Source organism: Microbacterium saccharophilum, from assembly GCF_007992455.1.
GTDB lineage: Bacteria > Actinomycetota > Actinomycetes > Actinomycetales > Microbacteriaceae > Microbacterium > Microbacterium saccharophilum.
Map to the genome: position 1 here is coordinate 56707 of NZ_BKAH01000004.1, position 56192 is coordinate 112898.

The following is a 56192-nucleotide window of genomic DNA, read 5'->3' on the forward strand; positions in this document are numbered from 1 at the left end:
CAAGCGCATCATGTTCGAACTCCTCGTGAAGATGGGCTACAAGGAGATCGAGGTCGGGTTCCCCTCGGCGAGCCAGACCGACTTCGACTTCGTCCGCCAGCTCATCGACGACGGGCTCATCCCGGACGACGTGACGATCCAGGTGCTGACGCAGTCGCGTGAGCACCTCATCGCCCGCACCTACGAGGCCATCGCGGGGGCGAAGCAGGCGATCGTGCACCTGTACAACTCCACGAGCATCCTGCAGCGCGACGTCGTGTTCCGCACCGACAAGCAGGGCATCATCGACATCGCACTGGAGGGCGCGCGGCTGTGCCGCGAGTTCGAGAAGCGCCTCCCCGAGACGAAGGTCTTCTACGAGTACTCCCCGGAGAGCTACACCGGCACCGAGCTGGAGTTCGCCGTCGACGTCTGCAACCAGGTGCTCGAAGTGCTCGAGCCCACTCCGGACCGCAAGGTCATCATCAACCTGCCCGCGACGGTCGAGATGGCGACGCCGAACGTCTACGCCGACTCGATCGAGTGGATGAGCCGCCACCTGGCCCACCGCGAGAACGTCATCCTGTCGCTGCACCCGCACAACGACCGCGGCACGGCCATCGCCGCCGCCGAGCTCGGCTACATGGCGGGTGCGGACCGCATCGAGGGCTGCCTGTTCGGCAACGGAGAGCGCACCGGCAACGTCGACATCGTCGCGCTCGGCATCAACATGCTGACGCAGGGCATCGATCCGCAGATCGATTTCAGCGACATCGACCACGTCAAGCGCACCGCCGAGTACTGCAACCAGCTGCCCGTGCCGGAGCGCAGCCCGTGGGCCGGTGACCTCGTCTTCACCGCGTTCAGCGGATCGCACCAGGATGCCATCAAGAAGGGCTTCGAGGCCATGGAGGCGCGCGCGGCCGCCGAGGGGGTCTCGGTCGACGAGATCGAGTGGGCCGTCCCGTACCTGCCGATCGACCCGAAGGACCTGGGCCGCTCGTACGAAGCCGTCATCCGCGTCAACTCGCAGTCCGGCAAGGGCGGCGTCGCCTACCTGCTGAAGACCGACCACGCCCTCGACCTGCCGCGGAAGCTGCAGATCGAGTTCTCGGGGGTCGTGCAGGCCAAGACGGATGCCGACGGCGGCGAGGTCTCCAGCGAGCAGATCTGGGACATCTTCACCGACGAGTACCTCCCCGCCCGCGTGGACGAGGACAAGTGGGGGCGCTTCGAGTTGCTCGCGACGCGGACGAACAGCGACATGTCCGGCGACGTCTCGCTCGAGGTGACCCTGCGCGACGGCGAGGAGACGGTGCCCGCGACCGGCCACGGCAACGGCCCCATCGCGGCGTTCCTGTCGATCCTGCACGAGCGCGGCTTCGAGGTGTCGCTCTACGACTACGTCGAGCACACCCTCAGCGCCGGCGGCGACGCGCAGGCCGCCGCCTACGTCGAGCTCAACGTGGACGGTGACCGCCTGTGGGGGGTCGGGATCGACGGCGACATCTCGACGGCGAGCCTCAAGGCGATCGTCTCCTGCGTCAACCGCGCGATCCGCACGCGGGAGCGCTCCGGCGAGCTCGCCTCCGTCTGATACCGCACGCAGCGGCACCGCCTCCCTCGGGGGCGGTGCCGCTCTGTCGTGGTTTCGCGGGTCAGGGCCTGACGATCGGGATGCTCGACGTCTCCACGGCGACCTTCCGGCGGTACAGCGCCCGCTGCTCGGGTAGCGAGATGTCGAAGAGCACGGCGAGCAGACGGATGACGGTCGTCACGATGAGGCCGGCGATCGCGGCGGCCAGCAGCGGGGCGCCGAAGGCGTGACTGAGGGCGAGGACGACGCAGCCGGCCGCGGCGGCGACCGCGTAGAGCGAGCCCACGTGCATGATCGCGACGGGCAGGCCCATGAACACGTCGCGCAGCACGCTGCCGCCGACGGCGGCGCACACGCCGACGAAGACCGCGGGCACTTCGGGCAGTCCGATCGCGAGCGCCTTGCTCGTGCCGAACGCGCCGAACAGACCGATCACGACGGCGTCGAGCGCGACGATCACGGCGTTCAGGCGCTGGAAGGTGTTCGCCAGGAGCATCCCGAGGAGGGCCGCCGCGACCGCCGTCAGCAGGTACCAGTTGCTCTGCATCGTGGCGAGCTCGACGTTCAGGAGCAGGTCGCGGATGAGACCGCCGCCCATGCCCACGACGGTGCCGATGATGACGACGCCCAGCAGGTCCAGGCGGCGCTGCCCGACGAACCCGGAGGCGAAGAGCGCTCCCTGCACGCCGCCGAGGCCGACGGCGAGGAGATCTGCCCAGAGAGGGATCAGGAAGAGCGGCTCTGTCACGCCTCCATTGTCGTCGCTGGCGGCGATAATCGAGGAGTGCCCACCTACCGCGACGAAGTCGTGGTCCTTCGCACCCACAAGCTGGGTGAAGCCGACCGCATCGTGACGATGCTCAGCCGCCGTCACGGCAAGCTGCGCGCCGTCGCGAAGGGCGTGCGCCGCACGTCGTCGCGGTTCGGTGCGCGCCTTGAGCCGTTCATGGTCGCCGACGTGCAGCTGTACCAGGGCCGCTCGCTCGACATCATCCAGCAGGCCGAGTCGCTGGGTTCCTACGGTGCCGAGATCGCGGTGCACTACGACCGGTATACCGCCGCGCACGCCATGGTTGAAACGGCCGACCGGCTCAACGAGGCCGAGGCGACGCCGCAGCAGTACCTGCTGCTCGTCGGGGGCCTGCGCTCCCTCGCGCGCGGCGACCACGCCTCGCGCGCCGTGCTCGACTCGTACCTGCTGCGCGCCATGGCGCTCTCCGGCTGGGCGCCGGGGCTCGGGGACTGCGCCCGCTGCGGTGCCGTCGGACCCCACGAGTGGTTCGTCGCGCAGCTCGGCGGCACGGTGTGCAGCGCGTGCGCGCCGGTCGGGTCGGCGCGCCTGCGCCCCGAGACCGGCGATCTGCTGCGCGCCCTCATGGCGGGTGAGTGGGACGACGTGGATGCGGCGTCGCCCGGCGCGACCGGCGCGGCATCCGGACTCATCGCCGCGTACGCGCAGTGGCACCTGGAGCGCGGCATCCGCTCGCTCAGTCACATCGAGGCGGTTTCGTGAGCCCCAAGCCCTATACCCACCGCGACGCGGTGCCCTACCGACCGCTGGACTGGACCGGGGTGTACCCGCCCGCCTTCCCGAAGGCCGGTGTGCCGAATCACATCGCGATCGTCATGGACGGAAATGGCCGCTGGGCGAACCGTCGCGGCCTCACGCGCATCGAGGGACACCGCGCCGGGGAGGAGGTGCTGCTCGACGTCGTCGCCGGCGCCATCCAGGCCGGCGTCAGACATCTGAGCGTCTACGCCTTCTCCACGGAGAACTGGAGCCGCTCGCCCGACGAGGTGCGCTTTCTCATGGGCTACAACCGCGATGTGCTCCACCGCCGGCGCGACCAGCTGAACGAGTGGGGTGTGCGGGTCCGCTGGGCGGGCCGGAAGCCGCGACTGTGGGGCTCGGTCATCTCCGAACTGCAGTACGCCGAGAAGCTCACGGCCGGCAACGACGTGCTCACCCTCACGATGTGCATCAACTACGGCGGCCGCGTCGAACTCGTCGACGCCATGCGTCGCATGGGCGAGGAGATCGCCGCGGGGCGGATGAAGCCGTCCGCGATCACCGAGAAGACGATTCGGCGGAACCTCTACATCCCGGACATGCCCGACGTCGACCTGTTCGTCCGCTCGAGCGGCGAGCAGCGCACCTCGAACTTCCTGCTCTGGGAGTCGGCGTACGCCGAGATGGTGTTCCTCGACACGCTGTGGCCCGATTTCTCCCGCACGGAGCTGTGGCACGCCATCGGGCTGTACCTCAGCCGCGATCGCCGCTTCGGCGGCGCCGTGGACGCGCCCACCGCCTGAGCTCCCCGGGCATTCCGGCGGCGCGGACCGCGGCGTATCATGCAGCCGAGCAGACGCTCTCCGATACAGGGGGCGGCGCAGACGCGCCGCGGTCGGGAGGTCTCGGATGTCACGGATGTCACCGCGTCAGCACGGGTCCCGCATGGCGCCCATCGTCACCGCCGCGCTCCTCGCCCTCGCCCTGGCGGGCTGCGCGCCCGCGGAGACGGGCACGGCCGAGCCGCCCGCCCCGACGACCGCACCGGACGACGGCGGCAGCACCGGCAGCGGTGGCGGTGGCGGCGCCGATAACGGCGCCGGGGACGGCGTGACGGACGGACCGGTCGATCCGGTGCAGGAGACCCGCCGCTCCGGCCCCTCCGTCGAGTTCGGCGGCCCGCCGTTCGGAGCGCAGGGCGACCCCGAGGAGGTCTCGGCGGGCGTCTGGTGCGTGACGGTCGGGTTCTTCTGGGGCGGGGAGGCCCCGCCGGAGAACGTCACCTTCACCGTGGCGGGGATCGTCGCCGACCCCGCCGGCGCGGTGACCGCGGAGCCCGCCGTCTGCGGGTCGGTCGGCGCCGAGGAGACCTGCATCGGCTTCGTCATGGCGCCCGACACGCCCTTCACGACGTGCAGCCTGCTCCTCACCGCGACGGAGGCGTACCCGGGGAGCGCGGAGGTGGGCTTCGCGGGGACGCTCGAGTGCACCGAACCGGCCTTCTGCGACGCGGCCATCGAACGCGACGCGGACCGCGGCCCGCCGATCCGGCTGGGCGGGTGACGGGGCGTGGCCCGCGTCCGCTCCCGCCGGCCCGCTGCCGCGCCGCCGGCGGCGAAACCCGAGGCGGCCGAGGACGCCGCTCCCGCCGGGCTGGGCTTCGAGAAGTGGATGAGCTTCCTCTCCACCTTCATCGCGCCCGCGACGCTCATCACGGGCCTCCTGTTCTACTTCGGGTACGTGTCGTCCCGCGCCTTCTTCCTCTACTTCGGGGTGGACGTCGACGTCCTGGGCCTCAGCAACCAGCAGTTCGTCATGCGCAGCCCGGGGGCGCTCTTCATCCCCGTCATGGTCCTGCTCCTCCTGGCGGCGGCCGTCATCGCCGTGCACCGGATGCTCCGCCGTCGCCTTGCCGCCTCGGCCGCCGCGCGCCGGCGCGTGGCGGGAGTGCTCGGCTGGACGGGCGTCCTCCTGCTGATCGCCGGCCTCGCCCTCGCCTTCGGCTACGCCTTCCTCGCCGCGTGGCCGTTCTACGGCTTCGCGACAGCGGCATCCCTCGCGATCGGGGCGGGCCTGGCCGCCTACGCCGCATCCACCGCCCCGCCACCCGGCGATGCGGCCCGCGCCCGCCCGCTCGTCGTCCTGCTGGTCGCGGTCATGGTCGCCGGCACCTTCTGGGCGACCGCGACCATCGCGGAGTGGTGGGGACGCGGCCAGGCCCGCACGCAGGCCGCCGACCTCTCCACACTCCCCGCCGTCGTCCTCGACACCCGCGAGCGCCTGGCACCGGGAAGCCCCGCCATCAGCCTGATCGAGCTGGAGCAGGAGCGGGATGCGGCCGGCGAGCCGCTGCCTGGCCAGTTCGCGTACCGCTACCACGGCCTCCGCCTCCTCGTCCGCGGCGAGGACCGGCTGTTCCTCGTCCCCGACCGGTGGTCGCCGAACGCCTCGACCCTCGTGGTGCCCCTAGGCGACGACATCCGGGTGCGCTTCCGGTTCTTCCCGGACGAGAACCCACCGGACTGACCCGGAATATGTCGGGGGGCGAAGGGCGTTCCCCTCGGTATGACGGATGCCATCAAGATCGACGTGTGGAGCGACATCGCCTGCCCCTGGTGCTACATCGGCAAGCGGAACCTGGAGAGGGGCCTCGCGCAGACCGCCGACGATGATGACGCACCGCGGGTGGAGGTCACCTTCCACTCGTTCGAGCTGTCACCCGACACACCCGTCGACTTCGACGGCGACGAGATCGACTTCCTCGCCGGACACAAGGGGATGCCGCGCGAGCGCGTGCAGGAGATGCTCGAGAACGTGACCGGCGTCGCCGCGCAGGCGGGCCTGGCATACCGCTTCGACATCCTGAAGCACACGAACACCGTGAAGGCGCACGAGCTGCTGCATTTCGCGAAGGCGCATGGCGCCCAGCCGGCCATGGCGGAGCGCCTCATGTCGGCCTACTTCCTGGAGGGCCGCCACGTCGGACGCATCGACGACCTCGTCGCGCTCGCAGCCGAGGTGGGCCTCGACGCCGGTGCGGCGCGGGACGCCCTCGAGTCGAGCCGGCATCTCGCCGACGTCCGCGCAGACCAGGCGCAGGCCGCCGCGTACGGCATCAACGGCGTGCCGTTCTTCGTGATCGACGGCACGTACGGCGTCAGCGGTGCGCAGCCGGCCGACGCGTTCGCCCAGATCGCCCGCCAGGTGTGGGCCGAGCGTCAGGACGCCGAGCAGGAGCCCGCCGCACAGACGGCGTGAGGGCTCCGGCTACCGGGGGAGGTTCGCCTCGATCGCGCGGACGATCTCCGGGTCGTCCGGCTTCGTCTGCGGGCGGAAGCGGTGCACCTCACCGGTCGGGGTCACGAGGAACTTCTCGAAGTTCCAGATGATCGGGCCCTTCGAGCCCTCCACGTTCGGCGCCTTCTTCAGCGCCTTGTACAACGGGGCCGCGTGGGAGCCGTTGACGCGGACCTTGTCCATGATCGGGAAGCTGACACCCCACGTGACCGAGCAGTACTCGAGGATCTCGTCCATCGATCCGGGCTCCTGCCCCATGAACTGGTTGCAGGGGAACCCGACGACCTGCAGTCCGCGCTCACCGTAGGTGCGCTGCAGCTGCTCGAGCTGCTCGTACTGCGGCGCGAGGCCGCACTTCGACGCGACATTGACGATCATCAGGAGGCTGTCGTCGTAGTCCGCGAGGGTCTGCTCCGACCCGTCCGCGCTCTGGAAGGGGATGCGGCGGATGTCCACCGTCTGCGTCTCGGTCATGTTCTCCACGATAGGGCCGCCGGGGAGCCCGCGGGCGGCGCTGCGTCTGGGAGAATGGACAGGATGTCCACGACCCTCGCTCCCGCGTCCCCGCTGCGCATCGGGCCCATCACGCTCGATGCGCCCGTCGTGCTGGCCCCGATGGCCGGGATCACCAACACGGCCTTCCGGCGCCTGTGCCGCGAGTACGGCGCAGGCCTGTACGTCAGCGAGATGATCACGACCCGCGCCCTCGTGGAGCGCAACGCCACGACGCTGCGCCTCATCCGGCACCACGAGTCGGAGACACCGCGTTCCATCCAGCTCTACGGCGTCGACCCGGCGACGGTGGAGTCCGCCGTGCGCATCCTCGTCGACGAGGACCACGCCGACCACATCGACCTCAACTTCGGCTGTCCCGTCCCCAAAGTCACCCGCAAGGGCGGGGGAGCGGCGCTGCCCTGGAAGCTCGGGCTGTTCCGCGAGATCGTCACGCGCGCCGCGCGCGCGGCCGGCGACATCCCGCTCACCGTGAAGATGCGCAAGGGCATCGACCCCGACCACCTCACCTACCTGGATGCCGGACGGATCGCCGAGGATGCCGGGGTCGCCGCCGTGGCCCTGCACGCCCGCACGGCGTCGCAGTTCTACTCCGGCACCGCCGACTGGGAGGCGATCGCGCGTCTCAAGGAGGCCGTCACGAGCGTCCCGGTGCTCGGCAACGGCGACATCTGGTCGGCCGAGGACGCCACTCGGATGATGGCGGAGACCGGGTGCGACGGCGTCGTCGTCGGCCGTGGCTGCCTCGGGCGCCCGTGGCTGTTCGGCGACCTCGCCCGCGCCCTCGGCGGCCCCGATGCCGCCCCGGGCGAGCCGGTCGACGCCGACCTCGCGTTCGTCGCGCGGGCGTTCCGCCGGCACGCGGAACTCCTCGTCGAGTTCTTCGAGGACGAGGGACGCGGCTGCCGCGACATCCGCAAGCACGTCGCCTGGTACTTCAAGGGCTACCCGGTCGGCGGCGACACGCGCGCCAAGCTCGCGACCGTCTCCTCCCTCGAGGAGATCGACGAGCTCGTGCAGACGCTCGATCTGACGGCCCCGTATCCCGGTGCCGCCGCGGAGGGCCAGCGTGGCCGCGCGGGCACCCCGAAACGTCCGGCGCTGCCGGAGGGGTGGCTCGACTCGCGCGACCTCGGGGCCGACGCCTCCAGTGCCCTCGCCGATGCGGAGCTCGACCACAGTGGCGGTTGACCTCGCCAGCGGCGTGGGCGTCGCGCCGGGACGACCCTCCGGTTACGACGACCACGACGCCGAGCGATTCCACCCCGAGCGGCACCGGTCCCAGCGCGACAGCTTCGCGCGCGACCGCGCCCGCGTGCTGCACTCCGCGGCGCTGCGGCGGCTGGCATCCAAGACGCAGGTCCTGAGCCCCGCGAGCCCCGGCGACTTCGCCCGCAACCGCCTCACCCACTCGCTCGAGGTCGCGCAGGTGGGCCGGGAGCTCGCGATCGCCCTGGAGCTGTCCCCGGATGTCGTCGACACCGCGTGCCTCAGCCACGACATCGGGCACCCGCCGTTCGGGCACAACGGCGAACGGGCGCTCAACGAGTGGGCCGAGGACATCGGCGGGTTCGAGGGCAACGCCCAGACCCTCCGCATCCTGTCCCGTCTGGAGCCCAAGGTCATCGACGAGTCCGGACACAGCTTCGGGCTGAACCTCACCCGCGCGAGCCTCGACGCGGCGTGCAAGTACCCGTGGACCGCGGACAACCCCGTGCCCGACCCGGGCGGGCGGCTCAAGTTCGGCGTCTACCCCGAGGACGACGCCGTCTTCCGCTGGCTCCGCGCCGACGCCCCCGGACGCGTGCGGTGCATCGAGGCCGAGGTCATGGACCTCTCCGACGACATCGCCTACTCGGTGCACGACTTCGAGGACGCGATCCTCAACGGCTACCTCGACCCGCGCCGCCTCGACGACCCGCACGAGCGGGACGCGCTCCTCACGGCCATCCAGACGTGGGTCGGCTACGGGTTCACGCGTGACGAGCTCGCCGATGCGCTGTACCGCATCAGCCGGCTGCCGGAGTGGTTCACCGCGTTCGACGGCTCCCGCGGCGACGTCGCCCGGCTGAAGAACCTCACCTCCGACCTCATCGGCCGCTTCGCGCGCGCCGCGACCGCCGCGACCCGGGAGCACTTCCCGGTGTCCGTGCTCACCCGCTACCGCGGGCGCGTCATCGTGCCACGCGTCATCGAAGCCGAGATGGCCGTGCTGAAGGGCATCCTCGGCGCCTTCGTCGTCTCGATCGAAGGCCGGAAGGGGCTCTACAAGGAGCAGCGGCGCGTCCTGAAGCGCCTCGCGTCGGCGCTCGCGGCCCGTCCGGAGCATCTCGACCGCATGCACGCCGGCGATTTCGCCCGCGCGCAGACGGATGCCGAGCGCAAGCGCGTGATCGTCGACCAGGTCGCGACCCTCACGGACCGGTTCGCGATCGAGTGGCACACGCGCCTCGTCGGGCCCGTCGATCTGCGCGAACTCGGCCTGTGGTCCTCCGGCGCCGTCGTCCCCTCGCACTCCTTCGCGCTCCCCGAACCCCTCGAGGGGCTCTGATGGCGCGCATCCGGCAGGCCGACGTCGACGAAGTGAAGTCCCGCACCAACATCGGCGACATCGTCGGCGAGCGGGTCGCCCTCAAGTCCGCCGGCGTCGGGTCGCTGAAGGGCCTCTGCCCGTTCCACGACGAGCGCAGCCCGAGCTTCCACGTCCGGCCGCAGGTCGGCTACTACCACTGCTTCGGATGCGGCGAGTCGGGCGACGTGTACTCCTTCCTCCGCGCGATGGACCACCTCTCCTTCACCGAGGCGGTCGAGCGGCTCGCGGGGCGCATCGGCTACCAGCTGCACTACGAGGACGGTCAGGCGGCCCCGGAGACGAGCGGGCGCACGCGGCTGTACCAGGCCAACTCCGCCGCGGCGGAGTGGTTCCGCTCACAGCTGTCGACACCCGAGGCCGACGCGGGACGCCGGTTCCTGGGGGAGCGCGGGTTCGACGCGGGAGCTGCAGCGCATTTCGGCGTCGGGTACGCCCCGAAGGGGTGGAACGCGCTCCGCGACGCCATGCGGGCGCAGGGCTACACCGACGAGGAGCTCGCGACCGCGGGCCTCGTCTCGCAGGGCCAGCGCGGCGTGTACGACCGCTTCCGCGGCCGTGTCGTCTGGCCCATCCGCGACGTCACGGGACAGACCATCGGCTTCGGCGCCCGGCGCCTGTACGAAGACGATCAGGGCCCGAAGTACCTCAACACCCCCGAGACGCCGATCTACAAGAAGGCGCAGGTGCTCTACGGGCTCGACCTGGCCAAGCGCGACATCTCGCGGCAGCACCGGGTCGTCGTCGTCGAGGGCTACACCGACGTGATGGCGTGCCACCTCGCCGGCGTGACGACGGCCATCGCGTCGTGCGGCACCGCGTTCGGCTCCGACCACATCACGGTGCTGCGCCGTGTCATGGGCGACGATGACTCCGCCGCGGGCGAGGTCATCTTCACGTTCGACCCGGATGCGGCCGGGCAGAAGGCCGCGCTGCGGGCCTTCGGCGACGAGAAGCGCTTCGCCGCCCAGACCTATGTGGCCGTCGCGCCGGACGGCCTCGACCCCTGCGATCTGCGCCTGAACCGCGGCGACGGCGCCGTGCGGTCGCTCATCGAGACCAAGGCCCCCATGTTCGAGTTCGTCATGGACCAGCGGCTGTCCGGTTTCGACCTCGCCACGGTGGAAGGGCGGGTCGGCGCGCTGCGCTCCGCCGCCCCGATCGTCGCCGACATCCGGGACTCCGCGCTTCGCCCCGGGTACACCCGCGTCCTCGCGCGGAAGCTCGGCATGGACCTCTCCGAGGTCGCACCGGCCATCGAACGCGCGGCGCGCGCGGCACGCGCCGCCCGCTCCGGCGAGACCGCCCCGGCCGCGCCGGCGCCCACGGGGGAGACGACGCGGGTCACGATCACCTCCCTGCCCCGCACGGCGGACGCCGCCATCGAGCGGGACGCGCTCATGGGCATCCTGCAGTACGGTCACCTCCTGGATGCCGCCGAGGTCGATGCCGCGCTCGCCCTGCCGATGTCGCATCCCGCCCTCGACGCCGTGCGCCAGGCGATCGTCGCGCAGGCCGACCGCAGCCGTATCGGCTGGGCCTCGACGGCCGTGGAGTCGGCTCGGGAGCCGTTCCGGTCGCTGGCCGTCGAGCTGCTGACCGCCGACTTCCCCGCCCTCACCGAGGCCGAGGCCACGGCATCCACGCTGTCCCTCTGCCGGCGGCTGCGCGTGCGCGCCGTGGACCGGGAGAAGAGCGAACTGCTCGGCGCCATCCAGCGCGTGCCCGCGGATTCCGAGGAGGGCCGCACGGTGCGTGTCGCGCTGCGCGAGCTCGACGCGCGCCGGCGTGCCCTGTCCGACGAGTAGCGTGTCCCGCCCCGTCCGGGCAGGATGAGGGGATGCCTCCGCACACCGACGCCGATGTGTCCGTGCGCTGCGTGGATCTGTCGATCGCGCGGGGACGGCGGGGACCGCGCGTCGTCGACGGCGTCTCCTTCACCCTCGAGCGCGGGGGAGCGCTGGCCGTCATGGGTCCCGCCGGCTCCGGCAAGTCGAGCCTCGCCGCCGTCCTCGCCGGCGCGGACACGGACGCGCGGATCGTCGGGGGATCGGCGTTCGTGGAGGGCATCCCGGCGCGTGCGCGGGGGCGGCGCCGGCGCGTGCTCACGTACGTCACGGGCTGGCTCGGGCAGGGCGTCGGGGCCGATCTCCCGGCGCGACTGACGGTCTCGGACATCATCGCGGAGCCGATCACGAGCCGGGACCGCAGGGTGAACCGTCGGGCTCTCGCCATCCGGGTCGCCGAGCTCCTCGACGAGCTCCAGCTGCCGCTCGGTGCCGCAGCGAAATACCCGTACGAGCTGAGCGCGGGGATGCGCCAGCGCGTCGCGCTCGCGCGCGCCCTCGTCCTCGAGCCGCGCCTGCTCGTGGGGGATGATCCGCTCGCCAACCTCGACCCGGAGGTGAGGGTCACGGTACGCGACGCCCTGCAGCGGCGGCGCAGCGAGACGGGCATGTCACTGCTGCTCGTCACCAACGAGGAAGACGTCGTGCGGCACTTCGCGGCTGCCGTGCTGGTGCTCCGCGACGGCCACACCGTCGGGTCCGGCCGGAGCCTGGACGACATGCTGTGGACGCCGGATGAGGACGCGCGGATCGCCCCCTGACGTCACGAGCACCCCCGCGGCTTTGCTACGATAGTCGGGTTGCCCACCGCAAGGTGAGCGGCTGATCCTCGGTAGCTCAATTGGCAGAGCAATCGGCTGTTAACCGATAGGTTCTTGGTTCGAGTCCAAGCCGGGGAGCCACAACCTCCCGAAACTCCCCTGGTCCGCCGGGGGAGTTTCGCCGTTGCGGGCGCGGCACCGAGAAACCACATCGAGCATGAGAAACCGCTTCAGACGTGGTTTCTCAAGCCGGATGTGGTTTCTGGGGCGGCGACGCGCGGAGCCGGGCGACGACGCGCGGAAGCGGGGTGACCCGGGCGTCCGCACCGGTCCCGCGGCGGATCAGACCGGGACGGACGCGGCGAGGGCGAGCAGCGCGCGGATGGCGTCGTCCTGCACGAGATGCGAGCTCACGCAACGGCCGGCGGCCTCGGGCGCCGCGGCCACCCACTCCACGTGCACGGCACCGGTCAGGACGCGCTGGGTGCCGGGAACCCGCTTCCGGGTCTGTGTCGTGCGGGACACCACGTCACCGACGTACGCATCGCCCAGGTAGACGCGGAAGCCGCCCGCCTCCGCGGTGTGCGGAGCGAGCGCGACCGTGACACTGCCGGCAGCGTCGGCGCTGCGTCGGATGGTCCGAGCGATCAGATCGGTCATGCGTCTACTCCCTGGCGGCGTGCAAGCCGGCGACAGCCGCAGGCACGGTCCCCACTGTGCTTCGTGCGGTCGTCACGGAGGCGGCCCCAGCCGCCTACCGATGAAGAGTCTGCCAGATATCCGATTCGTACGTCGCCGATTCGCGGGTACACTGGAAATCGAGAATCCCGCGTCATCTGCGCGGCTCTCGACCGAAGGCCAGGGCTTCCACCCCTGGCCTTCACCCTTTCGCCGGCGCATCCTTTCTCACGGCTCCCGGGCCCGCGACCGCTCGCGGCGACGGCTATCGTGGGGGGCAAGCGGATCCCAATGGAGGGCACCATGTCTGGACTGATCGTCGTCGGCGTGACCGGAGATCCCGTCTCGCACCGAACTGTGGACTGGGCCGTCGCCCGCGCAGCGGAGAACCACCAGCGCATCGAGCTGGTCGCCGTCGTCGGCGGCGCGATGGGCACCGTCGGCGAGGCGGATGTCGTCATCGACGCGCGCGCCGCCGCCCAGAAGATGCTGGACCTCGCGGCCGAGCGCGTGGCGGGGCGCGGGGTGGACATCACGACCCGCGTCGACAACGGCAATCCCGTCGCGAAACTCATCGACGCCTCCGCATCGGCGAACCTCCTCGTCATCGGCAGCGACTACACCGGGCCGGGGTCGGGTCCCGCGCGCGGCATGCACGGCGTGCGCATCGCGGCGGGTGCCGCGTGCCCCGTCGTTGTGGTGCCGGACCTCGAGCTCGGCGCCCGCTCCGGGATCGTGGTGGGCGTGGACGGGTCGGAGGTGTCCGAACGGGCGATCCGCTTCGCCGCGGCCGAAGCCGACCGGCTCGGCGAGCCGCTGATCGCGTGCGCGGTGTGGACGCCGCTGCAGGCACCCCGCAACGGGATGGCCGTCTACCCGGAGCTGTACCTCACGAACATGCAGGCCGCGACCGAGGAGATCCTCGCCCTGTCGCTCGCCGGCATCGCCGCGGACTACCCCGACGTGAAGGTCATCCGCCGCGTCGAGCGCGGCTACCCTTCGCACGTCCTCAACGAGCTCGCGGCATCCGCCCGGCTGGCGGTCGTCGGCACGCACGGGCGCGGCGCGATCGCGCGCTTCCTGCTCGGCTCGATCAGCCAGGAGGTGCTCGCCCGGCTCGCGACCGTCACGGCCGTCGTGCGCTGAGCGACCTCAGGCGTCGACGTCGTCGACGCCGGGCGTCCAGCTGGCGCCCGGGCGACCCCATCCGCGCTTGCGCGCGATCTTCTGCACGGTCTTCCAGTCCGAGTCATCGAGCCGGTCGATGTAGAGGAAGCCGTTCAGGTGATCGAACTCGTGCTGCATGATGCGGGCCCGCCATCCGGTGACGTGGATGTCGACGGGAGCGCCGTCGAGGTCGGTGCCGGTCACCCGGACCTCGTCCGAGCGGCGCAGGGGGAAGCGCTCACCCGGGAAGGAGAGGCAGCCCTCCGACTCGTCGTCGACGTCGGGCACCCCCGGCTCGGGCGGTGTCATCCAGAGCACGGGGTTCAGGATGACGCCCCGCCACGGCTGCCCGTCGTCATCGGGGTACGAGTACGTGTAGATACGGAGACCCACGCCCACCTGGGGAGCCGCCAGGCCCACGCCGGGAGCGGCATCCATCGTCTCGAACATGTCGGCGACGAGGACGCGGATCTCATCGGTCACCTCGCCGACGGGGGAGGCGATGGAGTGCAGGACGGGATCGCCCATGATGCGAATCGGGAGAACAGCCACGTCCTTGAGCCTATCGAGCCGTGCGTGCGGTTAGTGTCGAGGGGTGGAAGCCCTGGCCATGCCGCTCGACGACATCGCCGACCAGGTGGTGGGCGTCTTCCGTGATCCTGCGATCCTGATCGGCATCCCGCTCGCCCTGCTCGGCGCCGTCTTCATGTCCTTCGGCGCGCAGTACCAGCACCGCGGCGTACAGAAGGTCGAGGCGCTCAGCCACGTCGACGGCGGGCGCGGACTCACCGGCGGACAGCTCGTGCGCCTGCTCACCCGACCGTCGTGGGTTATCGGCACCGTCATGCTCGGGCTCGCGATCGTCTGCCAGCTCGCGGCCCTGTCCTTCGCGCCGCTCATCCTCGTGCAGCCCGTCGGGGCGATCTCCCTCGTCATCACGACGCTGCTCAATGCCCGGATCAGCGGTCACCGCCCCACCAGGCGGTCGCTCACGGCGATCGCGCTGTGCGTCGGCGGCATCCTCGTCTTCGTGACGATCGCGGCGCTCTTCGCGACCGAGACCCGCGTGCTGGACAGTCAGCTGATCACGATCCTGATCATCCTCGCGGCCGTCACGCTCGCTCTGACGGGACTGTGGCTGTGGCTGCGCAAGCGCATCGCCGCCCTGTTCTACATCGTCGCGGCGGGCATCATGTACGGTTTCGTCGCCACGCTCGCGAAGGTCGTCATCAGCCGGATCCAGACCGGCGACTTCGAGTGGCTCACGCTCGTCTGCCTCGTCGCGCTGCTCGCCGGCACCGCCATCGGCGCGTACTTCGTCCAGACCGCCTACGCCTCCGGCCCGCCCGACCTCGTGATCGCCGGGCTCACCGTCATCGACCCGATCGTCGCGATCCTCATCGGGCTCATCGTGCTGCGCGAGGCCGTGAACGCACCGCTCTGGGCGTACGTCGGGTTCGCGATCGCCGGGGCCATGGCCGTCACGGGCGTCTTCCAGCTCGCCCGCCATCACCCGCAGGTGCTCAGCGACAGCCAGGAGATCCCGATCCCGCGGGGGAGTGAGCCCGTCGACGGCCCCGCGCCCCGCACCGGTTCCATCCGGATCACGGAGGCCGTCTCCAAGGTGTGGCCCGACCCGCCCGTGGACGACGAGCGCCCCCTCGGCCCGCACCGGGGCTGACCGGGCGCACCGGGGCGCTCCGGTAGGCTCTCTGTCGCAGGGGGCGGTGGCCAAGCTGGTCAAGGCAGCGGGCTCATAACCCGACGATCGTGGGTTCAAGTCCCACCCGCCCTACCAGAGCGTATGAGAGCGCGCAGACACTCCGGGCGCCGGGGGGAGCCGACTGCGAGCCAGACGTCGCACGGATCGGTGGCGCGCGAGGTCGCCTCGGACGCCCCGAGGCGGCACGTCGCGACCCCCATTCGCGTCGGCGCCGAGAAGGGGGACCGTTCGCGTCGCCTCGGGCCGGTCCAGGCGGCGCGAAGCGCCCCCGATCCCGCGACGCGGACCACGGCGCATCCCTCGACGCACGGCCCCGCGGGCCGGCACGCGCGGCCCGGAATCACAGGGTTGTGATTCGCGCGGCGCGTGGGGGATAATGGCCCCACAACCGCATAACCCGCCGCACTCCGGCACTCAGGTCGTAGGGGAAGACGCACCTGATGAAACGGAGACGAAATGGCGACACCACAGGCGCGCGGAGTGATCTTCATCCACTCCGCGCCACGCGCGCTGTGCCCCCACCTCGAGTGGGCGGTCGGACGCGCTCTGGGGCGTGCGGTGAACTTCGACTGGGCCGACCAGCCGGTGCTCGCCGGCAGCCGGCGCGCGGAGTTCTACTGGGAGGGACCGGCCGGCACGGGCGCGTCCCTGGCGACGGCCATCCGCGGGTGGGAGCACCTGCGTTTCGAGGTCACCGAGGATCCGACGCCGCGCAGTGACGGCGGTCGCTGGCTGCACACTCCGGGCCTCGGGATCCACTTCGCCCAGACCGACACCGCCGGCAACGTCGTCATCGGCGAGGACCGGCTGCGGTACGCCATGGAGATCGCCGCGGGCGACGCGTTCGAACTCCAGCGCGAACTGCACGTCGCGCTCGGTGCCGCGTGGGACGAGGAGCTCGAGCCGTTCCGGCACGCGAGCGATGACGCGCCCGTCGTCTGGCTCCACAAGGTCGGCTGAACCACACGGTCGGCTGAACCAGACGGCTGAGACGCCTCACCCGGCGGACACACTCCACAACTGCAGACTTCAGACGGCGCGCGGCGCCAGTACCGGGCTCGGTCGACGGGTGTCCCGGGATCCGGGACCGCGTCCGCACCGTCTGACACGAAGCACGCCCCCGGATGGCTTCCCGAGGGCGTTCTTCGTGTGCGGACTGCGGGCGCGGCTCAGACCGACGCGAACGCGGCGACGGCGTTGTGACCGCCGAAGCCGAACGAGTTGCTGATCGCGAGCTGCTGACCGGATCCCAGCGGGGTGGGCTCGCCGGACAGCCGGAACGGGACGGCGGGGTCCTGCTCGGTCAGGTTGATCGTGGGCGGCGCCACGCGCTCCTGCAGCGCCATGATCGTGAAGATGGCCTCGAGCGCCCCCGTGCCGCCGAGCAGGTGCCCCGTGGACGCCTTCGTCGCCGACACCGGGATGTCGTCGATGCGGTCGCCGAACACCGTCTTGAGCGCGACGTACTCGTTCGGGTCGCCGACGGGCGTCGACGTCGCGTGCGCATTGATGTGCGTGACGTCGTCGGGGGACGCGTCGGCCATCTCGAGTGCGAGCCGCACGGCGCGTGCGGCGCCGGTGCCCTCGGGGTCGTTGGCGGTGATGTGGTAGGAGTCCGCGGTGACGCCGCCGCCGACGACGGCCGCATAGATCTTCGCCCCGCGGGCCTTGGCGTGCTCCTCGGTCTCGAGGATGAGCACGGCGGCGCCCTCGCCCATGACGAAGCCGTCACGGTCGATGCTCCCCGGACGGGATGCCGTGGCGGGGTCGTCGTTGCGGCGCGACAGCGCCTGCATGGAGGAGAACGACGCGATCGTGACCGGGTGGATGACGGACTCCGTGCCGCCGGCGATCACGACGTCGGCGAGTCCGTCGCGCAGGTGCTCGATCGCGTTGACGATCGACTCCGTGCTCGAGGCGCAGGCGCTCGCGACGGTCCGCGCGTACGCGCGGGCACCGAAGTGCAGCGACAGGTTCCCCGCGGCGGCGTTCGGCATGAGCATCGGGACCGTCATCGGCAGCACGCGCCGCGGCCCCTTCTCGCGCAGCGTGTCCCACGCGTCCAGCAGGGTCCACAGGCCCCCGATGCCGGTCGCGAAGTCGACGCCCAGACGCTCCGGGTCGACCTCGGGTGCACCGGCATCCGCCCACGCCTCCTGCGCCGCCACGAGCGCGAACTGGGAGGACGGGTCGAGTCGCTTCGCGACGGGGCGCTCCAGCACCGTGTCGGGGCGCACGAGCGCCTGCGCCGCGAACGTGACGGGCAGGTTGTACTGCTCGACCCAGTCGTATTCGAGGGTGCGGGCGCCGGACTTCCCGGCCAGCAGCGCCGACCAGCTCTCCGGTGCGGTGCCGCCGATGGGCGACGAGGCGCCGATGCCGGTGACGACGATTCGGGGAATGCTCATGGTCTCCTCGGGATGCTCCGGTGGGGGCGAGGCCCCCACCGGTGTCGGGGCTACGCCTGGTTCGACGTGATGAACGTGACAGCGTCGCCGACGGTCTTGAGGTTCTTGACCTCTTCGTCGGGGATGGTGACGCCGAACTTCTCCTCGGCGTTGACGACGATCGTCATCATCGAGATGGAGTCGATGTCGAGGTCGTCGGTGAAGGACTTCTCCAGCGCGACCTCGTCGGCCGAGATGCCGGTCTCGTCGGTGATGAGCTCGGCAAGCCCTGCCAGGACCTCGTCGTTCGTGAATGCCATTGTTTCTCCTTGTTCGGTGTCGGTCGCGGGCCCGGCCGGGCCGCTGTTCAGTTTAGGTGCGGGGTGCGCGCGGTCAGGGGAGGACGACGACCTGGGCGCCGAAGACGAGCCCCGCGCCGAAGCCGATCTGCAGCGCGAGTCCGCCGCTGAGCTCGGGGTGCTCCTCGAGGAGGCGGTGCGTGGCGAGCGGGATGGAGGCAGCCGACGTGTTGCCGGTCGTCTCGATGTCGCGGCCGATGACGACCGACTCCGGCAGCTTCAGCTGCTTCGCGAACTCGTCGATGATGCGCATGTTCGCCTGGTGCGGCACGAACGCCGCGAGGTCCCCGGGCTCCACGCCGGCTTCCTCGAGCGCCTTGCGGGCGACCTTGACCATCTCCCAGACGGCCCAGCGGAAGACCGTGGGCCCCTCCTGACGGAGCGTCGGCCATGGCGCCTGCCCGTCGCGGAACTCCACGAGCGTGTGGTTCATGCCCACCGCGTCGGCCTTCGAGCCGTCCGAGCCCCACACGGTGGGGCCGATGCCGGGGAAGTCGCTTGGGCCGATCACGACCGCGCCGGCTCCGTCACCCAGGAGGAAGGAGATCGACCGGTCGGTCGGGTCGACGATGTCGCTGAGCTTCTCGGCTCCCACGACGACGGCGTAGTGCGCGGCGCCGGCGCGGATGAGGGCGTCGGCCTGCGCCACGGCGTACGCGAAACCGGCGCAGGCCGCGTTGACGTCGTAGGCGGCGGCGGGATTGGCGCCGATGCGGTCGGCGACGATCGCCGAGACCGAGGGCGTCTGCTTCGGGTTGGAGACGGTCGCCACGATCACGGCGTCGATCTGGTCGGCCGGGACACCGGAGCGCGTGACGGCCTCGGCTGCGGCATCCGCGGCGAGATCGATGGCGGTCGTGCCCGCGACGGCGCGCGTGCGCGTGATGATGCCGGTGCGCTGGCGGATCCACTCGTCGCTGGAGTCGATCGGTCCGATGAGGTCGTCGTTCGGGACCGCGTTCTCGCCGCGCGCGGCGCCGTAGGAGTAGATCCGGGTGTGGGCCGGGCCCGTCGCCTGGTTGAGCGTGACGGTCATGCGTCGTCTCCTGTCAGCAGCGCGGTCGCGGCCGCGAGGTCGTCGGGGCTCTTCACCGCGACCGAGGGCACGCCGCGCAGGGCGCGCTTGGCGAGGCCCGTGAGGGTGCCGGCGGGGGTGAGTTCGATGATGCCGGTGACGCCGTGCTCCGCGAACGACGCCATGCAGAGATCCCACCGGACGGGGTTCGCCACCTGTCCGATCAGCAGCTCGAGGGCGGCGGGGCCGTCGGCGACGACGGAGCCGTCGCGGTTGGTCCACAGAGTGGCGCTGGGCGCCGAGACCGCCACGTCCGCCGCGGCGATGCGGAGACGTTCGACCGCGGGAAGCATGTAGCGCGTGTGGAACGCGCCCGCGACCTGCAGCGGGATGACGCGCGTCGCGGCCACGGGCTCCGCGGCCAGTGCGGCGAGGGGCTCCAGCGCGCCGGCGGCGACGATCTGCCCGCCGCCGTTGTAGTTGGCGGGAGTGAGGTCGAGCTCGGCGAGCCGGGCGAGGACGGCATCCTGATCGCCGCCGATCACGGCGCTCATACCCGTCTTCTCGACGGCGGCGGCGTCGGCCATCGCACGGCCGCGCTCACCGACGAGGCGCATGCCGTCGTCGTCAGAGACGACGCCGGAGGCGACGAGCGCCGCGACCTCGCCCACGGAGTGGCCCGCGAACCCGCCAGGACGGGCCTGGCCCGCGCGGTCGGCGAGGGCCGTCCACGCGAGGACGCTTGCCGCGACGATGAGCGGCTGAGCGATGCTCGTGTCCCGGATGGTGTCGGCGTCGGAGGTCGTGCCGTGCGCGACGAGGTCCACGCCAGAGGCCTCGGAGAGTCGCTCGAGGCGCTCACGCGCCCCGTCGAGCTCGAGCCAAGGGGCGAGGAACCCGGGGGTCTGGGAGCCCTGTCCGGGGCAGACGACGACCATCACTTCACCATCCTCCCAAGAACGGGGCGCCCTCCACTGGCGAAGAGGTCACAAGAAACACAGGAACCTTTGTGCGCGTCACACACAAAGGCCCCTGCGGCATCAGGTCAGCCGCGGCGCGGGGGCGACGGACGGCGACGCGTGACTTCCGTGCCGATGGATCCGAGGATGAGCGCGGTCTGCAGGATCAGCGCCTCGCGGGGACCCGTGGCATCCCAGCCGATGACATCCGAGACCCGCTTGAGGCGGTAGCGCACGGTGTTCGGATGCACGAACAGCTCTCGCGCCGTCGCCTCGAGCGAGCGGCCGTTGTCGAGGTAGCTCCACAGCGTCAGCACGAGATCGGTCGAGTGGGCCTGCAGCGGCCGGTAGATCCGCTCCACGAGGGTCATCTTGGCGACCGAGTCGCCGGCGAGGGCGCGCTCGGGGAGCAGGTCGTCGGCCTCGACGGGCCGCGGGGCGTGCCGCCACGCCGTCGCGACGGCGAAGCCCGCGAGGGCCGCGCGGGCGCTCTGCCCGGCGTCGATGAGCGCCGGGACCGGCGGGCCGAGGACGAGGTGCCCCGCACCGAAACCCGGCTCCAGGCGCTTCGCGATCTCAGAGAACGGGAGCGGCTCGGCGGTGGCGTCCTCGCGTCCGGGCAGGTCGGCGCGGCCGATGACGAGCACCAGCCGCGAGCCCTGCACGCCGATGAGGACATCCACGCCGAGCTTGCGCGCGAGGCGCCGCAGCTGGTCGACGTCGAACTGCGGCGGGGTCGTGCCGACGAGGACGGCGACCTCACCGTGCCCGTGCCAGCCGAGCGCCGCGATCCGGCTGGGCAGCTCCTCGTCGGCTTCACCCGTGAGGATGGAGTCCACGACGAGCGCCTCCAGGCGCGCATCCCACAGCCCGCGCGCCTCCGCGGCGCGGGCGTAGACGTCCGCGGCGGCGAAGGCGACCTCGCGGGAGTACAGCAGGATGCTCTCGCGCAGGTCCTCCCCACGGCCGGCGACCCGCTCCTCGGTCACCTCGACGGTGACGCGGATGAGCTGCAGGGTCTGCGTCAGGCTGACGCTGCGCAGCAGCTCACGCGGCGCGGCCGCGAAGATGTCCGCCGCGATCCACGGGGTCGAGGTGGGATCGTCGTACCACTGGATGAACGAGGAGATGCCCGCCTGCGCGACGAGACCCACGGTCGAGCGTCGCGCCGGCGGCATCTCCGCGTACCAGGGCAGCGAGTCCTCGAGACGCTTGATGGTGACGGTCGCCAGATCACCGGAGATCCGCCGCAGCCACGCGAGGGTCTCCGCCTTCTCCTGCGCCGTCGGACGGGCGGGCATGGACGACGTCAGCTCTCGCCGCCGGCGTTCCCGCTCGTTCCCGCGGTGACGTCCTCGAGGCGGTACTTCTCGATCGCCTGCGCGGACAGCGCGCGGTCCACGCGACCCTCATCCGCGAGCGCTTGGAGCGTCCGGACGACGAGGGACGGGCCGTCGATCTTGAAGAACCGGCGGGCCGCCGCGCGCGTGTCGGAGAAGCCGAAGCCGTCGGCGCCGAGCGTCGCGTAGCCGCGCGGCATCCAGGGACGGATCTGGTCCTGGACGGCGTGCATGAAGTCGCTGACGGCGATGATCGGGCCCTCGGTGCCCTCGAGCTTCTGCGTGACGTATGCCTTGCGGGGCTCGTCGAGCGGGTGCAGGAAGTTGTGCCCGTCGGCGGCGAGGCCGTCCCGGCGCAGCTCGGTCCAGCTCGTGACCGACCAGACATCGGCGACGACCCCCCAGTCGTCGCGGAGCAGCTGCTGCGCCTCGAGCGCCCACGGGACGCCGACGCCGGAGGCGAGGAGCTGCACGCGGTGCCCGTCGCCCTCGCCGACCGAGATGCGGTGGATGCCGCGGACGATGCCCTCGACGTCGACGTTCTCCGGCTCGGCCGGCTGCACGAGCGGCTCGTTGTAGACCGTGATGTAGTACATGACGTTCGGGTCGGGGTGGTTCCCGCCGTACATGCGCTCGAGGCCCGACCGCACGATGTGCGCGATCTCGTACCCGTACGCGGGGTCGTAGGACACCGTCGCGGGGTTCGTGGATGCCAGGAGGTGGGAGTGCCCGTCGGCGTGCTGCAGGCCCTCACCCGTGAGGGTGGTGCGCCCGGCGGTCGCGCCGATGATGAACCCGCGCGCCATCTGGTCGCCGGCGGCCCACTGGGCGTCGCCGGTGCGCTGGAAGCCGAACATCGAGTAGAAGACGTAGACCGGGATGAGCGGCTCGCCGTGCGTCGAGTAGGACGTGCCGGTCGCGGTGAACGCCGCGACGGCGCCCGCCTCGTTGATGCCGACATGCATGATCTGGCCCTGCGGGCTCTCCTTGTACGCCAGGAGCAGCTCACGGTCGACCGAGGTGTAGTTCTGGCCGTTCGGGTTGTAGATCTTCGCCGTCGGGAAGTACGCGTCCATGCCGAACGTGCGCGCCTCGTCGGGGATGATCGGCACGATCCGGTGCCCGAAGTCCTTGGCCCGCAGGAGGTCCTTCAGCAGGCGCACGAACGCCATGGTCGTGGCGATCTCCTGCGTGCCGGAGCCCTTCTTCGGCAGCGCGTACGCGCTGTCGTCGGGGAGGCTGATCGGCACGTGGTGCGTGCGGCGCTCCGGCAGGAACCCGCCGAGGCCGCGACGACGCTCGATCATGTACTGGATCGTCTCGTCCTCGTTGCCCGGGTGGTAGTACGGCGGGGCGTAGGGGTTCTCCTCGAGCTGCGCGTCGGTGATCGGGATGCGCATCGAGTCGCGGAAGTGCTTGAGGTCCTCGAGCGTCATCTTCTTCATCTGGTGGGTCGCGTTGCGGCCCTCGAAGTGGTGACCGAGACCGTAGCCCTTGATCGTCTTCGCCAGGATGACGGTCGGCTGGCCCTTGTGCTTGACGGCCGCGTCGTAGGCGGCGTACAGCTTCTGGTAGTCGAGGCCGCCGCGACGGAGCTTGCCCCAGATATCCTCGTCGGACCAGTCCTTGACCATGTCCGAGGTGCGCTCGTCCCGGCCGAAGAAGTGGTCGCGGATGAACTTGCCGTCCTCCGCGCGGTAGGTCTGGAAGTCGCCGTCGGGCGTCGTGTTCATGAGGTGCACGAGCGCGCCGTCCCGGTCGACGTCGAGGAGCTCGTCCCAGCCGCGACCCCAGACGACCTTGATGACGTTCCAGCCGGCACCGCGGAAGAAGCTCTCCAGCTCCTGGATGATCTTCCCGTTGCCGCGGACCGGCCCGTCGAGGCGCTGGAGGTTGCAGTTGACGACGAAGGTCAGGTTGTCCAGCCCCTCGTTCGCGGCGACCTGCAGCTGGCCGCGGCTCTCGACCTCATCCATCTCGCCATCGCCGAGGAACGCCCAGACGTGCGAGTCGGACAGGTCCTTGACCCCGCGGTTGGTGAGGTACTTGTTCGTCATCGCCTGGTAGATGGCGTTGATCGGGCCGAGCCCCATCGAGACCGTCGGGAACTGCCAGTAGTCCGGCATGAGGCGGGGGTGCGGGTAGGAGGGGATGCCGACGGGCGCCTTGGACTTCTCCTGGCGGAAGCCGTCGAGCTGATCGGCGGAGAGCCGGCCCTCGAGGTAGGAGCGGGCGTAGATGCCGGGGGAGGCGTGGCCCTGGATGAAGATCTGGTCGCCGCCGCCCGGGTGGTCCAGTCCCCGGAAGAAGTGGTTGAAGCCGACTTCGTACAGCGAGGCCGACGACGCGTAGGTGGAGATGTGACCGCCGACGCCGATGCCGGGGCGCTGGGCGCGGTGCACCGTGAGTGCGGCGTTCCAGCGGATCCATCGGCGGTAGCGGCGCTCGAGCTCCTCGTCGCCCGGGAACTCCGGCTCGTTCTCCGGCGCGATCGTGTTGATGTAGTCCGTCGTCGGGACCTGCGGGACGTTGAGCTGCAGCTCGTGCGACGCGTGCAGAAGGCTCAGCATGATCTCCCGGCCGCGGCCGGCGCCCTTGGCATCCACGAGCTGCTGGAGGGACTCGCGCCACTCCGCCGTCTCATCCGGATCGCTGTCGAGCGGGCCCTGCGAGTACGGATCCTGTTCGTTGACAGTCACAACAGACCTTTCGTCTTCTGGCAGGTCATGCCAGGGATGGGGCTTCGGAGGCGCGCGGCTTTGTGCAGCTCGGACAACGCATCGCCCCTCAGCCTAGCGACTCCGCGAGGGTGCGGGGTGCCTCCACGCCCGCCTCCTAGACTGGATGCGAAGGGCCTTTAGCTCAGCTGGTAGAGCGCCACGTTTACACCGTGGATGTCGTCGGTTCGATCCCGGCAGGGCCCACTGTCAGCCGACGGCGACCGTGCCCGTCACGTTCACCCGCTACCATTCCGGCGATGACCTCCGGTGCCGCCCTCTCCCGCCGCCTCGGCACGTTCGATGCGGTGCTGATCGGGCTGGGCTCGATGATCGGCGCAGGCATCTTCGCCTCGTTCGCGCCCGCCGCCGCTGCAGCCGGCGCCGGTCTGCTGATCGGACTCGCGATCGCCGGCTTCGTCGCGTTCTGCAACGCGACGGCCTCGGCGCAGCTGGCAGCGCAGTATCCGACCTCCGGGGGCACCTACATCTACGGCCGGGAGCGCCTCGGCGCCTGGCCCGGGTTCCTGGCCGGGTGGAGCTTCGTGGTGGGCAAGACGGCGAGCTGCGCGGCGATGGCGCTGACCTTCGCGGCGTACGCCGCCCCCGCCGGATGGGAGAAGCCGGTCGCGGTCGCCGCCGTCCTGGCACTGGCGGCGGTGAACTACCGCGGCGTCACCCGCACGGCACGACTGACGCGCATCATCGTCGCGGTCGTCCTCGTCGTGCTCGGCCTCGTCGTGGTGCTGGGCCTGACGACCGGCCGGGCGTCCGCCGGGCTCGCCGGCGCCGACCTGTTCGCGGGTGGGCCGTACGGCATCCTGCAGTCGGCCGGGCTGCTGTTCTTCGCGTTCGCCGGCTACGCCCGCATCGCGACGATGGGGGAGGAGGTGAGGGATCCGCGGCGCACGATCCCGCGGGCCATCGTGGGCGCCCTCGCCCTGGTCCTCGTCGTGTACGCGCTCGTCGCCGCCACGGTGCTGGTGGTGCTCGGCCCGGAGCGGCTCGCCACGAGTGCGGCGCCCCTCGTCGAGGTCGTCCTCCTCGCGGACGCCGGCGGGGCAGCCCCGATCGTCCGGGTCGGCGCGGCGGCGGCGGCGCTCGGCGCGCTGCTCGCCCTCGTCGCCGGGGTCGGCCGGACGGCGCTGGCGATGGCGCGCAACGGCGACCTGCCCGTCTGGCTCGCGGGCGTGCACCCGACCTTCCGCGTGCCGCATCACGCGGAAATGGCCCTCGCTGCCGTCGTCGGCATCCTGGTCCTGACGATCGATCTGCGCGACGCGATCGGGTTCTCCTCCTTCGGCGTCCTGCTGTACTACCTGATCGCCAATGTCGCCGCCTTCACCCAGACCCGTGAGCACCGGCGCTACGCGCGGGTGCTCCAGGCGCTGGGCGCCGCGGGCTGCCTCCTGCTCGTCGCCACGCTGCCTCCGGCCTCGATCGTCGGGGGCGTCCTCGTGGTCGCCGTGGGCGTGGGCTACCGGCTCGTCCGGCTTCGGCTCGCGCGGCGCGCGGACGAGACCTGACCTCAGCTTCCGTCCTCGCGCCCGACGACCTTCGGCAGCGCGGGGTTGCGGTAGAGCCCGGATCCCCGGCCCACGCGGGAGTTCCGCCGCGAGTACGCGAAATAGACGATGAAGCCCAGCGCGAGCCAGATGAGGAACCGCAGCCACGTCTCCACGGTCAGGTTGAGCGTCAGGTAAATGCAGATGAGGGCGGACAGCCCCGGCAGCCACGGATTCCACGGCACCGTGAACCCGCGCGGAAGTTCGGGACGGTTGCGGCGCAGCACGATGACGCCGACGGAGACGAGGATGAACGCGGAGAGCGTCCCGATGTTCACCATCTCCTCGAGCACGCCGACGGGCGTGAAGCCGGCGACGACCGCCACGATCGCGGTCACGATGACGGAGATGAGCCACGGCGTGCGGCGAGTGGGGTGCACCTTCGCGAGGCGCTCGGGCAGCAGACCGTCCCGCGACATCGCGAAGATGATGCGGGTCGCGCCGATCAGCAGCGTCAGCACGACGGTGGTGAGCCCCGCGACGGCGCCCGCGGAGATGACGGTAGCCATCCAGGTCTGCCCGTGGAAGGCGAAGGCGTTCGCGAGCGCCGCAGCCGGATCGAGGTCCCGGTAGGAGACCATGCCGGTCACCACCAGTGCGACGGCGCAGTACAGGACGGTGCAGATCGTCAGCGACGCGATGATGCCGATCGGCAGATCGCGCTGCGGGTTCTTCGTCTCCTCCGCCGTCGTCGCGACGACGTCGAAGCCGATGTAGGCGAAGAACACCAGCGCCGCACCGGCGAAGATGCCGCCGAGGCCGAAGGCCATGGGCTCGGCGCCGGAGAGGAACTGCAGGAGCGGCTGGGTCAGACCGGATGCCGCTTCGCGGGGCGCTGTCTCCGGCACGAACGGGGAGTAGTTGGCCGGATCGATGAAGAGGATGCCCGCGACGATCACGAACAGCACGATGAACAGCTTCACCGCCACGAGGACGAGATTGACCCGCATCGATTCCCGGATGCCGAGGGTCATCAGCGCGCCGAGGACGACGACGAGCAGTACGGCCATGAGGTCGACGGTGCCCCCATAACCGATGACGGCCGGGATCGGCGCCCCGAGCTGCTCCATGAGGACGCCCAGGTATGCGCTCCAGCCCTGTGCGACCACGCTCGCGCCGAGGAACATCTCCAGGATGAGGTCCCACCCGATGATCCAGGCGAACAGCTCGCCCAGCGACGCGTAGGAGAACGTGTACGCGGAGCCGGAGACGGGCACCGTCGACGCGAACTCCGCGTAGCACATGGCCGCCAGGGCGCAGGCGATGGCGGCGACGACGAAGCTCACGACGATGGCGGGGCCGGCGACCTCGTGCGCGGCGCGGCCCGTGAGGGTGAAGATGCCGGCGCCGATCACGACGCCGACGCCGAAGACCGTCAGGTCGAGCGCCGAGAGCGATTTCCGGAGGCGGAACTCGGGCTCTTCGGTGTCGGCGATCGACTGCTCGACGGATTTCGTCCTCATCAGGCTCATCGCACCGCTCCTTCGCATGGCGTCAGAGCCCACATGGTAGACCGATCGGGGCGCGCGCGAGAGGGGGCGCGGTAGGTTGGGGACTGTGAAAGCCAGCCCCTCCGACCAGCGCCGTCTCCTCGACCTCGCCGCGCTCGACGCGACCGTCCGCCATGCGGACCACCAGCGCCGGCACCCGGAGCAGACGGCCCGCGTCCAGGAGCTCCTCGCCCAGCGCAAGGAGCTCTCCGTCGAGCTGACCCGCCTGCTCGGCGTCCGCGACGACGCCAAGACGGAACTGTCGCGGCTGGAGTCGGACGTCGCGCTCGTCGACGCCCGCGCGGCACGCGACGCGGAACGCCTCGCGACGAGTGCGAACGCGAAGGAGGCGCAGGGCCTCGAGCACGAGATCGCGTCGCTGACCAAGCGGAAGAGCGATCTGGAGGATCTGGAGCTCGAGATCATGGAGCGCCTGGAGACGGCCGAGGCGGACGTGCTCGCGCAGGAGGCGCTCATCGCCGCCCTGAACGACGAGGGCGCGCGGCTGAGCGCCGCCGGCAAGACCGCCGTCGCCGAGGCGACCGCCCGGTTCGAGTCGTCCATCCGGGATCGCGAGGCGGTCGCCGCCCAGATCCCCGCCGATCTGCTGGCGCTCTACGAGAAGCTCGCCGCGCGGGGGGTCGGGGCGGGGCTCCTGCGTCGCCGCACGTGCGAGGGCTGCAACATGGTGCTCTCCGGCACCGACCTGCAGACCCTGCGCCAGGCTGCGGCGGACGACGTCGTCACCTGCCCCGAGTGCGGGGGCATCCTCGTCCGCGGCGACGAAACCGGTCTCTGACCCGCCGCCCTCCGGCGATGACGCTCGACGAACCGGTCTGGAGCGTCCTCGGTCGCGGTCCGGACGGGACCGTCGTCGTCGCCGACCTGAACGCCGACGGCACCGAGCGGCGCAGGACGTCGGTGGACTCCGCGGCCCTGGCGTCGCTCGTGCCGGCAGCGGGTCCGGCGCGACGCTGGGTGTGGAGCGACGCAACGCGCTGGTATCCGCCGCTCCTCGCCGACGGCGTCGTCGTGGCGCGCTGCCACGATCTGCGCCTCTGCCACACGATCCTGCGCGGCAGCGCATTCGTGACGGATGCCGCGGCACTGCGCGCGCACCCGGAGTGGGACGGCCCGGCAGCTGACGCCGTGACTCCCGCCGCGGAGACCCTCTTCGAGCTCGACGAACGCGGCGACGCGTCCTCCGTCCCGGACGGCATCGACGAGGCGCTCGCGGAGTTCGCCCGCCAGCGCGCCGCCCTCGAGGGCGCGACCGCGCCCGGTCGGCTGCGGCTGCTCCTTGCCGCCGAGTCGGCGGGCGCCGTCATCGCCGTCGAGCTGCACGCCGCCGGCCTGCCGTGGGACGCCGGCGTGCACGACGCGATCCTCGTGGACCTCCTCGGCCCCCGCCCCGCCGCCGGCCGGCTCCCCGCCCGCATCGAAGAGCTCGCGGTCCGCGTGCGGGACGCCCTCGGCGCCCCGGCGGCGAGCCTCGACTCGCAGCCGAAGCTGCTGCGCGCGCTGCACCGCGTGGGCGTGCTCGCGACCTCGACGAGCCGGTGGGAGCTCGCCCAGTACGACCATCCGGTGATCGCGCCGCTGCTCGAGTACAAGAAGCTCATGCGGCTGCTGTCGGCGAACGGGTGGGCGTGGATGGAGGAGTGGGCCGCCGAGGGCCGGTTCCGGCCCGTCTACGTCCCGGGCGGAGTCGTCACCGGCCGGTGGGCCTCGTCCGGCGGGGGAGCGCTGCAGCTGCCCCGGCAGCTGCGTCCCGCCGTGCGCGCCGACCCCGGGTGGCTCCTCATCATCGCCGACGTCGCGCAGCTGGAGCCCCGTGTGCTCGCGGCGATGGCCGGCGACACGGCCCTCGCCGACGCCGCGCGCGGGCAGGATCTCTACGCCGGGGTCGTCGCCGGCGGTGTCGTCGCGACGCGGCAGGAGGCGAAGGGCGCGATCCTCGGCGCGATGTACGGCGCGACGACCGGCGACAGCGGCAGGCTCGTGCCGGCGCTGCGGCGGGCGTACCCCCGCGCCATGACGCTCGTCGACGAGGCCGCACGGATCGGCGAGGACGGCGGCATCGTCACGACGTGGCTGGGACGGTCGGCCCCGGCCCCGTCGTCCTCCTGGCGGGACGTCCAGCGGGGGGCGGGCGCGATCGAGGCCACGGCGGCCGACGAGTCCCGCGCGCGCCGATCGGCACGCGACCGGGGGAGATTCACCCGCAACTTCATCGTGCAGGGCACGGCCGCCGAATGGGCGCTCGCGTGGATGGCCGACGTGCGCGGCCGGCTGGCCGCCTTCGATGCGGTCGAGGATGCCGGTGGCCGTTCCGGTCCCGTCTTCGGCCGCCGCGCCCACCTCGCCTTCTTCCTGCACGACGAGATCGTCGTGCACGCCCCGGCGGCGCAGGCCGAGGCGGCCGCCGAGGCGGTGCGGGCCGCGGCGGACGGGGCCCGGCGACTCCTCTTCGGCGATTTCCCGCTCGACTTCCCGCTCGACCTGCGGATCGCGGAGGATGCCGGCAAGGCCTGAGGCTCAGCGGCAGCCGCCGCCCGCATCCACCGTCACAGCCGGCGTGTTGACGAGCGGCGTGTGGACCAGCCGGAGGTCCAGCGACCCCGGCCGGGCGGCGAGGAAGCCGAACTCCACGACGTTGACCTCGCCCGGGGAGAGGTTGATGCGCACGAGGCTCGTCGGGCGGCCCTCGTCCTCCACGTCGACCGACAGGAGATGGGCTCCGTCTTTGGTGACGCCGCCGAAGTAGGTGCCGGCGGGTGCGGCCACCGACACGCTCGTCCCGATGTCGCCGGCGCCCGTGCCGAACAGTCCGTGTCCGGTCATGGACGGGGGCAGGACGTCGCCGGCGCCCGCGGGCGCCGTGCTGCGCATCGTGACGCGGAGCCGGATCTCGGCGCGGCCGTCCCCGCGGCATCCGATCGCGGTGAGCTCCATGTCCACCTGGAGGAAGGTGTCCATCTTGCCGCCCGTCGCGTCGTTCAGGAAGACGGCGAAGGCGTCGGGTCCGGCGGCGGTCAGCCGCCCGGACGGACCGGAGAGCACCGTTGCGTCGACGACCCGCTGCGCTGCCTCGTCCGAGGTCCACACCGACACGCGACCCTCCGCGATCGGATCGGCCAGAGCGCGCGCCCACGTCAGCGGATCGAGGTCCAGACTCGTGAAGCGTTCGATCACCGCCGTGCTGATCGCCTCCAGCACCACGGTCTGCCCCGCGGGGTCCCGCGTCATGTAGGGGTCGACGAGGACGCGCTGCACGAGGTTCTCCGCCGTCAGCTGCGATCCGTCCGGCAGTGTGACGGGTCCGGTCGCCGTGAGAAGACCGCGCACCGCCAGCGGGTCGATCGCGACCACCGCGTCCGGCTGCTCCCCGCCGCGGCTGCGCCACCATGCGGTCAGGAGCTCCGCACTGCGCGCGAAAGCGGTCGGCATCGTCGCGTTCTGCACGAACCGGCCGACGACGTCGCCATAGAGCCGCGCCGTCGAGCGCGGCACCGGCACGATGGACTCCGGCAGCTCCGGGAAGTCGGTCGAGTCCGTCTGCTGGGCGATCCGGAAGCGGCCCCCCTCCGCGCGGAGCAGGACGAAGGAGCCGGTGATGCCGCCGGCGGTGCGCAGCTCGGCAGGGTTCTGCAGCGCCAGCAGGACGGTGCCGCCGTCCCGCTCCGTCGCCGAGCCGGCGAAGGCGGCCAGCGCCGCGAGGGCGTCGACGCTCGGCGCGGCGTCGTCCAGGGCGGCGCGCACGGCGCCGACCCCCGCGCGGACGGGGGAGACGAGATCGCCTTCATCCACGGCAGAGAGCGCCGTGCGGGCCTCGGCCACGGCATCCCCCGCACCGTCGAGAGTGCGGCCCAGGGCGGTCAGCAGACCGGGATCCCACGCGCCTTCGCGCGCTTCGACGAGACGGAGGACGGGGTCGAGCACCCGGTCCAGGAGCTCGGCGGACTGTGCCGAGAGGATGCGGACGGCGGCCGCGTCATCCCCGAAGAACGGCATCGTCTCCGCGACCGGCCACAGCGGATCCGAGGTCGCGCCGCGTGCCGCGCGCGCGTGCGCGGACAGCGTCCGCGCACGGTCGGCGGCGTCGAGGAGATCGCCGGACTCGACCGCGGAGACCAGGTCCCGGGCGGCGGCTTCGGCCGCCCGCATCTCGGTGGCCGCCACCGCGACACGCGATCCCAGCCAGCCGAACGCGCCGAGCAGCACGCACAGCAGGAGGGCTGCGGCCGGAAGTGGCGACCCCGTCCGTGGAACAGGGGCCATGGGCGGCACTCAGACGCGATGCCGGCGACGTACCGACAGGACCACGACGAGCCCCACGGCCGCCGCTCCCGCACCGGCCAGGACGAGCGGCAACAGGATGTCCCCGCTCGTGCCCGTCGCGGCCAGGCGACCCTGGATGCTGCCCGTAGGCGCTGCGCAGCCCGACGTCGCGGGCGGGTATGCCAGCGGCACGGCGAGCTCCGGATCGACCCGGATCCACGCCCGCACGTCGCCCCGTGTCCACGCGAAGTTGCCCGCGGTCTCCCGCCACTGGCCGCCCTCGTAGACCCACCCCGGCCAGCCCGTCCCGACACCCCCGCTGACGGCGGCACCGGGCCACAGCACGGAGCCGGCGACACGGCCGGATGCCAGGGTGCCCAGCGGCAGCGACACCTCGTGCGTGCCGTCGCTGATCACGAGAACCGCCCGGTCACCGGTGGACTGCCGGTCGGGATCGGTCAGCGTGACCTCGAAGGTGATCCACGGCGCATCGCGCAGGCAGACCACGTCGACCCGGGACCCGGCAAGGCTCGGCTCCTTCGGCTTGTCCGGCGTGTAGTCGACGTCGCGGTCGACTACACGAACGGTCCCGGCACCGACGTCGGCCGTAGCCGCCGCCGGTGCCGCGAGTACCAGCAGCGCAGCCGCCACGACGGCCGCAAAAATCGATCGCTTGTCCATCAGACCTCCCCAAAGGTCGATAGCGGGCGTCGTCGGACGACCCCCTTCTGTGCGACGAGCACCCCACATGCCCGTCTTCCCCACCCGCAGGCTAACCCACCGGGCCACCGGCCACAATCGGTCGAGCTCGGCACGACTAGAATCGGCAGTGCGAATGGGTCGGCTGGACGGTCGCGTGGCGGGAGACCGCACCGAGGAACGTCCGGGCTCCACAGGGCAGGATGGTGGGTAACACCCACCCGGAGCGATCCGCGAGACAGTGCCACAGAGAGCAGACCGCCGGGGCGCGAGCCCCGGTAAGGGTGAAAGGGTGGTGTAAGAGACCACCGGGATCGTGGTGACACGATCCGCAAGGTAAACCTCGTCCGGAGCAAGGCCAGACAGGGGATGACGACGCGGCCCGCCGAGTCCCCGGGTGGGCCGCTGGAGCGGCACGGCAACGTGTCGCCGAGAGAGATGACCGTCGAAGGGGCGTCAGCCCCGGAACAGAACCCGGCGTACAGGCCGGCCCATTCGCCTCACGCCGGCCGCGCCGACGGTGTCAGCGCGTCGTCTCCTCGACGAGCTTCGCCGTCTCCGCGGTCTGCACCCCGGCGTCCGCCGCGAGGGCGAGGGCCGCCGCGCCGACGATGCCTGCGCTGTTGCGGTGCACGGCCGGGACGATCGGGGTGCTCAGCGTCAGCAGGGGCAGGAACTGCTCGGCGTGCTTCGACACGCCCCCGCCGACGATGAACAGGTCGGGGCTCAGCAGGAACTCCAGGTGGCTGTAGTACCACTGCAGACGCTTCGCCCACTGCGGGAACGTCAGCTCGTCGCGCTCCATGGCGGAATACGCCGCCCAGGCCTCCGCATCCTTGCCGTGCTTGGCCCGCTGCAGGTGGCCGAGCTCGGAGTTCGGGATGAGGCGGCCGTCGTACAGCAGGGCGGTGCCGATGCCGGTCCCGAGCGTCGTGAGGATCGTGAGTCCCTCGACCCCCTTCGCCGCGCCGTAGCGCAGTTCCGCGACGCCGGCGACGTCGGCGTCGTTCGCGAAGTGGATCTCACGGCCGAGGCCCTGTTCGAAGAACTCCTCGGCGGGGAAGCCGATCCAGGTGTCGGCCACGTTGGCGGCCGACAGCGTCTTGCCGTGCTTCACGATCGCCGGGAACGCGACGCCCAGCGGGACGTCCGCGTCGGTGACGTCGAGCGTCTCGAGGACGACCTTGACGGCCGCCAGGACGTCGTCCGGTTCCGCACCGGCGGGCGTCGGCACCTTCACGCGCTCGCTCAGCAGACGCCCCTCCCGGAGGTCGACGAGCGCCCCCTTGATCCCGGTTCCGCCGATGTCCACACCGACCGCTGTCGTCGCCTGCGCCGTCATGGCACTCAGCCTACCGAGCGGGCGGGGCCGCCTCGTCCGCGCCGGAGCGCCTCGTTAGGATCGAGACGAGCACCCCGCAACGACGCACCAGGAGGCGCGACATGTCCGCAGGCGAAGAGAAGTACTGGTTCAACCTCACGACCGGTCAGGTCGAGAAGGGCTTCGAGTCTCCCGCCGTCGACCGCGCGGGCCCGTTCGACACCCCCGAGGAGGCCGCCGGAGCCCCCGAGCTCATGAAGCGCCGCTCGCGCGCCTGGGCCGAGGAGGAGGCGCGCGAGGACTCGTGGGGATCGGGCTCGACGCCCGACGTGTCGGCGGACTCGGAGGACGACGCGGGCCGATAGTCTGGGCGGAAAGTCGGCATCGAGAGGACACGATGGACAAGCAGCGGGACTTCGTACTGCGCACGATCGAGGAGCGCGGCGTCAAGTTCGTGCGACTGTGGTTCACCGATGTGATCGGCACCCTCAAGTCGGTCGCGATCGCGCCCGCCGAGGTCGAAGGCGCCTTCACGGAGGGCCTCGGCTTCGACGGCTCCGCCATCCAGGGGCTGACGCGCTCGTACGAGTCCGACCTGCTCGCCCACCCCGACCCGTCGACGTTCCAGGTGCTGCCGTGGCGCGGCGAGATCGACCCGACGGCGCGGATGTTCTGCGACATCACGACGCCGGACGGGCAACCCGCCGTCGCCGACCCGCGGCACGTCCTCAAGCGCTCGCTCGCGAAGGCCGCCGACGCCGGGTTCACCTTCTACACGCACCCCGAGATCGAGTTCTACCTGCTGAAGTCGTCCTCGTACGGCCCCGCCGGCCCCGAGCCGGTGGACTCCGCCGGCTACTTCGACAACGTGCCGGGCGGGACGGCGCACGATTTCCGGCGCCGTTCCGTGCGGATGCTGGAGGACCTCGGCATCTCGGTCGAGTACAGCCACCACGAGGGCGGCCCCGGACAGAACGAGATCGACCTGCGCTACGCCGACGCCCTCGCCACGGCCGACAACATCATGACGTTCCGCACCGTCGTGAAGGAGGTGGCGATCGAGCAGGGCGTGTACGCCACGTTCATGCCGAAGCCGCTCGGCGGCCACCCCGGCAGCGGGATGCACACGCACATGTCGCTGTTCGAGGGCGACGTCAACGCGTTCTACGAGGAGGGCGCGCAGTACCAGCTCTCCCAGACCGGCCGGCAGTTCATCGCCGGTCTCCTGCGCCACGCGCCGGAGATCTCCGCCGTCACGAACCAGTTCGTCAACTCGTACAAGCGCCTGTGGGGCGGCGATGAGGCGCCCAGCTTCATCACGTGGGGTCACAACAACCGCTCCGCCCTCGTCCGCGTGCCGATGTACAAGCCGAAGAAGGGGCAGTCCTCGCGCGTCGAGTACCGGGCCCTCGACTCGGCCGCGAACCCGTACCTCGCGTACGCGCTCATGCTCGCCGCGGGCCTCAAGGGCATCGAAGAGGGCTACGAGCTGCCCCCGGAGGCGGAGGACAACGTGTGGTCGCTGACCGACGCGGAGCGCCGCGCGCTCGGTTACGCGCCGCTGCCGGCGAGCCTGGATCACGCGCTGGAGTACATGGAGGAGTCGGAGCTCGTCGCCGAGACGCTCGGGGAGCAGGTCTTTAACTACGTCCTGCTCAACAAGCGTCGCGAGTGGCAGGAGTACCGCGCCCAGGTCACGCCCTTCGAACTGAAGAGCAACCTGGAGATGCTCTAACGCGGATGTCCGGCACGGAGCGTTCGTCGTCGCTCACGACGCTCGCGCGCGCCGGATTCGGCCAGCTGACCGCCGCCGACACGCTGCTCGACGAGCTCGCCGCGGAACTCGGCATCCCGCGTCTGGACGTCGTGACCGGCGCCGACGCGGCGGCAGACCCCGACGCGGCCATCACGGCGCTCGCCCGCATCGCCCGCCGCGACCCGGCACCGGTGCGCGCCGCACTGCGCGCCGACCCCGTCACGCTCTGGGCACTGCTGGGCGCCTCGCCCGGCTTCGGCGAGTTCTACGCGCGGCACCCGGCCGAGCTCGCCTTCCTCGAGGGCGCCGGCGCCTCCCTGCCGAGCGGCGATGAGCTGCGCGCGGAGCTGCTGGCATCCGTCGCCGCCGACGAGGACGGCTTCGCCGCGACCGGCGACGAGACGGCGTGGGTCGCGCTGCGCATCCGCTATCGTCGCCTCCTCGCCCGGATCGCCGCGTTCGACCTCCGCGCCCCGAGCGCCGTCGACGTGCTCGCCCCGGTCGCCGCGGCACTCGCAGATGCCGCCGGGGCCGCACTGGAGGCGTCGCTGTGCGTCGCGCGCACCCGCGTGACGACGGGCGGCGCGGGGGCGGGCCTGTTCCCGCGTGAGCAGGTGGCGGCCGTCCGACTCGCGATCATCGGAATGGGCAAGACGGGGGCCCGGGAGCTCAACTACGTCAGCGACGTGGACGTCATCTTCGCCGGCGGCGCGGACGACGCCGTCACGGAGGCGATCGGCGAGAGCCGCGTCACCGACATCGCGACGCGCCTCGCCGTCCAGACGATGCGCGGGATCACGAGCATCGAGATCGAGCCTCCGCTGTGGGAGGTGGATGCCAACCTGCGGCCGGAGGGAAAGCAGGGCGCCCTCGTGCGCACGATCGACTCGCACGTGTCGTACTACGACCGCTGGGCCAAGAGCTGGGAGTTCCAGGCCCTGCTGAAGGCCCGCCCCATCGCGGGGGACCGGGATCTCGGCGACGCGTACATCGCGGCCGTGCAGCCGAAGGTGTGGACGAGCGCCGCGCGGGAGAACTTCGTCGACAGCGTGCAGCGCATGCGCGAGCGGGTCACCGAGCACATCCCGGCCGCGGAGGTCGCCTACCAGCTGAAGCTCGGACCCGGCGGCATCCGCGACATCGAGTTCACCGTCCAGCTGCTGCAGCTCGTGCACGGTCTCGCCGACGAGCGCATCCGGCAGCGCGGGACGCTCGACGCGCTGGACGCGCTCGTCGCGGAGGGCTACATCGGCCGGTCCGACGCCGCCACGTTCTCGCACGACTACCGGCAGCTCCGGGTGCTGGAGCACCGCCTGCAGCTGCGCAACCTCCGCCGCACCCACCTCATGCCCACGACGCCGGAGGGGCTGCGCGTCCTCGCGCGGGCGTCCCGGCTCGCCGACACCGGCGACGGCGTGTGGCAGCTCTGGGAATCGGTGAAGCGCGAAGTGCGCGACATCCACGTCCGCCTCTTCTACCGGCCGCTGCTGTCCGCCGTCGCGGCACTGCCGAGCGACGAGCAGGCGCTGTCGCCGGCCCAGGCCCACGACCGGCTCGCGGCCATCGGCTTCCGCGACCCGACCGGCGCTCTCCGCCACATCGGCGCGCTCACGAGCGGCCTCAGCCGGAAGGCGACGATCCAGCGCCACCTCATGCCGGTGATGATCCGCTGGTTCGCGGACGGCGTCGACCCCGACTACGGCCTCATCTGCTTCCGCCGCATCAGCGAGCGGCTGGGCGACACCCCGTGGTTCCTGCGCATGCTGCGCGACTCCTCCGGCGCGGCCGAGCGCCTCACCCGGGTCCTCTCCGGGTCGCGCTACATCGGCGAGCTCATGGAGTGGATCCCGGAGTCCGTCGCATGGCTCGACGCGCAGGAGAGCCTGAAGCCCCGCACCGGCGTCGCCCTCCAGGAGGAGGCCCGCGCCATCCAGGCGCGGCACGCGCCCATCGACGAGGCGATGCGCGCCGTCCGGGCGCTGCGTCGCCGTGAGCTGCTGCGTCTCGCGATCGGCGGCGTCCTCGGCATCCTGACCATCGACGAGCTCGCACACGGCCTCACGACGATCAGCGAGGTCACCATCCAGGCGACACTGCGGGCCGTCCGCCGCGAGGTGGTCCCCGAGGAGGACCGCGCCCTCGACTTCTCCGTCATCGCGATGGGGCGGTTCGGGGGAGGGGAGCTGGGCTTCGGCTCGGACGCCGACGTCATGTACGTCTACGACGCGAACGGTCTCGACCCGCAGCGCGCGCACACGCTCGCGACGCAGATCGTGACGGGGCTGCGCACCTATTCCGAGGACCAGCGGGTCCCGTTCGAGCTGGATGCGGGGCTCCGTCCGGAGGGCCGCAACGGCCCGCTCGCACGCTCCATCGAGGCCTATGCGGAGTACTACCGCCGGTGGTCGCTGTCGTGGGAGGCCCAGGCGCTGCTGCGCGCGCGCGGGGTCGCCGGCAGCGTCAAGCTCATCCGCCGCTTCATGCAGCTCGCCGACGATGTCCGCTACCCGGCGGCCGTGGCGCTGCAGGACCTCCGCGAGATCAAGCGCATCAAGGCCCGCGTCGAGAACGAGCGTCTGCCGCAGGGGGTCGACCGGTCGCGGCACCTGAAGCTCGGGCCGGGCGGGCTCAGCGACGTCGAATGGCTCGTGCAGCTGCTGCAGCTCGAGCACGGGCACCGCATCCCGTCGCTGCAGACCACGTCGACCCTGGAGGCGCTGGCGGCCGCCGTGGAGGCGGGACTCGTTCCGGAGACCGCCGCCGAGCGGCTGGAGGCCGCCTGGCGTCTCGCGAGCCGGCTGCGGTCGGCGAACACGCTGCTGTCCGGGCAGACGAGCGACGTGCTGCCGGTGGACCGCGGCAAGCTCGACGGAATCGGGCGCCTGCTGGAGTACCCGCCGCGCTCGGCGACCCTCGTCGAGGAGGACTGGATGGGCACGGCGCGCCGCGCCCGCCGCGCCTTCGAGAAGCTCTTCTACGGGTAGGCGCGGTCCGCGGCGGTCTCAGGCGTCGCCACGCACGGCGTCCTCGCGCACGATGAGGACGGGGCAGTGCGCATGCGCGGCGCAGGCGGCGCTGACCGAGCCCAGCATCAGTCCGGCGAACCCGCCGTGGCCCCGACTGCCGAGCACGAGCATCTCGGCATCCCGGCTCTGCGCGATCAGCGTCGGCGCCGGCAGGCCGGGCAGCACGGTCCGGACGAGGGCCCGGGGCGGCGCGTCGGCGAAGGCCTGCTCGACGGCGTCGTCCAGAACCGCGGAGGCCTCCACCTCGGGCGACCACCCTGCGATCGACAAGTAGTCGACGAACGGCGGGGCGGTCCACGTGGTCACCGCCTCCAGCGGTGCGCCGAGCGCCGCGGCGATCCTCGCAGCGTGCCGCAGGGCCGCGATCGACGAGTCGGATCCGTCCACCCCCACCACGATCGGTCGCGCCCCGGCGCCGTGGACCAGTCCGTCATCCTCGCTCATGCTTTGATCCCACCGCATCGGCTCGCACGTGTCGAGCATCCGGGCCAAGCTGGAGGCATGCCCGTTCTCCGCGCTCTGCGTCGCTACCGCGTCATCCTGCTCGCGCTCGTCGTCCTCGCGGTCGTCCTCCTGCTGCACGCGGCCGGCATGCCGGCGGCGGGTCGCTGGACCGCGACCGTCTTCGTCGCGCTGTTCGTCGTGTGGACGCTCATCGGGATGGTGCGCGACGTCCTCCGCGGACACATCGGGCTCGACGTCCTCGCGGTCGTCGCGATGGTCGCGACGCTGGCGGTCGGGGAGTACATCGCGGCCCTCATCATCGTGCTCATGCTCGCCGGCGGAGAGGCACTCGAAGACATCGCCGGGCGGCGGGCGAAGCGGGAGCTCACGGCACTGCTGGATCGCACCCCCCGCGTCGCGCACGTGATCGTGCATCCCCGGTCCTCGGACGGGGATGAGATCCAGGATGCCGACGTCGACGACGTCGTGGTCGGCGATGTGCTGCTGGTCCGTCCCTCCGAGATCGTGCCGGTGGACGGGACGCTGCTCAGTGAGACCGGCACCTTCGACGAGTCCTCCATCACGGGGGAGAGCCTCCCCGTGACCAGGCGGGCCGGTGAGGAGGTGCTCTCCGGGGCCACGAACGGCGAGGGCGCCGTCCGGATCCGGGTCCTCCGGCGCGGCGCCGACAGCCAGTACCAGCAGATCGTGGCCCTCGTGCGCGGCGCCTCGGAATCCCGGGCGCCGGTCGTGCGCCTGGCGGACCGGTTCGCCGTCCCGTTCACCGCCGTGTCGCTCGTCCTCGCCGGGACGGCGTGGGCGATCTCGGGGGAACCCAGCCGGTTCGCCGAGGTCCTGGTGCTCGCCACGCCCTGCCCCCTGCTGATCGCCGCCCCGGTCGCGTTCCTCGCCGGATTGTCGCGGGCCGCGAAGGCCGGCGTCATCATGAAGGGCGGGGCGGTGATCGAGCAGCTCGCGCGGGTGCGCTCGGCCTGCTTCGACAAGACGGGCACCCTCACCCAGGGCCGCCCGGAGCTGATCGACGTGCGGGCGGCCGACGGCTTCGGGGAGCTGGACCTGCTGCGGCTGGCCGCGTCGGCCGAGCAGTACTCCTCCCATGTGCTGGCCGACGGCATCCGGCGCGCGGCACACGAGCGCGGTATCCCGCTGAGCTCCGCGGAACGGGCGAGGGAGATCGCGACGAACGGCGTCACGGCCGTGATCGAGGGCCGGGAGGTCGTGGTGGGGAAGCCCGCCTATGTGGCGGGCCTGACGCCCGACATGCAGCCGGCGACGCTGGAACCCGGGCAGGCGGCGGCCTACGTCGCGATCGACGGGCGGTTCGCCGGCGCACTGATCCTCGCCGATGCGGCTCGACCCGAATCCGCGCAGGTCATCGCATGGCTGCGCGAGAACGGCGTCGAACGCATCACGATGCTCACGGGCGATGCCCTCGCGACCGCCGCGTCGATCGCGGCGACGGTGGGCATCGACGACGTGCACGCCGATCTGCTGCCCGCGGAGAAGGTGCACCTCGCCGCGCAGCTCCGCCCCCGGCCCACCATGATGGTCGGCGACGGCGTGAACGATGCGCCCGTGCTCGCGGCGGCCGACATCGGCGTCGCGATGGGGGCCCGGGGCGCGACAGCGGCCGGCGACGCCGCGGATGTCGTCATCCTGGTGGACTCGCTCGCGAAGGTGGCGGATGCCGTGGCGATCGGCCGGCACACGGTGCAGGTGGCCCTCACCGCGATCTGGATCGGGATCGGACTGAGCATCGGACTCATGGTGATCGCGATGACGGGCGTCATCCCTGCCGTCGGCGGCGCGCTCATCCAGGAACTCGTCGACCTGGCCACGATCCTGTACGCCCTGCGGGCGTTGCGCGGACCGGCGCCGGGGGAGGAGCGTGCCTCGGCCGACACGAGGAGGCCGCAGCCCACAGCTTCCGCAGCATGACCTCCGGTGCCACACTGACCCCGGGACAGGAGGAGGAGGACGATGACGTCGCCCGCGATCAGCACGCACGCGCTGCGCAAGGACTACGGCCGCCACATCGCGTTGCACGGGCTCGACCTGCGCGTTCCGCGGGGCTCCGTGTACGGGCTGATCGGTCCGAACGGCGCCGGCAAGACCACGACCCTGCGGATGCTGCTGGACATCATCCGCCCCACGTCGGGGGAGATCACCGTCCTCGGTGAGAACCCCCGGGCCGGCGGCGCGGCCCTCCGCCGGCGCATCGGCTATGTCCCCGGCGAGCTGCGGTGGGGGACGCGCCTGCGAGGCGAGGCGCTGCTGCGCCACCTCGCCGAGATCAGCGGGCCCGTGCGGGCGGGGGCGATCCATGAACTCGCCGAGCGGCTCGACCTCGACCTCACCCGCCCCGTGCGCATGCTGTCCAAGGGCAACCGCCAGAAGCTCGGTCTCGTGCAGGCGCTCATGCACGAACCCGACCTGCTCGTCCTCGATGAGCCGACGAGCGGCCTGGATCCGCTCGTCCAGCGGGAGTTCCTCGCTCTCATCCGGGAGGCGCGCGAGCGCGGGCAGACCGTGCTGCTCAGCTCGCACGTCCTCAGCGAGATCCAGCAGGCTGCGGACGATGTCGCCGTGCTCGCCGCAGGCAGGGTCGTCGCCGAGGGGCCGGTGGCCGACCTGCGGCTCGCGAGCGTCCGCCGCATCCACGCGATGCTCGCCGGGTCGACGGCGGACGAGGTCCGCAGCGCCCTGCAGAGCACCCCCGGCGTCGAGTCGCTCGAGGTCGCCGACGCGCCCTCCGGCGGCCTCGTACGGGTCAGCGCCACCAGCCGGGGCGACATCGATCCGGTGCTGCGCGTGCTCACCGCGTCGACGGTCCGGGAGCTGACGGTCGAGGAGCCCGACCTGGAGGAGTCCGTCCTCGGTCTGTACGAGGCGGAACCGCAGGCCCCGCGTCGACGAGGACGTCCGTGAGCGGCGCGGCGGGCGTGCGGCAGGCGCCGCTGCCCATCCTGCGGCGCGCACTGACCGACGGGTGGCGGGGACTGCTGGGGTGGACGGTCGGACTCGCCGGCGTCGCGCTGCTCTACCTGCCGCTGTTCCCGTCGATGGCGTCGCCGGAGCTCACCGACGTGCTCGACGCACTCCCGCCCGCCCTCATCGAGACGCTCGGCTATCGGGACATCGGGACCGGGCCGGGGTACACGCAGGCGACCTTCTTCGGACTGATCGGCTTCGTGCTCCTCACGATCGCGTCGATCGGCTGGGGCGCCGCCCTCATCGGCGGCGCGGAGGAGTCCGGCCGCCTGGAGCTGACCCTCGCGCACGGCGTGGGCCGGGTCTCGTACGCGGTCCAGAGTGCCGCGGCCCTCGTCCTCAAGCTCGCGTGGCTCGGCGTCGCGGCGTGGCTGATCATCCGGGCGATCGAGGGACCGGCGCAGCTGGGTCTGGATGCCGGGAACCTCTGGGCGACCGTCGCGGCGTGGGTCGGCGCAGGGCTCGTGTCGGGCGCCGCGGCCCTCGCCGCCGGCGGGCTCACCGGCAGCCGGGCGTGGAGCGTCGGCGCGGGCGCCGGTGTCGCAGTCGCCGGGTACACCCTGCAGGCCGTCGCGAACAACAGCGCCGACCTCGACGTGCTACGCCGATTCTCGCCGTTCGACTGGGCGTTCGGCAGCGCGCCGCTGGCGAACGGCGCCGACGTCGGCGGCCTCGGTCTGCTCTTCGGCGTCTCCGCCGTGCTCATCGCCGTCGCCACGCTCGGCCTCGCCCGCCGCGACGTGCTGGGGTAGCCGCGCCGGCGGGATCCGGATACGCGGGCATGCAGAAAGGCCCCGGCGATCCGCCGGGGCCTTTCCGTGGTGTGCGTCAGACCCCGAAGTACAGCTCGTACTCGAACGGGTGCGGACGGGCCGCGAGCGGCTTGATCTCGTTCTCGATCTTGTACTCGATCCAGGTCTCGATCAGCTCGGGCGTGAACACGCCGCCGGCCAGCAGGAACTCGTTGTCGGCGCGGAGGGCCTCCAGCGAGTCCAGCAGGGAGTTCGGCACCTGCGGGATGTTCTTGGCCTCCTCGGGCGGCAGCTCGTAGAGGTCCTTGTCGACCGGCTCGTGCGGCTCGATGCGGTTCTTGATGCCGTCCAGGCCCGCCATCATCTGCGCCGCGAAGGCCAGGTACGGGTTGCCGGAGGCGTCGGGCGCACGGAACTCGATGCGCTTGGCCTTCGGGTTGGAGCCCGTGATGGGGATGCGGATGGCCGCGGAGCGGTTGCCGGCCGAGTAGACCAGGTTGACCGGGGCCTCGTAGCCCTTGACCAGGCGCTTGTAGGAGTTCAGCGTCGGGTTGGTGAAGGCGAGGACGGCCGGCGCGTGCGCCAGCAGGCCGCCGATGTACCAGCGCGCGATGTCGGACAGCCCGCCGTAGCCCTTCTCGTCGTAGAACAGCGGCTTGCCCTCGAGCCACAGCGACTGGTGCGTGTGCATGCCGGAGCCGTTGTCGCCGAAGAGCGGCTTGGGCATGAAGGTCGCGACCTTGCCCCACTGCTCGGCGACGTTCTTGACGATGTACTTGAACTTGAGGATGTCGTCCGCGGAGTGGACCATCGTGTCGAAGCGGTAGTTGATCTCCTGCTGACCGCCCGTGCCGACCTCGTGGTGGGCGCGCTCGAGGACGAGGCCCGCCTCGATCAGGTGCAGCGAGATGTCGTCGCGCAGGTCGGCGGTCTTGTCGACCGGCGAGACGGGGAAGTAGCCGCCCTTGAAGGGGGTCTTGTTGGCGAGGTTGCCGCCCTCTTCGACGCGACCGGTGTTCCAGGCGCCTTCCTCGGAGTCGACCGAGTAGAAGCTCGAGTTCTGCTTCACCTCGTAGCGCACGTCGTCGAAGATGTAGAACTCGGCCTCAGGGGCGAAGAACGCGGTGTCGGCGATGCCGGTGGAGGCCAGGTACTTCTCCGCCTTCTTGGCGACCTGGCGCGGGTCCTTCGCGTAGATCTCCCCGTTGCGGGGGTTGTAGATGTCGAAGATCATGATCAGCGTCTTCGCCTCGCGGAACGGGTCGAGGTACGCCGTCGACACGTCCGGGATGAGCTGCATGTCCGATTCGTGGATGTTCGCGAAGCCCCGGATGGAGGACCCGTCGAACAACTGCCCGACCGTGAAGAATTCCTCATCGACGGTCGAAGCGGGGATGTTGAAGTGCTGCTGGACACCGGGGAGATCCGTGAAACGGATGTCGAGGAACTTGACGTCCTCGTCCTTGATGAATTTCAGCACCTCGGATGAATCTTTGAACATGGAGTCTCCAAGATCGGGTGAGGAACGGGCCTGTCGAGAGCAGGCGTACAACGAACCTAACCGGATCCAGTTGCCCGGCAGTATCCCCCGTGTTTCGGGGATGTTACGTCGCCGCCGTTAGGCTTGAGCGGTGGCAGACCTGAGGATCGAGAACAGCTATCCGGGGGAGCGGCTCGGGCGACCGACGACCGGTCCGCAGAGCGTGGCCCGCGTCGGCCGGCGTCTGGCGGCCATCGCGATCGACTGGGCCTGCGCCGTCATCATCTCGATGGCGTTCTTCTCCTACGACCCGATGGCCACGCTCGCCGTGTTCGCGGCGGTGCAGATCGTCTTCATCCCGACGATCGCCGGAAGCCCCGGCCACCGCCTCATGGGAATGCGCCTGACGATGCTCGACGGCGGATGGGTGGGGCTCTGGCGCCCCGTCGTGCGGACGCTGCTCCTCGTCCTCGTCATCCCGGCCGTCATCTGGGACCCCGACCAGCGAGGCCTGCACGACAAGGCCGTCGGGACGATCCTCGTCCGCAGCTGACCGGCGGAGCCCCGCCGCGGGAATCAGCGCGGGCGCGGGGCGCGGGCGCGGAGCGGGTCGATGCCCTTGGGGATCGGCAGCGACGTGACCGACTGCGAGACCGAGTCGATGCGCTTGATGACCGCGGCCATCGTGGCGCGATCGACCTTCGTCGGCAGCGACTTGATGGCCCCGGCGAGCTTGCCGATGGGGATGTCGTCGTCGCCGTGGCCGACGTAGAAGACCTGCACGGGCACCCCCGAGGCGACGCGCTGCACCTTCATGCGCTCGTCGTTCACGAGCCGCGTGAGACGGCCGCGGGCGCCCTCGGCGACGATGACGACGCCGCCTCGTCCGACGGCGCGGTAGACGGCATCCTGCGTCTTGGGGTTGATGCCGACGGGCATCTCGCTGGCGACCCACTTGCGGCCGAGGGAGGTGGACAGGATGTGGCCGGTGGCTCCCGGCATCCCGTCGATCTTCTTGTACATGGCGCGCGTCGACAGGCGGGTCATCGTGATCATGGCGGCCAGGAAGCCGAACATCAGACCGGAGATGCCCCACAGGATGATGCTCCAGATCGCCGCGGGCGGGATCAGGAATCCGATGAGGACGCCGAGACCGACCCCGAGGACCAGGATGCCGATGAGCAGCCACGGCAGCCACGGGTAGGCATCCTTCGTGAACGTGATCAGGGTGCGGATCTGGGCGAAGAAGCCGGGGCGCTTTTCGGGCGCGGAACTGCGGGATGCCATGGCTCCCAGCCTACCTTCGACGGGCGCCGAGTTCTTCACAGTCGCTCCGGCGCGACGGCACTCCACAGATGCCCGAGGCGTCCGGAGGACGGCTGCTGCACGGCGCACACTGACCGGATGCCCCTACCCGCGGCCGCCGACGCCCTCGCCGCCCCCGCGCGGCTGCGCTCGGTCGTACCGGGGGAGCACCCGTATCCCGGCGTCGTGGTGGCCGGGGACCCTCCCCGGGTGTGGGTGGATGCCGACGACTTCCGCGACGGTCCCGCCTGGCGGGCCGATCCGGACGGTCATGTGCTCGGGCCGCTCGAAGTCGCGCGGACGCCCACGGATCACGCCGTCGTCCTCCCGCTGTGCACCAAGCGCCTCCGCGAAGCCGTCGTCCGCCGGGCACCGCTGTCGCGGGGCGAGGTCGTGACGGTGGCGGTCAGCCTGCTGCGCGGCGCCGTCGAGGCCGACGATCTCGGCGCGAGCCGTGGAGAGTGGTGGGTGACGGATGCCGGGCGTCCCGTGCTCGCCCTCACCGGGGAGACGCTGTGGCGGCCGGCGAGCGGGGAACTGCTCGCGCTGCTCGGACAGGAGCAGGACACGGACGTGGCGGAGGTGCTGGAGCGCTGCCGCGACGCGGTCGCCGATCCACGTCACCTGGCGCGGGATGCGGCTGCCTGCGAGGACGCCCTCTTCGCCCTCGCAGAGCCTGCCGCGCTCGGCGCGCGCCTCACCCCGGTGCGCGCGCGAGACGTCGCGCGGGCGGCTCCGGCATCCGAGCAGCCGCCGCCGCGCGTCGTGGAGCTGGTCGCCCGGTGGCTGGATGCGGGGTTGGCCGACCGGCTCCGGGCGGCGCTGCCCCGGAAGGCCCCGGCGGCCCGGGAGCCGGGCGCCGCGGCAACGCGCCGACGGCGGGCGCCGTGGCTCCTCGGGGCGGGGCTCGCCGGCGTCATCGTCATGGCGGGTCTGCTGTGGCCGGACGATGCGCCCCGCGGCGCCGAGCCGCCGGCGGACCCGTCGCCGAGCGCGCCGTCGGTCTCCGTCTCTCCGAGCGCGCCGCCCGGGACACCCGAGGAGGAGCGGTCGCAGCTCCTGGACGAGCTCGCCCGGTGCGTCGCGTCGCCGTGCGGTGACGCCGACCCGCGGGAGGACCCGCGGCGACCGATCCCCGCGGGGATCGCGAGCGATCTCCGGTCGGAGCGGCGCATCACGCTGCTCGACGAGTACGGCGGGGTGTCCGTGCTGCGCGTGGAGAGCGGCACCGGGGAGGTTCCCCCGCAGATCGCGGTGATCGTCCGGGACGACGAGAAATGGCTGGTCCGCGACGTCTACGACGTCGCGGACCAGCCGTGAATCAGGTTCGACCCGGGATCAGATGCCGAGCTGTGCCTCGAACTGCGCGGCCTCCAGGCGGGCCTTGACGGCGCCGAGGAAGCGGGCCGCGTCGGCACCGTCGATCGTCCGGTGGTCGTACGACAGCGCGAGGAAGACGTACGAGCGGACCGCGATCGCGTCCTTCCCGTCCACCGTCACGACGCCGGGGCGCTTGACGACGACGCCGGTGCCGAGGATCGCCGACTGCGGCAGGAAAACGACGGGCGTGTCGAACAGCGCGCCGCGCGAACCGGTGTTGGTCAGCGTGAACGTGCCGCCCGCGAGCTCGTCGGGCTTCAGCTTGTTGTCGCGCGTGCGCGCGGCGAGGTCGGCGATCTCGTGGGCGATCTGCGCGAGGTTCTTCGACGCGGCGTCACGCAGCACGGGCGTGAGGAGGCCCCGCTCGGTGTCGACCGCGATCGAGAGGTTCTCGCTCGCGGGGTAGACGATGTCGGTGCCGTCCACCGTCGCGTTGACGATCGGGTACGCCTGCAGCGCCTCGGCGGCCGCCAGGGCGAAGAACGGCAGGAACGACAGCTTGTCGCCGGTCTTCTCCTGGAACGCGCCCTTCACCTGGTCGCGGTACGACGCCAGCTTGGTGACGTCGACCTCGATGACCGTCGTCAGCTGCGCCGTCTGCTGCATCGAGGCGACCGCGCGCTCGGCGAGCACCTTGCGCAGACGCGACATGGGCTGCGTCGTGCCGCGCAGCGGCGAGACCTCGAGTGCGGGAGCGGCCGGTGCGGCAGCCGCTGCCGCGGGTGCTGCGGCGGGGGCCTTGGCGGCCTCGGCGGCCTTGAGGACGTCCTCCTTGCGGATGCGTCCGCCGACGCCCGTGCCGGTGACGGTCGCGAGGTCGACGCCCTGCTGCTGCGCGAGGCGGCGGACGAGCGGGGTCACGTAGGTGAGCGCGTCCTCATCCGCGGCGGGCGCCGGTGCGGCGGCTGCCGCAGGTGCCGCGGCGGCCGGAGCCTGCGGGGCGGATGCGGCCCGAGCCGGGGGGGCGGGAGCCTCCGGAGCGGGTGCGGCCGGAGCCGGGGCGGCGGGCGCCTCCTGCGCGGGGGCCGCCGGGGCCTCCTCCTGCGCGGGGGCCGCCGGGGCCTCCTGGGCGGGAGCGGCCGGAGCCGCGGGGGCGCCGGAGCCGATCCGGGCCAGCACGGAGCCGACGGCGACGGTCTCGTCCTCGCCGACGACGATCTCCTGCAGGACGCCGGCGAACGGGGCCGGGATCTCGGTGTCGACCTTGTCTGTGGAGATCTCCAGGAGCGGTTCGTCGGTCTCGACGCTGTCGCCGACCTGCTTGAGCCAGCGGGTCACGGTGCCTTCGGTCACGCTCTCACCCAGTTCGGGGAGGACGACGTCCTTGGCGTCGCCGGACGGGGCTGCGGCGGGCGCGGCCTGCTCGGCGGGCGCCTGCTCGGCGGGCGCCTGCTCGGCGGGTGCCGCCTGCTCCGCGGGTGCCGCCTGCTCCGCGGCGGGCGCCTCGGCGGCGGGCGGGGCCTCCTGGGCTGGGGCCTCGGCGGCGGGCGCCTCGTCTGCGGACGCGCCGGAGCCGTCGCCGATCTTCGCCAGGACGGCGCCGACCTCGACGGTCTCGTCCTCCTGGACGAGGATCTCCTCGATGACGCCGCTGATGGGCGAAGGGATTTCGGTATCCACCTTGTCGGTCGAGATCTCGAGCAGCCCTTCGTCGGCCTGCACGGTGTCACCGACCTTCTTGAGCCAGCGGGTGACCGTACCCTCGGTGACGCTCTCGCCGAGCGCGGGGAGGACCACGGATGTGCTCATGACCTTGTCTCCTTCAGAAATGTCGATGTCGTCTCTAGCTTAGTGATGCCCGACCGGGTGGTCAGAGCGCGTGGAGGGGCTTGCCCGCCAGGGCGAGGAACGCCTCGCCGAGCGCTTCGCTCTGCGTGGGGTGCGCATGGATGAGCGGTGCGAGGTCCTCCGGGTGGGCTTCCCAGCCGACCGCGAGCTGTCCCTCGGTGATGAGCTCGCCGACACGATCGCCCACCATGTGCACGCCGAGGACGGGGCCCTCGACCTGCCGCACGACCTTGACGATGCCCGCCGTGCCGAGGATCTCGCTCTTGCCGTTTCCGGCCAGGTTGTACTCGTAGGCGACCACGGCGTCGCCGTGCAGTGCGCGCGCCTGCGCTTCCGTGAGGCCGACGGAGGCGACCTCGGGGCTGGAGTAGGTGACGCGGGGGATGGTGGACTCGGGAACCGGCACGGGGCTCAGGCCCGCGATCTGCTCGGCCGCGAAGATGCCCTGCTGGAAACCGCGATGCGCGAGCTGCAGTCCCGGGACGATGTCGCCCACGGCCCACACGTGCGGGACGTTCGTCTGCAGCCGCTCGTCGACCGTGACGAAGCCGCGGTCGATCGTGACGCCGGCCTCCTCGAAGCCGAGACCCGCCGACGCGGGCCCGCGGCCCACGGCGACGAGGAGATAGTCCGCATCGATCGCGGTGCCGTCCTCCAGCGTCACCGTCACGCCGGCATCCGTCTGCGTCACGCCGGAGAACCGCACGCCGAGCTTCGCGGTGATGCCGCGCTTGCGGAAGGCCCGCTCGAGCGCCTTGCTGAGGGCGATGTCCTCGTTGGGCACGAGGTGCTCGAGCGCCTCGACGACCGTGACCTCGACGCCGAACGAGCGCCAGACGCTCGCGAACTCGACGCCGATGACGCCGCCGCCGAGGATCACGACCCGCGCCGGGATCTCCTCGAGCGCCAGCGCCCCCTCGCTCGTGATCACGCGTCCGCCGATCTCGAGGCCGGGGAGCGTGCGGCTGTACGAGCCGGTGGCGAGGATGACGTCGGCGCCGCGGTAGACGTCGTCGCCCACCGCGACGGCGCGGTCGGCGGTCAGGCGGCCCTCGCCGGCGACGACGGTGATGCCGCGCGCCTTGACGAGCCCCTCGAGGCCCGTGAACTTCTTCGCGACGATCCCTTCGCGGTAGGCCGTCACGCGGGAGATGTCGATGCCCTCGAGCGTCGCGGTCACCCCGACGTTGCCGGCGTCGCGGACGTGATCGGCCACCTCCGCGGCGTGCAGGAGCGCTTTCGTCGGGATGCAGCCGCGGTGCAGGCAGGTGCCGCCCAGCTTGTCCTTCTCGACGAGGATGACGGATTTCCCGAGCTCGGCGGCGCGGAGGGCCGCGGCATAGCCGCCGCTGCCACCGCCGAGGATGACGACGTCGGCGGTGTGGTCGGTCATGCTGCCCCTTCCAGGAACGCGATGAGGGAACGGACCGTCGCGCCCGTCGGACCCTTGTCGGTGGCGCCGTAGCCGCCGCCCTTGTGCATGCCGGCGCCGGCGATGTCCAGGTGCACCCAGGGTATACGCGGCGCGTCGGGCTCGTCCGAGACCGGGCCGACGAAACGGCGCAGGAACAGCCCGGCGAAGAGCGAGCCGCCCGCGGGGTCGCCGATCTTCGCGTTCTGCAGGTCGGCGATGGGGGAGTCCAGCTCGTCCTCCATGTGCGCCGGGAGCGGCAGCTGCCAGGCGAGCTCGCCGGCGCGCTCGGAGGCTGCGAGGTACTCCGCGACCGCGTCGTCCTCGCCCATCACGCCGACCACGCGGTTGCCGAGCGCGACCGTGATGGCGCCGGTGAGCGTCGCGACGTCGACGATCACGTCGGGGTGCTCACGGCTGGCCGCCACGAGCCCGTCGGCGAGGACCAGCCGGCCCTCGGCGTCGGTGTTGAGGACTTCGACGGTCGTGCCGCCGACGGTCGTCAGCACGTCGCCCGGGCGGATGGCCCGGCCCGAGGGCATGTTGTCGGCGACGCACAGCCAGCCGGTGACGCGCACCGGCAGTGCGAGCGCGGCGGCGGCGCGGACGACGGCGAGGGCCGTCGCGGCGCCGCACATGTCGTACTTCATGCCGACCATGGAGGCGGCGGGCTTGAGCGACAGACCGCCGGTGTCGAACGTGATGCCCTTGCCGACGAGGGCCACGTGACGCGCGGCGCCCTCCGGCGCGTATTCCACGCGCACGAGGCGCGGCGGCCGGTCCGAGCCCTGCCCGACGCCGAGGATGCCGCCGAAGCCCTCCGCCGCGAGACGCTCCTCGTCGAAGACCTGCACGTCGATGGGGAGTCCCGCCGTCGCCTCGACGGCGCGCTCGGCGAAGTCGGCCGGGCCGAGCCACTCCGCGGGGATGTTCACGAGATCCTTCACGAGGGCGACGGCCTCGCCGGTCGCGGTGACCGCGGCCAGCTCGTCGTCGCCGACGGTGGCGGGGGAGTGCACCGTCACGGCGGACGCGCGCGACGCCCCGGCATCCTTCTTGTAGCCGGCGAAGCGATAGCCGCCGAGGACCGCGCCCTCCGCGGCGGCCCGCCACTGCGCCGGGGCGGCCGGGGCGGCAACCGCGAGCGTCGCGAAGCCGGTCGTGACCCGGACGGCGGCGCCGATCGCGTCGCGGATCGCCGCGGCATCCCCGGCGGCACCCGTGCCGACGACGATGAGGGGCTTGGCGGTGGCTTCCGGCGCGTAGACGCGGTGCGTCGCGCCGGCCGCGCCGGTGAAGCCGATGGCCGTCAGCGAGGCGGCCAGTCCCGGCCAGGCGGTCAGCGCCTGCTCCGCCGCGTCGAGCGGGGGGAGGGCGAGGACGAGCGCCTCCGCGTCGGATTCGTTCAGGGGGGCGGTGCTGTGCGAGAGCGCGGGAAACGGCATGCGTCCCATCCTAGGTTCGCGTGTTCGCTGTCAGCGGGACGGTCGCGCGACCGCCGCCCACGGCGGCTCGTACAGTTGTCTCATGCCTCCGTCCGGTCCTCTCTACGAGCGCGTCGTGTCCGCCCCGCCGGTTCCGCCGGGGCTCCCGCTCGTCATCACGCTGACGGGGTTCACGGATGCCGGGGGCGCCGTCGCGCGCGTCATCGACTACTTCCGCGACGAACTGGACCCCACCCCCGTCGTGGCGTTCTCGGCCGACGTGCTGCTGGACTACCGCGCCCGCCGACCCGTGATCACCTTCGACACCGATCACCTCACCGACTACCGCCCGGCGCGCCTGGAGCTCTCCCTCGCGCACGACCCCTCGGGCAGCCCCTTCCTGCTGCTCGCCGGCTACGAGCCCGACTTCGCGTGGGAGGCGTTCGCCGAGACCGTCGTGGGCCTGGCGGAGGGACTGCAGGTCGCGACCGTCACGTGGGTCCACGCCATCCCGATGCCGGTGCCGCACACCCGCCCGATCGGGACCACCGTCAGCGGAACCCGCACGGACCTCACGCACGCGCACTCCGTGTGGCAGCCGCGGACGCAGGTCCCCGCCTCCATCGGGCACCTGCTCGAGCACCGCTTCGCCCAGGCCGGCGCCGAGGTCGCGGGTTTCGTCCTGCTGGTCCCGCACTACCTCGGCGACACCGACTACCCGGCGGCCGCGATCGCGGCGCTGGACAGCCTCACGGTCGCGACCGGACTCGTCTTCTCCAGCGACGACCTCCGTGAGGAGAACCGCGTCTACCTCGAGAAGGTGGACGATCAGGTGGAGGGCAGCCCCGAGCTGACGACGATGCTGCACAACCTCGAAGAGCGCTACGACTCCTACATGGCAGGCTCCACCCTCGGGCAGCCGATCATCCACGCGGGCGACCTGCCCAGCGCCGACGAGATCGCCGCCGAGCTCGAACGGTTCCTGGCTACGCGGCCGCCCGGAGACGACGACAAGCGGATGCGCCACTGACGGAATGTCCCTGCCCGCGGGGGCGTTGGTCTCTATGACGCGGAACCGCCGCGCGGCGCACGGCCGCACCGGCATCCGACGCGACATGTGAGACAATGGACCATCTGACCCGTTGTCGACACCGGCGCGGCGCCTGACGGCGCAGCCCGGGGACTTGACAAGGGTCTTACTAGTGTCCGAAACCCCGGCGGTCTCCGTCGGTGAAAGGCAAGACGTGACGTCAGGCACGAAGAGCACCCGCACACCCGCCGAGGACACCACCGAGGCGACGACGCCGGCTGCGAAGGCGCCGGCCAAGAAGGCGCCGGCGAAGGCCGCCCCGAAGACCACCGCGGCGAAGACTCCCGCCGCGAAGACCCCCGCCGCGAAGAAGCCGGCTGCCGCCAAGGCCGCCCCGGCGAAGGCACGCACCTCCAAGGCGAAGGCCACGGAGGAGGACGAGGAGATCGAAGACGAGGTCGTCCTCGACGACGTCGAGGTCGACGACACCGACGACGCGGACGACGCCGCCCCGAAGAAGGACGCCGTCAAGGCGGCCGACGAGGACGAGGAAGAGGACGACGAGGAGACGGTGAAGCCCGCCTTCTCCGAGCCGCTGCCCACGGGCGCGATCGTCATCTCCTCCAGCGACGAGGACGACGTCCCGGTCTACTCCACGCAGATCACCGGCGCGACGGCCGACCCCGTCAAGGACTATCTGAAGCAGATCGGCAAGGTCCCCCTGCTGAACGCGGCCGAAGAGGTCGAGCTCGCGATGCGCATCGAGGCGGGCCTGTTCGCGGAGGAGAAGCTGTCGCACATGACGGCGGCCGAGAAGTCCAAGCAGCTGGGCCTGGACCTCCAGTGGGTCGCCCGCGACGGCCAGCGCGCGAAGAGCCACCTGCTCGGCGCCAACCTGCGCCTCGTGGTCTCCCTCGCCAAGCGCTACACCGGCCGCGGCATGCAGTTCCTGGATCTCATCCAGGAGGGCAACCTGGGCCTCATCCGCGCGGTCGAGAAGTTCGACTACACGAAGGGCTTCAAGTTCTCCACGTACGCCACGTGGTGGATCCGCCAGGCGATCACTCGCGCGATGGCCGACCAGGCCCGCACGATCCGCATCCCCGTCCACATGGTCGAGGTCATCAACAAGCTCGCCCGCGTGCAGCGTCAGATGCTCCAGGACCTGGGCCGCGAGCCCACCCCGGAGGAGCTGTCCCGCGAACTGGACATGACGCCCGAGAAGGTCGTCGAGGTCCAGAAGTACGGCCGCGAGCCCATCTCCCTGCACACGCCCCTCGGCGAGGACGGCGACAGCGAGTTCGGCGACCTCATCGAGGACACCGAAGCGGTCGTGCCGGCCGACGCCGTCGGCTTCACGATGCTGCAGCGCCAGCTCGAGTCGCTCCTGGACTCCCTCTCCGAGCGCGAGGCGGGCGTCATCCGCATGCGCTTCGGTCTCGGCGACGGTCAGCCCAAGACGCTCGACCAGATCGGCGACACGTTCGGCGTGACCCGCGAGCGGATCCGCCAGATCGAGTCCAAGACGATGGCGAAGCTGCGCCACCCGTCGCGTTCGCAGTCGCTGCGGGACTACCTCGAATGACCGCGGCGGCCAACGAGGGCAAGGCCCTCGAGGTCGCCGTGGACGGCGTCTCGTACGCGCGCATCCCGATCCGGACGCGCGTCGTGATGCCCGGCGACGACCTCGACGCCTTCGTGGCGGAGTACGCGACGCCGACGGTGCAGCCCGGCGACATCCTGTTCGTGACGGAGAAGATCGTCGCGATCACGCAGGGGCGATCGTTCCGCCTGGATGAGATCACCCCGCGCCCGCTCGCGCGCCTGCTCTCGAAGTACGTGGTGCGCACGCCCTACGGGATCGGCCTCGGCATGCCCGAGACGATGGAGATGGCGCTCCGGGAGTGCGGGACGCCCCGCATCCTGTTCGCCGCGGCCGTCAGCGCCGTCACGAAGCTGTTCGGTCGGCGCGGCGACTTCTACCGCATCGCGGGCGACAAGGCCCGCGCGATCGACGGGCCGACGAGCGGCACCATCCCCCCGTACAACCAGGCCGTCGTCCTCGGGCCGGACAAGCCCGATGAGGTCGCCGCGCGCCTGAAGTCCCTGCTGGGCTCGGCCCTGGAGGTCGCGGTCGTCGACATCAACGACATCGGCGGCAACATCCTCGGCTCGACGCTGGACAAGGCGGGGGAGCAGCGGCTCGTCCGCATCCTCGGCGACAACCCGCTCGGGCAGGGACACCAGTCCACGCCTCTGGGCGTCATCCGCAAGGCCTGACATGGGAGCGGTGAACCGTCTCTATCGACGTGCGCGCTTCTTCGTGCGCCGCATCGTCTCCTTCGACCGGGAGCGCGTGCTGCAGTTCGCGCGCCAGTCGGCGAAGCTGTCGAAGGCGCCGGTGTGGTGGGTCGCCCTCGACATGGCCTGGTGCGCCGTCCGCTACGAGACGACGTTCGAGAACTACTCGGAGTGGGACTTCCGCATCCTCCGGGGCCGTGAGCGTCGCACCTACATGACCGACCCGAAGTCGTTTCACCTCTCCCGCAAGCTCAACGACAACACGCAGCGCGCGATCTTCGACGACAAGCTGGAGTTCGCGGCCCGCTTCGGCGACGAGCTCGGCCGGGACTGGCTCGATGTGGCGAAGACCGACGTCGAGCAGCTCGCGCAGTTCGTCCGCCGCTTCGACCGCATCATCACGAAGAACCCGGGCGGCGTGGGCGGCAACGGCATCACGATGCGCGCCGCCGCCGACATCCACGACGTCGCGGCACTCCGTGCCGAGCTCATCGCCTCCGGCCAGACGCTCGTCGAAGAGGTGCTCGTGCAGCACCCGGAGATGGCCCGGCTTTACCCCGGGAGCGTCAACTCGCTGCGTATGGTGACCTACCTCGACCCGGACGGCGACGTGCATCTGCTGGCCGCGGTGCTGAAGGTCGGCAACGGCGGCGTCATCGACAACTTCAGCAACGGCGGCATGTACACGATGCTCGACGAGGCGGGGCGCGCGCTGCACGCCGCGAGCGACGAGGAGGGCCGGCCGTTCGAGACGCACCCCATCACGGGCGTCGAGATCACCGGCTATCAGGTGCCGCTGTATCCGGAGATCCTCGAGCTCGTCGACCGCCTGGCGCGTCGGGTGCCCGCGCTGCCGTACATCGGCTGGGACATCGCGATCACACCGGAGCGTCCCGTCGTCATCGAGGGCAACCACAACACCGGCGTCTTCCAGTCGAAGCCGTCGGTCTCCGGCATCCGTCAGGGCCTGCTGCCGCGCTACCGCGCTGCGATGCGGTTCTGACGTCCAACGACGGTTAGGGTCGAATCCATGGGTCAGGGTCGTGTGCGTCTCGGGTATCTCCTCAACCGGGCCCGCAACATCCGGCCGGGGAACCTCGTCGAGTTCGCCCGCCAGACGCAGAAGGTCTCCACGGCCCCGCTGCCCGTCATCATCGCGGACATGCTGTGGTGCTCGGTGAAGTACGACATGGGGTTCCGCGACTACGCCGTGTGGGACATCCGGCTCCTGAACGCGAAGGAGCGCGCCACCTGGATGACGCACCCCAAGTCGTTCCGGGTGACGCGG

Annotated in this window: 49 protein-coding genes, 3 tRNA genes and 1 other RNA gene (2 of these 53 only partly in view); 33 read left to right on the forward strand and 20 right to left on the reverse strand. The window is 71.5% G+C overall.

Translation table 11 applies throughout. The features are described from left to right. A protein-coding gene (leuA, locus tag MSA03_RS05950) for a 2-isopropylmalate synthase (RefSeq protein ID WP_147050006.1) crosses the window boundary here: on the forward strand, positions 1-1576 show its 3' portion. 185 nt of this gene lie to the left of the window's left edge; 1576 of the gene's 1761 nt are visible here — the last part of the coding sequence; its start codon lies beyond the left edge, outside the window; the stop codon is at positions 1574-1576. A gap of 61 nt (positions 1577-1637) precedes the next feature. Here the strand turns inward: leuA and MSA03_RS05955 are convergent, their stop codons facing one another. Continuing rightward, positions 1638-2324, reverse strand: a complete 687-nt coding sequence (locus MSA03_RS05955; protein ID WP_147050007.1) for a trimeric intracellular cation channel family protein — start codon at positions 2322-2324, stop codon at positions 1638-1640. Positions 2325-2360: 36 nt separating this feature from the next. Between MSA03_RS05955 and recO the strand changes: the two genes are divergently transcribed. The 5 genes from recO (at position 2361) to MSA03_RS05980 (ending at position 6344) form a co-directional block, all read left to right on the forward strand. Then, complete coding sequence (gene recO, locus MSA03_RS05960; protein ID WP_028495616.1) at positions 2361-3089, forward strand: DNA repair protein RecO; 729 nt, start codon at positions 2361-2363, stop codon at positions 3087-3089. Next, positions 3086-3889 (forward strand): isoprenyl transferase, encoded by an 804-nt coding sequence (locus MSA03_RS05965; RefSeq protein WP_028495617.1) that lies wholly within the window; start codon positions 3086-3088, stop codon positions 3887-3889. The genes recO and MSA03_RS05965 overlap by 4 nt, the downstream gene beginning before the upstream one ends. A 142-nt stretch (positions 3890-4031) precedes the next feature. Then, the gene (locus MSA03_RS05970; protein WP_147050008.1) at positions 4032-4649 is read left to right on the forward strand and encodes a hypothetical protein; all 618 of its coding nucleotides are present in this window, start codon (positions 4032-4034) and stop codon (positions 4647-4649) included. 6 nt (positions 4650-4655) lie between these two features. After that, the gene (locus tag MSA03_RS05975) at positions 4656-5612 is read left to right on the forward strand and encodes a hypothetical protein (protein WP_147050009.1); all 957 of its coding nucleotides are present in this window, start codon (positions 4656-4658) and stop codon (positions 5610-5612) included. Between the two features lie 39 nt (positions 5613-5651). Further along, positions 5652-6344 carry a DsbA family oxidoreductase gene (locus MSA03_RS05980; protein ID WP_147050010.1) on the forward strand — a complete coding sequence of 231 codons (693 nt, stop codon included), beginning with the start codon at positions 5652-5654 and terminating at the stop codon, positions 6342-6344. 9 nt (positions 6345-6353) lie between these two features. Here MSA03_RS05980 and MSA03_RS05985 read toward each other — a convergent pair whose 3' ends face one another. Further along, complete coding sequence (locus MSA03_RS05985; RefSeq protein ID WP_028495621.1) at positions 6354-6857, reverse strand: glutathione peroxidase; 504 nt, start codon at positions 6855-6857, stop codon at positions 6354-6356. 63 nt (positions 6858-6920) lie between these two features. Between MSA03_RS05985 and dusB the strand changes: the two genes are divergently transcribed. The 5 genes from dusB to MSA03_RS06010 all read left to right on the forward strand — a co-directional run bounded on the left by dusB (position 6921) and on the right by MSA03_RS06010 (position 12235). Continuing rightward, positions 6921-8087, forward strand: a complete 1167-nt coding sequence (dusB, locus tag MSA03_RS05990) for a tRNA dihydrouridine synthase DusB (RefSeq protein WP_147050011.1) — start codon at positions 6921-6923, stop codon at positions 8085-8087. Continuing rightward, a complete protein-coding gene (locus MSA03_RS05995; RefSeq protein WP_276523617.1) occupies positions 8059-9447 on the forward strand; it encodes a deoxyguanosinetriphosphate triphosphohydrolase in 1389 nt (462 codons plus the stop codon). Before dusB ends, MSA03_RS05995 begins: the two co-directional genes overlap by 29 nt. Next, positions 9447-11294, forward strand: coding sequence for a DNA primase (gene dnaG / locus MSA03_RS06000; RefSeq protein WP_147050013.1), 1848 nt, complete (start codon positions 9447-9449; stop codon positions 11292-11294). Before MSA03_RS05995 ends, dnaG begins: the two co-directional genes overlap by 1 nt. Before the next feature lie 32 nt (positions 11295-11326). Continuing rightward, positions 11327-12094, forward strand: a complete 768-nt coding sequence (locus MSA03_RS06005; protein ID WP_147050014.1) for an ATP-binding cassette domain-containing protein — start codon at positions 11327-11329, stop codon at positions 12092-12094. 65 nt (positions 12095-12159) lie between these two features. After that, a tRNA-Asn gene (locus tag MSA03_RS06010) sits at positions 12160-12235 on the forward strand. A gap of 201 nt (positions 12236-12436) precedes the next feature. Here MSA03_RS06010 and MSA03_RS06015 read toward each other — a convergent pair. Next, positions 12437-12754 (reverse strand): hypothetical protein, encoded by a 318-nt coding sequence (locus tag MSA03_RS06015; protein WP_147050015.1) that lies wholly within the window; start codon positions 12752-12754, stop codon positions 12437-12439. Between the two features lie 321 nt (positions 12755-13075). Here MSA03_RS06015 and MSA03_RS06020 point away from each other — a divergent pair, with 321 nt between their 5' ends. Continuing rightward, a complete protein-coding gene (locus tag MSA03_RS06020) occupies positions 13076-13918 on the forward strand; it encodes a universal stress protein (protein WP_147050016.1) in 843 nt (280 codons plus the stop codon). A 6-nt stretch (positions 13919-13924) separates the two neighbouring features. Here the strand turns inward: MSA03_RS06020 and def are convergent, their stop codons facing one another. Beyond that, positions 13925-14491, reverse strand: a complete 567-nt coding sequence (def, locus tag MSA03_RS06025) for a peptide deformylase (protein ID WP_147050017.1) — start codon at positions 14489-14491, stop codon at positions 13925-13927. 58 nt (positions 14492-14549) lie between these two features. Here def and MSA03_RS06030 point away from each other — a divergent pair, with 58 nt between their 5' ends. The 3 genes from MSA03_RS06030 to MSA03_RS06040 all read left to right on the forward strand — a co-directional run bounded on the left by MSA03_RS06030 (position 14550) and on the right by MSA03_RS06040 (position 16622). Then, complete coding sequence (locus MSA03_RS06030) at positions 14550-15620, forward strand: DMT family transporter (protein WP_036272514.1); 1071 nt, start codon at positions 14550-14552, stop codon at positions 15618-15620. A gap of 40 nt (positions 15621-15660) precedes the next feature. Then, positions 15661-15737 (forward strand) — tRNA-Ile (locus MSA03_RS06035). A 381-nt stretch (positions 15738-16118) separates the two neighbouring features. Further along, the gene (locus MSA03_RS06040; RefSeq protein ID WP_028495630.1) at positions 16119-16622 is read left to right on the forward strand and encodes a DUF3145 domain-containing protein; all 504 of its coding nucleotides are present in this window, start codon (positions 16119-16121) and stop codon (positions 16620-16622) included. A gap of 209 nt (positions 16623-16831) precedes the next feature. On the opposite strand, the gene MSA03_RS06045 is transcribed toward MSA03_RS06040, so the two are convergent. The 6 genes from MSA03_RS06045 to aceE all read right to left on the reverse strand — a co-directional run bounded on the left by MSA03_RS06045 (position 16832) and on the right by aceE (position 24421). Next, entirely contained in the window at positions 16832-18070 is a 1239-nt protein-coding gene (locus MSA03_RS06045; RefSeq protein WP_028495631.1) for a beta-ketoacyl-[acyl-carrier-protein] synthase family protein, read from the reverse strand. A gap of 50 nt (positions 18071-18120) precedes the next feature. Beyond that, positions 18121-18369 carry an acyl carrier protein gene (locus MSA03_RS06050; RefSeq protein ID WP_028495632.1) on the reverse strand — a complete coding sequence of 83 codons (249 nt, stop codon included), beginning with the start codon at positions 18367-18369 and terminating at the stop codon, positions 18121-18123. Positions 18370-18442: 73 nt separating this feature from the next. Further along, a complete protein-coding gene (locus MSA03_RS06055; RefSeq protein ID WP_147050018.1) occupies positions 18443-19444 on the reverse strand; it encodes a beta-ketoacyl-ACP synthase III in 1002 nt (333 codons plus the stop codon). Continuing rightward, complete coding sequence (locus MSA03_RS06060) at positions 19441-20364, reverse strand: ACP S-malonyltransferase (RefSeq protein WP_147050019.1); 924 nt, start codon at positions 20362-20364, stop codon at positions 19441-19443. The genes MSA03_RS06055 and MSA03_RS06060 overlap by 4 nt, the downstream gene beginning before the upstream one ends. 104 nt (positions 20365-20468) lie before the next feature. Further along, the gene (locus tag MSA03_RS06065; RefSeq protein ID WP_147050020.1) at positions 20469-21683 is read right to left on the reverse strand and encodes a PucR family transcriptional regulator; all 1215 of its coding nucleotides are present in this window, start codon (positions 21681-21683) and stop codon (positions 20469-20471) included. An 8-nt stretch (positions 21684-21691) separates the two neighbouring features. Continuing rightward, positions 21692-24421, reverse strand: coding sequence for a pyruvate dehydrogenase (acetyl-transferring), homodimeric type (gene aceE / locus MSA03_RS06070; protein WP_147050021.1), 2730 nt, complete (start codon positions 24419-24421; stop codon positions 21692-21694). Between the two features lie 152 nt (positions 24422-24573). Between aceE and MSA03_RS06075 the strand changes: the two genes are divergently transcribed. Then, positions 24574-24646, forward strand: a tRNA-Val gene (locus MSA03_RS06075). A gap of 53 nt (positions 24647-24699) precedes the next feature. Beyond that, positions 24700-25965 (forward strand): APC family permease, encoded by a 1266-nt coding sequence (locus MSA03_RS06080; RefSeq protein ID WP_147050022.1) that lies wholly within the window; start codon positions 24700-24702, stop codon positions 25963-25965. A gap of 2 nt (positions 25966-25967) precedes the next feature. Here the strand turns inward: MSA03_RS06080 and MSA03_RS06085 are convergent, their stop codons facing one another. Then, entirely contained in the window at positions 25968-27476 is a 1509-nt protein-coding gene (locus MSA03_RS06085) for an amino acid permease (protein WP_147050023.1), read from the reverse strand. A gap of 85 nt (positions 27477-27561) precedes the next feature. Here MSA03_RS06085 and MSA03_RS06090 point away from each other — a divergent pair, with 85 nt between their 5' ends. Continuing rightward, positions 27562-28293 (forward strand): zinc ribbon domain-containing protein, encoded by a 732-nt coding sequence (locus tag MSA03_RS06090; RefSeq protein WP_147050024.1) that lies wholly within the window; start codon positions 27562-27564, stop codon positions 28291-28293. A gap of 17 nt (positions 28294-28310) precedes the next feature. Beyond that, a complete protein-coding gene (locus MSA03_RS06095) occupies positions 28311-30029 on the forward strand; it encodes a bifunctional 3'-5' exonuclease/DNA polymerase (RefSeq protein ID WP_147050025.1) in 1719 nt (572 codons plus the stop codon). A gap of 3 nt (positions 30030-30032) precedes the next feature. On the opposite strand, the gene MSA03_RS06100 is transcribed toward MSA03_RS06095, so the two are convergent. After that, positions 30033-31775 (reverse strand): DUF4012 domain-containing protein, encoded by a 1743-nt coding sequence (locus MSA03_RS06100; protein ID WP_147050026.1) that lies wholly within the window; start codon positions 31773-31775, stop codon positions 30033-30035. A 9-nt stretch (positions 31776-31784) separates the two neighbouring features. After that, on the reverse strand, positions 31785-32456 hold the full coding sequence (locus MSA03_RS06105) for a cell wall protein (protein WP_147050027.1): 672 nt from the start codon (positions 32454-32456) through the stop codon (positions 31785-31787). A gap of 155 nt (positions 32457-32611) precedes the next feature. Here MSA03_RS06105 and rnpB point away from each other — a divergent pair. Next, positions 32612-32972, forward strand: an RNA gene (gene rnpB / locus MSA03_RS06110) — RNase P RNA component class A. Positions 32973-32997: 25 nt separating this feature from the next. Here the strand turns inward: rnpB and ppgK are convergent. Beyond that, complete coding sequence (gene ppgK, locus MSA03_RS06115; protein WP_028495643.1) at positions 32998-33816, reverse strand: polyphosphate--glucose phosphotransferase; 819 nt, start codon at positions 33814-33816, stop codon at positions 32998-33000. Positions 33817-33917: 101 nt separating this feature from the next. On the opposite strand from ppgK, the gene MSA03_RS06120 reads away from it, so the two are divergent. Genes MSA03_RS06120 through MSA03_RS06130 form a run of 3 tightly spaced genes read left to right on the forward strand, consistent with a single transcriptional unit; the run spans position 33918 to position 38535 of the window. Further along, on the forward strand, positions 33918-34160 hold the full coding sequence (locus MSA03_RS06120; protein ID WP_028495644.1) for a hypothetical protein: 243 nt from the start codon (positions 33918-33920) through the stop codon (positions 34158-34160). Positions 34161-34192: 32 nt separating this feature from the next. Then, positions 34193-35530, forward strand: a complete 1338-nt coding sequence (glnA, locus tag MSA03_RS06125) for a type I glutamate--ammonia ligase (RefSeq protein ID WP_028495645.1) — start codon at positions 34193-34195, stop codon at positions 35528-35530. Between the two features lie 5 nt (positions 35531-35535). Then, entirely contained in the window at positions 35536-38535 is a 3000-nt protein-coding gene (locus MSA03_RS06130) for a bifunctional [glutamine synthetase] adenylyltransferase/[glutamine synthetase]-adenylyl-L-tyrosine phosphorylase (protein ID WP_147050028.1), read from the forward strand. An 18-nt stretch (positions 38536-38553) separates the two neighbouring features. Here the strand turns inward: MSA03_RS06130 and MSA03_RS06135 are convergent, their stop codons facing one another. Continuing rightward, complete coding sequence (locus MSA03_RS06135) at positions 38554-39021, reverse strand: universal stress protein (RefSeq protein ID WP_147050029.1); 468 nt, start codon at positions 39019-39021, stop codon at positions 38554-38556. Positions 39022-39078: 57 nt separating this feature from the next. Between MSA03_RS06135 and MSA03_RS06140 the strand changes: the two genes are divergently transcribed. The 3 genes from MSA03_RS06140 to MSA03_RS06150 are packed head-to-tail and all read left to right on the forward strand — an operon-like array spanning position 39079 to position 42785. Next, positions 39079-40980 carry a heavy metal translocating P-type ATPase gene (locus tag MSA03_RS06140; protein WP_147050030.1) on the forward strand — a complete coding sequence of 634 codons (1902 nt, stop codon included), beginning with the start codon at positions 39079-39081 and terminating at the stop codon, positions 40978-40980. Between the two features lie 42 nt (positions 40981-41022). Further along, positions 41023-41970 (forward strand): ABC transporter ATP-binding protein, encoded by a 948-nt coding sequence (locus tag MSA03_RS06145; protein WP_036272281.1) that lies wholly within the window; start codon positions 41023-41025, stop codon positions 41968-41970. After that, on the forward strand, positions 41967-42785 hold the full coding sequence (locus MSA03_RS06150) for an ABC transporter permease subunit (RefSeq protein WP_028495648.1): 819 nt from the start codon (positions 41967-41969) through the stop codon (positions 42783-42785). The genes MSA03_RS06145 and MSA03_RS06150 overlap by 4 nt, the downstream gene beginning before the upstream one ends. Before the next feature lie 76 nt (positions 42786-42861). Here MSA03_RS06150 and glnA (MSA03_RS06155) read toward each other — a convergent pair whose 3' ends face one another. After that, on the reverse strand, positions 42862-44286 hold the full coding sequence (gene glnA, locus MSA03_RS06155; protein WP_028495649.1) for a type I glutamate--ammonia ligase: 1425 nt from the start codon (positions 44284-44286) through the stop codon (positions 42862-42864). Positions 44287-44416: 130 nt separating this feature from the next. Here glnA (MSA03_RS06155) and MSA03_RS06160 point away from each other — a divergent pair, with 130 nt between their 5' ends. After that, positions 44417-44818, forward strand: a complete 402-nt coding sequence (locus MSA03_RS06160) for an RDD family protein (RefSeq protein ID WP_170245462.1) — start codon at positions 44417-44419, stop codon at positions 44816-44818. Positions 44819-44841: 23 nt separating this feature from the next. Here MSA03_RS06160 and MSA03_RS06165 read toward each other — a convergent pair whose 3' ends face one another. Further along, the gene (locus MSA03_RS06165) at positions 44842-45552 is read right to left on the reverse strand and encodes a DUF4191 family protein (RefSeq protein WP_028495651.1); all 711 of its coding nucleotides are present in this window, start codon (positions 45550-45552) and stop codon (positions 44842-44844) included. A gap of 117 nt (positions 45553-45669) precedes the next feature. Here MSA03_RS06165 and MSA03_RS06170 point away from each other — a divergent pair, with 117 nt between their 5' ends. Further along, the gene (locus tag MSA03_RS06170) at positions 45670-46890 is read left to right on the forward strand and encodes a M1 aminopeptidase family protein (protein WP_147050031.1); all 1221 of its coding nucleotides are present in this window, start codon (positions 45670-45672) and stop codon (positions 46888-46890) included. A gap of 18 nt (positions 46891-46908) precedes the next feature. On the opposite strand, the gene sucB is transcribed toward MSA03_RS06170, so the two are convergent. From sucB to MSA03_RS06185, 3 genes are all read right to left on the reverse strand, one after another. After that, a complete protein-coding gene (gene sucB / locus MSA03_RS06175; protein ID WP_147050032.1) occupies positions 46909-48699 on the reverse strand; it encodes a 2-oxoglutarate dehydrogenase, E2 component, dihydrolipoamide succinyltransferase in 1791 nt (596 codons plus the stop codon). 61 nt (positions 48700-48760) lie between these two features. Continuing rightward, on the reverse strand, positions 48761-50131 hold the full coding sequence (gene lpdA / locus MSA03_RS06180; protein ID WP_147050033.1) for a dihydrolipoyl dehydrogenase: 1371 nt from the start codon (positions 50129-50131) through the stop codon (positions 48761-48763). Then, positions 50128-51594, reverse strand: coding sequence for a leucyl aminopeptidase (locus MSA03_RS06185; RefSeq protein WP_147050034.1), 1467 nt, complete (start codon positions 51592-51594; stop codon positions 50128-50130). The genes lpdA and MSA03_RS06185 overlap by 4 nt, the downstream gene beginning before the upstream one ends. Positions 51595-51676: 82 nt before the next feature. Here MSA03_RS06185 and MSA03_RS06190 point away from each other — a divergent pair, with 82 nt between their 5' ends. From MSA03_RS06190 to MSA03_RS06210, 5 genes are all read left to right on the forward strand, one after another. Continuing rightward, a complete protein-coding gene (locus tag MSA03_RS06190; protein ID WP_147050035.1) occupies positions 51677-52603 on the forward strand; it encodes a proteasome assembly chaperone family protein in 927 nt (308 codons plus the stop codon). A 214-nt stretch (positions 52604-52817) separates the two neighbouring features. Then, complete coding sequence (locus MSA03_RS06195) at positions 52818-54188, forward strand: RNA polymerase sigma factor (RefSeq protein ID WP_147050036.1); 1371 nt, start codon at positions 52818-52820, stop codon at positions 54186-54188. After that, a complete protein-coding gene (locus MSA03_RS06200; RefSeq protein WP_147050037.1) occupies positions 54185-54883 on the forward strand; it encodes a coenzyme F420-0:L-glutamate ligase in 699 nt (232 codons plus the stop codon). Before MSA03_RS06195 ends, MSA03_RS06200 begins: the two co-directional genes overlap by 4 nt. Before the next feature lies 1 nt (position 54884). Next, the gene (locus MSA03_RS06205; RefSeq protein WP_147050038.1) at positions 54885-55907 is read left to right on the forward strand and encodes a sugar-transfer associated ATP-grasp domain-containing protein; all 1023 of its coding nucleotides are present in this window, start codon (positions 54885-54887) and stop codon (positions 55905-55907) included. A gap of 27 nt (positions 55908-55934) precedes the next feature. Beyond that, positions 55935-56192, forward strand: the beginning of a protein-coding gene (locus tag MSA03_RS06210) for a sugar-transfer associated ATP-grasp domain-containing protein (protein WP_147050039.1). 756 nt of this gene lie beyond the right edge of the window; 258 of the gene's 1014 nt are visible here — the first part of the coding sequence; the start codon lies at positions 55935-55937; the stop codon falls past the right edge of the window.

Bases quoted from the DNA above. Each gene is read 5' to 3' on its own strand.
- dnaG (WP_147050013.1), top strand. From the start codon at position 9,447: ATGGCGCGCATCCGGCAGGCCGACGTCGACGAAGTGAAGTCCCGCACC.
- sucB (WP_147050032.1), bottom strand. From the start codon at position 48,699: ATGAGCACATCCGTGGTCCTCCCCGCGCTCGGCGAGAGCGTCACCGAG.
- MSA03_RS05985 (WP_028495621.1), bottom strand. From the start codon at position 6,857: ATGACCGAGACGCAGACGGTGGACATCCGCCGCATCCCCTTCCAGAGC.
- lpdA (WP_147050033.1), bottom strand. From the start codon at position 50,131: ATGACCGACCACACCGCCGACGTCGTCATCCTCGGCGGTGGCAGCGGC.
- MSA03_RS06190 (WP_147050035.1), top strand. From the start codon at position 51,677: ATGCCTCCGTCCGGTCCTCTCTACGAGCGCGTCGTGTCCGCCCCGCCG.
- MSA03_RS06080 (WP_147050022.1), top strand. From the start codon at position 24,700: ATGACCTCCGGTGCCGCCCTCTCCCGCCGCCTCGGCACGTTCGATGCG.
- MSA03_RS06145 (WP_036272281.1), top strand. From the start codon at position 41,023: ATGACGTCGCCCGCGATCAGCACGCACGCGCTGCGCAAGGACTACGGC.
- MSA03_RS06045 (WP_028495631.1), bottom strand. From the start codon at position 18,070: ATGAGCATTCCCCGAATCGTCGTCACCGGCATCGGCGCCTCGTCGCCC.
- MSA03_RS05980 (WP_147050010.1), top strand. From the start codon at position 5,652: ATGACGGATGCCATCAAGATCGACGTGTGGAGCGACATCGCCTGCCCC.
- MSA03_RS06120 (WP_028495644.1), top strand. From the start codon at position 33,918: ATGTCCGCAGGCGAAGAGAAGTACTGGTTCAACCTCACGACCGGTCAG.
- MSA03_RS06085 (WP_147050023.1), bottom strand. From the start codon at position 27,476: ATGAGCCTGATGAGGACGAAATCCGTCGAGCAGTCGATCGCCGACACC.
- MSA03_RS06200 (WP_147050037.1), top strand. From the start codon at position 54,185: ATGACCGCGGCGGCCAACGAGGGCAAGGCCCTCGAGGTCGCCGTGGAC.
- glnA (WP_028495645.1), top strand. From the start codon at position 34,193: ATGGACAAGCAGCGGGACTTCGTACTGCGCACGATCGAGGAGCGCGGC.
- MSA03_RS06020 (WP_147050016.1), top strand. From the start codon at position 13,076: ATGTCTGGACTGATCGTCGTCGGCGTGACCGGAGATCCCGTCTCGCAC.
- MSA03_RS05995 (WP_276523617.1), top strand. From the start codon at position 8,059: ATGCGGAGCTCGACCACAGTGGCGGTTGACCTCGCCAGCGGCGTGGGC.
- MSA03_RS06030 (WP_036272514.1), top strand. From the start codon at position 14,550: ATGCCGCTCGACGACATCGCCGACCAGGTGGTGGGCGTCTTCCGTGAT.
- MSA03_RS06055 (WP_147050018.1), bottom strand. From the start codon at position 19,444: ATGACCGTCACGCTCAACCAGGCGACGGGCCCGGCCCACACCCGGATC.
- MSA03_RS05970 (WP_147050008.1), top strand. From the start codon at position 4,032: ATGGCGCCCATCGTCACCGCCGCGCTCCTCGCCCTCGCCCTGGCGGGC.
- MSA03_RS06095 (WP_147050025.1), top strand. From the start codon at position 28,311: ATGACGCTCGACGAACCGGTCTGGAGCGTCCTCGGTCGCGGTCCGGAC.
- MSA03_RS06135 (WP_147050029.1), bottom strand. From the start codon at position 39,021: ATGAGCGAGGATGACGGACTGGTCCACGGCGCCGGGGCGCGACCGATC.
- ppgK (WP_028495643.1), bottom strand. From the start codon at position 33,816: ATGACGGCGCAGGCGACGACAGCGGTCGGTGTGGACATCGGCGGAACC.
- MSA03_RS06105 (WP_147050027.1), bottom strand. From the start codon at position 32,456: ATGGACAAGCGATCGATTTTTGCGGCCGTCGTGGCGGCTGCGCTGCTG.
- MSA03_RS06140 (WP_147050030.1), top strand. From the start codon at position 39,079: ATGCCCGTTCTCCGCGCTCTGCGTCGCTACCGCGTCATCCTGCTCGCG.
- MSA03_RS06130 (WP_147050028.1), top strand. From the start codon at position 35,536: ATGTCCGGCACGGAGCGTTCGTCGTCGCTCACGACGCTCGCGCGCGCC.
- MSA03_RS06205 (WP_147050038.1), top strand. From the start codon at position 54,885: ATGGGAGCGGTGAACCGTCTCTATCGACGTGCGCGCTTCTTCGTGCGC.
- MSA03_RS06170 (WP_147050031.1), top strand. From the start codon at position 45,670: ATGCCCCTACCCGCGGCCGCCGACGCCCTCGCCGCCCCCGCGCGGCTG.
- MSA03_RS06050 (WP_028495632.1), bottom strand. From the start codon at position 18,369: ATGGCATTCACGAACGACGAGGTCCTGGCAGGGCTTGCCGAGCTCATC.
- MSA03_RS06065 (WP_147050020.1), bottom strand. From the start codon at position 21,683: ATGCCCGCCCGTCCGACGGCGCAGGAGAAGGCGGAGACCCTCGCGTGG.
- dusB (WP_147050011.1), top strand. From the start codon at position 6,921: ATGTCCACGACCCTCGCTCCCGCGTCCCCGCTGCGCATCGGGCCCATC.
- MSA03_RS06040 (WP_028495630.1), top strand. From the start codon at position 16,119: ATGGCGACACCACAGGCGCGCGGAGTGATCTTCATCCACTCCGCGCCA.
- MSA03_RS06005 (WP_147050014.1), top strand. From the start codon at position 11,327: ATGCCTCCGCACACCGACGCCGATGTGTCCGTGCGCTGCGTGGATCTG.
- MSA03_RS06100 (WP_147050026.1), bottom strand. From the start codon at position 31,775: ATGGCCCCTGTTCCACGGACGGGGTCGCCACTTCCGGCCGCAGCCCTC.
- glnA (WP_028495649.1), bottom strand. From the start codon at position 44,286: ATGTTCAAAGATTCATCCGAGGTGCTGAAATTCATCAAGGACGAGGAC.
- MSA03_RS06165 (WP_028495651.1), bottom strand. From the start codon at position 45,552: ATGGCATCCCGCAGTTCCGCGCCCGAAAAGCGCCCCGGCTTCTTCGCC.
- MSA03_RS06185 (WP_147050034.1), bottom strand. From the start codon at position 51,594: ATGCCGTTTCCCGCGCTCTCGCACAGCACCGCCCCCCTGAACGAATCC.
- MSA03_RS06015 (WP_147050015.1), bottom strand. From the start codon at position 12,754: ATGACCGATCTGATCGCTCGGACCATCCGACGCAGCGCCGACGCTGCC.